Below are 56,990 nucleotides of genomic sequence, written 5' to 3'. Positions count from 1 at the left end.
GCCTTCGCGATCCTCCACGCGTTTCGTGCGGGCGACACCTCGCTCACGCTCAACGAGCTGTCGCTGCGCACCGGCATGTACAAGAGCACCATCTTGCGGCTCATCGCGACGCTGGTGCAGGAGCATTGCCTCGTGCGGCTCGACGACGGCAGCTACCAGCTCGGCTCGATGCTGCTGCACTGGGGCGGGCTCTACCAGACGGCGCTGCGGCTCGACGACCACGTGCCCGCGATCCTGCGCCGGCTCGTTCAGGAAACCGAGGAGGGCGCGTCCTTCTTCACGCGCGAGGGCAACCTGCGCGTGTGCCTGTTCCGCATCGACTCGCCGCGATCCATCCGCGACCACATCCGCACCGGCGACCTGCTGCCGCTCGATCGCGGCGCGGCCGGCCGCGTGCTGGCGAGCTTCGACCAGACGCTCACGCCGCCCGAGAGTTTTCCCGCGCAGCCCTACATCGTGACGGTGGGCGAGCGCGAGGCGGACATCGCCGCCATCGCGGCGCCGGTGTTCGGCACGCAAGGCAGCCTGCGCGGCGCGCTCGCGATCTCGGGTCCGGCCGCGCGCTTTTCCGCTGAGCTGATTCCCTCGATGTCGCAAGCACTGCTGCGCGCCGCGGCCGACCTCACACGACGGCTCGGCGGCGATGCCTCGCCGCTGGAACGGCCCGAGCCGCCGGGCGCCTCGTTCGCGTCCTGATCGCCGGCGCGCTCAGGCGTGGCGCTCCACCCGCATCTGCGGGTGGACGACCTCGCCCTCGCGAAGGATCTGAAGGTCGTCCAGCCACAGGTTGCAGCGTCGCATCGGCAGGTCGAGGTGGCACGCCGTGTCGTTCGTGCCGCCGAGTTCGAGGTTGGGGCCGAGCGAGAAGAGCACGTTGCCGTAGAAGGCGAGCGCATTCATCACGTGCTCGCTGGGCAACTGGCGCGACACGGAGAACTGGTACCAGCGCGCCTTCTCGTTGAGGCCCCAGCCGATGTGCGAGATCGCGTAGGCGCGCGGGTCGTGGAAGCTCTCGATGTAGCTGCGAATGAGCTGCGCGTCCATGCCCGCGCCTTCGATGGCGACGACCATGCCCTTCTCGACGCGCAGGGTCACGGGCGTCTGCACGTACTGCTTGAAGGCGCAGAGGATGTCGCCGGGCTGCAGCACCACGGTGCCGTCGATCTCGCCGTCGTTGCCCTGCGTGAACGAGAAGCCGGAGGGGAAGTGGTCCCAGCGGCCCGGCTCGTTCGTGTAGCCGTATTCCGAGATGACGGGGTACTGCCCGAGCTTGTAGACGATGTCGGTGCCTGCATCGGACGTGAAGCGCAGCTGCTTCGCGTTCTCGAGCAGGCCCTTGGCGAACTCCACGCGCCGCGCGAGGTCCTCGGTCGGGAACATCTGCTTGAGGACGTGGAAGGGCTCCATCACACGCAGGATGCGCACGCCCGCCGCCTGGATCTCGGCCTGCTCGCGCGAGAACAGCAGGCCCACCATGTCGATCACCAGGCCCGCGGCCTTGAGCGTCTGCATCGCGAGCGCATTGCCCACGAGCGGATGGCGACCCTGCACGCCGACGGCATTGCGCTGGCCGCGCCGCACGTTGAGGTTGAAGGTCGTCGCGCCGAGGTTGCCCGCGGCGGCCATGAACGCGTGCGCGTTCTCCGCCCATTCGTCGTCGGCGGTGAGCACCACCACGGTCTCGCCCGGCTTCACGCCGCAGAGCACGAGCTCGCGGGTGAACAGGTCCAGCATCTCGGCATCGACTTTCACGGGGCGTTCCTTGGAGCGTTGGGTTGGCGGCGGAGGCATTCGTCGAGCACGCGGGCGAACGTGTCGAAGTCCTCGGCCTGCATCTGGTGGCCCACGCCCGGCACGCGCACGGCGTGCAGGTCGGTGCGCAGGGTCCGCATCTCGGCGATGTCTTCGTCGGAGATCACGCCGCCCTCGCCTGCCGCGATCAGCGACACGGGCGCGGTCGTGCGTGCAAGATCGGCGAACAGGTCGTCCGCATGGAAGCCGTCGTACGCGACGTGGACGGCGCGCTCGTCGCAGGTCGAGAGCCACTCGGCCCGCAATTGCTGCAGCGGCTCGGGCCAGGGTTTGGCGGGGCTCGCCATGATCGCGGCCATCGCCTCGCCGCGGGTTGCGGCGTACAGCAACGACAGCGTGCGCGCTTTCGGGATCGGATACGGGCGGCGGCCGGGGCCGCTCGTGGGCGGATCGACGAGAACGAGCGAGCCGAATGCGTCGGGCGACCGCGCCGCCGCATGCACCGCGATGCGCGCGCCCATCGAGTGGCCGATGACAGTGGGCCGGACAAGTCCGAGCGCACCGACGAACTCCAGGAGGTCGCGAGCGCATGCCGCCGAACCGTAGTCGAGTTGCGGACCCGCCTCGGACAAGCCGCGGCCCCGCACGTCGAGCACGTAGCACGCGAAATTCGCCGCCAGCCGTCGGGCGACGTGCTGCCACAGGATCGCCGGACTCACGATCCCGGGCACGATGACGAGGCCCGGCCCGCCGTCGCCGAAGCGCAGGTAGTGCTGCCGGATGCCGTTGACCCGCACGTGGGCTCCCTGTTCAAGGGTCAAGTCGCGCTCCTCCAGGACGTTGAACGATCTTGTTCTATTCTGCAGAACACGATTCTATTCTAATGCGCACTGCCGGAATTCTCAACTGAGGCGCGAATCGACGGCGGCCAGCGGCGGTGGCAACTCCTGTGCGCCAAGGCGAGCCAGCACGCTCCGCACCTCCCAGTAGCGGTCGTCGGCGACGTTGTTGCGGAAGCCGAGGAAGACCGCGAGGATCATGGCGAATATTGTGGGGGCAGCCGGCGGTCGAGCCGACCGGGCGCGCCGCCGCTACCGTTGCATGAACAGCGCCTGCAGTTCCGCGCTCACGCCGTTCACCGCGCGCCCTCCCGTGCCGCTGACGCTGCCGGTTCGTGCGCGCGGCGGGCGAAGCGTCGCGAGCATCTCCGCGAAGCCGACGGCGCAGGCCACGCCATCGAGGAGGGGCACGGGCACGTCGGGCTGCAGGCGATGGGCCATGGCCGCCATCGCGGCGCCTGCCAGCACCACGGCCTCGGCGCCGCCCTCCACGAGGCCGAGCACGGCCGCGCGCACTTCGGCCAGCACGAACTCCGGATCGGTGAAGCTCTGCTGCGGTGTCACGTCCACCGCGTTCACCGCGCTCAACCGCGACGACAGCCCGCAGCCCGCGACCAGTTCCTGGTAGACCGGCACCAGCCGCTTTCCGTACGTCAGCACGGCGAAGCGCGGCGCGAGCAGCGCCGCGGTGTGCAGCGCCGCCTCGGTCATGGCGACCACGGGGATCGGCAGCAGCTCGCGGCAGGCCCAGGCGGCGGTGTCCAGGGAGACGGCCAGCACCACGGCGTCGCAGCCGGCCGCATGCCGCGCGACGAGTTCCAGCACGCCATGCGTCGCCAGCGCATTCTCGGCGCGCGAACCGATGATCTCCGGTCCGAAGGTCCCGGTCACGGCCTCGAACGCCGTCCCCTCGCGCGCCGCGGCCTGCGCGGTCCGCAGCACGAGATCGGTGACGGCTTGCGTCGTGTTCGGATTGACAAGCAGGATCTTCATGGCGCGGCGTGTCGAGGCGGCGGACACGCCGCGATGAAGTGCCGCGCGATCTGCTCGCGCGTGGCGATCCACACCCCCTCGGCGCGCCGCATGTGGTCGACCAGCTTCTTCAGCCCGCCGATGCGCCCGGGCCGGCCGATGATGCGCGTGTGCAGGCCGATCGACATCATCTTCGGCGCGTGCCTGGCTTCCGCGCGCAGCGCCTCGAACGCATCGATCGCATAGTCCGCGAAGTCGTCGCCGCGCACGTACGCGAAATTGTCGAAGAAGCGCATGTCGTTGGTGTCGAAGGCGTAGGGCACGACGAGATGCGCGCGTTCGCCGACCTTCCGCCAATACGGCAGGTCGTCGTTGTACGCGTCGCTGTCGTAGAGGAAGCCGCCCTGCTCCACGAGCAGCCGGCGCGTGTTCGCGGACGCCGACGACTTGGTGTGCCAGCCCACGGGCGGCTTGCCCGTCAGGCGCGCGATGGTCTCGACGCAGCGCGCGATCAAGGCCCGCTCGCGCGCCTCGTCCATGCCCGCGTGCGACTCCCAGCGCCAGCCGTGGCAGCACACCTCGAAGGCCTGTTGGACGGCATCGCGCGCGATCCAGGGCGTTGCCTCCAGCGCCCGCGCGCACGCGTTGAGCGTGAGCGGAATGCCGGCCTCCATGAGCAGGCGCGTGATCCGCCAGTAGCCCACGCGCGCGCCGTACTCGAACTGGCTCTCCATGCACAGGTCGGGCGCGCCGACGACTTCGTGGTTCACCTCGTGGCGGGACTCGTTGCGCTCGTCGCCGGACGACAGCGACAGCTCGGCGCCCTCCTCCACGTTGAGCACGAAGGACACGGCGAGCCCCGTGTCGCCGGGCCAGCGGAACGCCGGATAGTTCCAGCGGTAGCCTTCGAGATCGCGCGCCGTCACTGCACGCTCTCCCGCGCGCGGGACCAGAGCGCGCGGCTCGCCGCGTTCGCATCCGCGAGGATGCGGTCGAGGTCCGCGCGCACCGGCCGCCCGCTCTCGACGACCTGCTCGCCATCGACGAACACGTGCTCGACGTCGCGGCCCTGCGCGACGTGGACGAGGTTGCCCAGCGCGTTTTCGCAGGGCACGAGGTGCGGGCGGCGGAAATCGAACACGACGATGTCCGCCTGCTTGCCGACTTCGAGCGAACCGATCCGATCGTCAAGTCCCATCGCGCGCGCGCCGTCGATCGTCGCCATGCGCAGCACGTCGGCCGGCTGCCAGTCGCTGCCCACGCGGCCTTCCTGGATGCGTCCCACCGCCAGCGCCCAGCGCATCGCCTCCACGATGTCGGCATGCATGTTGTCCGTGCCGAGCGCGAGGTTCGCGCCGGCGCGCCGCAGGGCCGCGGTCGGCGCGATGGTCGCGCCGGTGGCGTTGCCCTTGGGCACGTGCGCGACGTGGATGCCGGCGCTGCCGCAGCGCGCGATGTCGACCTTGTCCATATGGATGCAGTGCGCGGCGATGAGGCGGTCGTTCAGCAGCCCCACGTCCTCCAGCAGCTGCGCCGGCGTGCGGCCGCTGCGGCGCTGCACCTGCTCGACTTCCGTGCGGCTTTGCGCCAGGTGCGTGGCGACGCGCAGGTCGAGCGCGCGCGCGGTCTCGCCGATGCGTTGCAGGAGCGCGTCCGAGCAGGTATCGGGCGCGTGCGCGGCGAGCTGCACGCCGCAGCGCCCGTTCATCTTGCCGTGCCAGCGTTCCGCGAGCGCCACCGCTTCGCCGAGCGTCGCATCGCCGAAGTCGTCACGATGCTCCCAGCGCCCGTCGCCCACGAGCGAGAAATCCGCGTCGTGGATGCGCCCGCAACTGTAGACGCGCCCACCGAGCGCCGCCATCTCCGGCATCGTGATGTCGGCGTGGACGTACGTGTCGTTGATGAGCGTCGAGCCGAAGAGCAGCGCCTCCACGGTGCCGAGCCGCCCGAGCGCGACGGCCTCCTCGGGCGTCACATCGTGGCCGTGCGGAATGCCCGGGGTGTACGCGGGCGCGAAGCCGAGGTCTTCGGCGACGCCGCGCACCATGGTCAGGATCGCGTGCGTGTGGACATTCACGAAGCCGGGACAGGCCACGCGGCCGGGCAGGTGCAACGTGCGCAGCGCGGGACGCGGCGGCGGTTCGCCGCCGACGAACGCGATGCGTCCGCCGTCGATGCCGAGGACGGCGTCGTGCAGCACCGACATCGCGTCGTCGACGGTGACGACGGTCAAGCCGGTGAGGAGCAGGTCGAAGGGTTGGGTGGTGTCGGTCATGGATTCGGATGTCGCGTCAGGCATGCAGATGGCCCAGGAACCGGCGGGTGCGCTCCTGCGTCGGCGCGCCGAAGATCTGCTCGGGCGGGCCCTGCTCGACCACCTGGCCCTCGTCGACGAACACGACGCGGTCGGCGGCCTCGCGCGCGAAGCGCATCTCGTGCGTGACGGCGACGAGCGTCATGCCGCCGCGTGCCAGCTCGGCCATCACGTCGACGACCTCCGTCACGAGTTCGGGATCGAGCGCGGACGTGGGCTCGTCGAAGAGGATCAGCTCCGGCTGCATGGCCAGCGCGCGCGCGATCGCGACGCGCTGCTGCTGCCCGCCCGAGAGCTGGCTCGGCCGCTTGTCGACGTGCGAGGCGAGGTGGACGCGATCCAGCTCCTTCAGCGCGCGTTCGCGCGCGGCATCGCGCGTGAGGCCGAGCACCATGCGCGGCCCGAGGGCGACGTTGTCGAGCGCGGACAGGTGCGCGAACAGGTTGAAGCGCTGGAATACGAAGCCGATGCGCGCGCGCTGGCTCGCCACGGCGGACTCGGGCAGCGCGCGGCCGGCGTGGTCGAAGCCGATGCGCTGGCCGCGCAGCAGCACCTGCCCGTCGTCGGGCACTTCGAGCCAGTTCAGGCAGCGCAGCAGCGTCGTCTTGCCCGAGCCCGACGGGCCGATGATGACGACGGTCTCGCCTTCGTCGACGTGCAGCGATGCGTCGTGCAGCACCTGGCGCGTGCCGAAGGTCTTGGCGATGCGCTCGGCGCGCAGGAGGGGAAGTGTCATTCGGATCGTCACCAGACCGGAAGACGGCGCTCGAGCCAGCGCGAGAACCACGCGAGCACCGAGACCGTGACGTAGTAATACAGGGCGATCAGCAGGAAGATCTCGAACGGCGCGAAGTGCACGGCGATGATCGCCTGCCCCGCCCGCGTGAGCTCGTACACCGAGATCACCGACAGCAGCGCCGAGCCCTTCACGAGCGTGATCAGCTCGTTGGTCGCTGGCGGAATCACCGAGCGCAGCGACTGCGGCAGCAGCACGTGGATCAGGATCTGCGAGTGCCGCATGCCGATGGAACGCGCGGCCTCGGTCTGCCCCTTCTCCACCGCACCGACGCCCGCACGGACGATCTCCGCGATGAACCCCGCGGCGTTCAGTCCGAGCGCGAGCACACCGGCCCAGAACTCGGGCAGGTTGATGCCGATCACCGGCAGCGCGAAGTACACCAGGAAGATCTGGATCAGGAGCGGCGTGCCGCGCACGAAGTCGACGTACGCGCGCACGCCCCAGCGCAGCACCGCGATGCGCGACATCGACAGCAGCCCGAGAGCGCCGCCGAGGACGAGCCCCAGCAGCATGGCGAGCGAGCAGATCTTGAGGGTGGTGACGAGGCCCGTTCCCAGCAAAGGGAGCGCCTTCTGCACCAGCGTCCAGTCGAAAACCATCGTCGTCGCTCAGGCGAAGCTGGGGATCTTGTCGGCGAGGTTCATGCGGAAGCCGAACCACTTCTCCTGCAGCCGGTAGATGCTGCCGTCGGCCTTGAGCTTCGCGATCTCGGCATTGAGGAAGGCCACGATCTCGGTGTCTTCCTTGCGCGCGGCGATGCCCGCCCAGTTGTCGGCGCCGAGGCCCTTGACGATGGCGTAGCGGCCCGGCGCATCCTTCAGCACCATGGCGAGCGTGGCCAGCGTGTTGAGCACCCCGTCGACGCGGCCCTGCGCGAGCGCGACGTACGCGGCCGGGTGGTCGTCGAAGGTGCGAAGTTCCTTGAAGCCGGCGCCGCCGCCGCTCTTGAGGCCCGCATTGATCTTCTCCTGCAGGATCTGGCCCGGCGAGCCGAGCTTCACGGCGAGCACGCGGCCGTTGAGGTCGTTCGCCGACTTGATCTTGTCCGCGTCGGCCGCGCGCACGAGCATCGACTGAGAGGCCTCGGCATAGGGAACGCTGAAGGCCACGCGTTCGAGGCGCTCCTTCGTGTAGCTCATGGAGCTCATCACCACGTCGAACTTCTTCGCATAGAGCGACGGGATGACGCCGGCCCAGGCGGTGTCGATGAAGTTCGGCTTCACGCCGAGCGACTTGCAGATCAGCTCGGCCAGCTCGACGTCGTAGCCGACGATCTTGCCGTCCTGCCGGAAGGTGAAGGGCACGTAGGCGGCTTCGCAGCCGATGCGAAGTTCGCCGCTGCTGCGGATCTGCGCGAGGGTGGTAGCGGCCTGGGCGTGCGCGAACGGTGCGAGCAACGCGCTGCCGGCGGCGATGAAGTGGCGGCGGGAAAGGGTCATGGCGTACTCCTGGGGTGTGAATTGGCGAAAGGGATGGGTCAGGCCGGCAAGCGCGCGGGAAAGGTGTCGCCCGGAATCGGGGTGGCGAGCCCGCGCCGCCAGATGCGTTCGACGGCTTCGAGCACGGGTGCGACCGAGGCTTCGGCTTCGATGTAGCGGTCGGCGAGCGTGCGGTACTCGGTCTCGATCTCCGACAGGATCGCGGCTTCGTCGATGCGCGTGAGGCGGCCTTGCCGCAGCACGGGCTCGCCGTCGACCATGACGAAGCCGATGCCCGCGCCGCGTTCGGCGTAGACCAGTTGCCGCACGGGGTCTGTAAGCGGCGTGAAGGTGACGCTGTCGGTGCGATAGGCGACGAGGTCGGCGCGCGCGCCCACCTGCACGCTGCCGAGGCTGTCGCCGTAGCCGAGCGCGCGGCTGCCGCCGACCGTGCCCGCATGCAGCGTCTCGCGTGCCGAGAGCCACCGGCCCGGCTCGTCGCCGCGCAGCTTGGCGACGGCGGCGGCGCTGCCCATCACCTGGAGCATGTTCGTGGTGACCGTGGAGCACGAACCGTCGGAGCCGAGGCTCACGTTCACACCCGCGTCGAGCAGCTCGCGCACGGGCTGCACGCCCGAGCCGAGCATGAGGTTGCTCCACGGGTTGTGCTGCGCGGTCGCGCCGCTCTCGGCGAGCGCCGCGATCTCGCGCGGATTGAGCCAGACGGCGTGGATCAGGCTCGTGGCCGGCTTGAGGAAGCCGACCTCGGCGAGATACTCCACCATCGGCTTGCCGAAGAACAGCTGGCCCGTGACCACCTGCAGGCGCGTCTCGTGCACGTGGCTGATGACGGGCAGCGCCAGGTCGTCCGCGAGCGCGCGCACCTGCAGCAGGAACTCGCGCGTCGCGCGCTGCGGCGCGGAAATCGACGCGAGGATGCCGACGCGGCGCTCCTGCGGATGGCGGGTGGGGGCGAGACGCCGCATCAGCGCGATCTGCTCGGCCCCGGCCGGCCGCGGCGCGTTGCGCAGCTCGTCGGCCAGGCCCTGCGGGAACAGCTCCGCGACGAAGGGAAAGTTGTCGACGATGGGCTTGTCCATCATCGCGAAGCCGAGCAGCGCGCGCACGCCGAGGTCGTCGTAGGCCTGCAGCACGGCGTCGATGCGTTCGTCGTCGACGGCGCCGCCGAGCGCCATGTCGTCGACCAGCGTCGTGCAGCCGGTGCGCAGCGACTCGATGCCGCCGATCAGCGTGCGCAGGTAGACCTGCCGCGGCGTGAGCGGCACGGGGATGCGGGTGCGCACGAGGTGCATCCACAGCTCCAGCGGCAGGTTCTCGGTGCGACCGCGCTGGAAGTGCTCGTGCGAATGCTGGTGGCCGTTGACCAGGCCGGGCGCGAGCAGGTGCTTCGACAGGTCGATCACAATCGGCGCCTGCAGGCTGCCGGCGGGCGCGATGGCGGCGATGCGGCCGGCCTCGACGAGCACGTCGAGCGGCTCGGGCCGGAACCGGTGATCGGGGCCGAGCAGCGCGCTGCAGCCGCGAAGGACGATGGCACTCATCGTGCTAGTTCCTTTGGATGACGAACGACGACGAACACTGGATGGCGCAGGCCTTGCACGAAGCCGAGGCCGCGTATGCGCGCGGCGACTGGCCCACGGGCGCGTTGGTGGTGAAGGACGGACGCCTGCTCGCCACCGGCCAGAACCGGCAGGTGAGCACCGGCGACCCGCTGCTGCATGCGGAGCCCGATGCGATCCGTCGTGCGGTGGCAGCGCACGGCCCCCATGCCACGCAAGGCGCCACCCTCTACTGCACGATGGAGCCGTGCCCGATGTGCGCCGGCGCGCTGCAGCTGGCCGGCATCTCGCGGCTCGTGCTCGCGCTGCGCCACGCCACCCTGCGCCGCACGGACCTCGGCCGCTTCTCCATCGAAGCCCACTGCGCGATGACGGGCCATGCGCTCGCGCTCACCGACGGCGTGCTCGAAGCCCCCTACCTGGCCTTGCGCCTGCGCTGGGGACGCGACCGCGTCGCGCACTGAGTCCATCCGGCGCGTCCTCATCGCAGGTGGCGGGAAATGCCCGCGACGCGCTCCATCAGGAGCATGAGCAGCAGCGTGGCCGTGACCAGCACGCCCGAGAGCGCGGCGGCGCGCACGTCGAGATTGCTCTCGATGATCTGCCACATGCGGATCGGCAGCGCCTGCGACCGCGCGTCGGACAGGAACAGGCTCACCGCGACGTTGTCGAAGGAATACATGAAGCCGATGAACGCGCCCGCGGCGACGCCGCGGAAGATGAGCGGCAGCGTCACGGTGCGGAAGGCATAGACCGGGCCGGCGCCGAGGCTGCGGGCGCTTTCCAGCATCGCCGGGTCCATCTGCGCCAGACTCGCCGTGGTCGTGCGGAACACGTACGGCGCCGTGATCGCGACGTGGCCGATGACGAGCGTGGTGAAGCTCAGGCCGCTGCCCGCGAGGTTGAACAGCATGAGCAGGGCCAGGCCGAGCGCGAGGCTGGGCAGCATCAGCGGCGAGAGGAATAGCGTCTCGATCATGCGCGCCCAGGCTTCGCGGCGCTTCGCGAGCGCCATCGCAGCCGCCACGCCGAAGACGATGGACACGCTGCTTGCCGCGGCGGCGAGCTCGAGCGACAGCACCAGCGCGTCCATCAGTTCGGGCGACTCGTTCCACAGCGCCGAGTACCAGCGCAGCGAATAGCCCGGCGGCGGAAACTTCAGCGAGAAGCCGCTCGTGAACGAGGTAATCACGACGACGACCGTCGGCGCCATCAGCAGCAGCGCGGACAGGCCGGCGAGCACGATGCAGGCGGCCATGAAGCTGCGGCGCTCCCACGCGGAGCGCCACGACTCGCGGAGTGCGGATGCGGGCGCCGGCTCGGCCGCCGCCGCCGCCGCCGCCGCCAACTGTGCCGGTGCTTCGGTCACGGCGGCGTCATGCATGGACAAACCCCTTCGCCCGGCGGCCGAGCAGGTTGACCACGGCGACCACCGCCATCACCGAGACGAGCAGCACCACCGCGACGGCCGCCGCGAACGGATAGTCGTTCGCCTGGATCGCCTGCTGGTACATGTAGAACGGCATCAGGATGTACTGCCCGCCGCCCACCAGCGTCTGCGTCACGAAGGCGCTGACGCTGGACGCGAACACGAGCAGCGAGCCGGCCAGCAGGCCCGGGATCGCGAGCGGCAGCGTCACCTGCCACAGCGTGCGCCAGTGCCCCGCGCCGAGCGCGAGCGAGGCCTGGCGCAGGTTGGGGTCGGTGTTCATCAGGGCGGTGATGACCGGCAGCACCATCAGCGGCAGCTCGATCTGCGCGACGGCCAGCGTGACCGCGCCCGGGGTGTAGAGCAGGCGCAGCGGCTCCGCGATCCAGCCGAGCGACAGCAGGCTGGTGTTGACGATGCCCTGCCGCCCGAGGATCACGACCCACGCGAAGGTGCGCACCACCGCGCTCGTGAGCAGCGGCAGGATGATCAGCAGCATGAGCACGGCCTGCCAGCGCCGCGGCGCGAGCGTGTACGCGTAGGCGAGCGGAAAGCCGAGCAGCAGCGCGAGCAGCGTGACCTTGAGCCCCAGGCCGAGCGTGCGCAGCAGCACGCCCTGGTTGAAGCCGTCGCCGAAGAAGCGGCGGTACTGGTCGACGCCGTGCTTCGTCATCGCGGCGTCGCCGTAGAAGCTCACGTAGAGCAGCAGCAGGAGCGGCACCAGCACGAACAGCAGGAAGAAGCCGCCGAGCGGCGCGGCGAGCAGCATCGACCGGTTCGCCGTCAATGGACGACCCTCCGCGCTACGCGCTGCGGGGCGATTCGCCTTGGGGCGGCCCGGCGGCTCATTGGAATACCCTCCGCGCTACGCGCTGCGGGGCGATGAGCCTTGGGGCGGCCCGGCGGCTCATTGGAATACCCTCCGCGCTACGCGCTGCGGGGCGATGAGCCTTGGGGCGGCCCGGCGGCTCATGCCGCCTCCGGCACGAACACCGCCGCCGGCGCGCCGTCGCGCAGGCGCAGCGCCACCCGCTCGCCGGGCTGCACGCGCGCGTCTTCGCCGTGGCGCGGCACCGTGACCTTCACGCTCGTGCCGCCGTCGAGCATCAGCTCGTAGACGAGCTGTGGCCCGAGCGGCACCACCATCGACACGGTGCCGTGCGGGCCGCCCGTGCCCTGCGCGGCGAAGGCGAAATGCTCCGGCCGCACGGACAGCAGCGCGGCGCCGTCGCGCGAACACGGCGCCGCGTCGTCGAGCGCGAGTTCGCCGCCCGCGTCGCATTGCAGCGCGTAGCCGCTGCCCAGGCGCTGCAGGCGACCCTGCAGCACGTTCGCCGTGCCGATGAATCCCGCGACGAAGCGCGACGCCGGCCAGTCGTAGATCGTCTCCGGCCGGTCGAACTGTTCGACGCGGCCCGCGTTCATCACCGCGATGCGGTCCGCCATGGACATGGCCTCTTCCTGGTCGTGCGTCACGAGCAGCGTGGTGATGCCGAGCTCGCGCTGGATGCGGCGGATCTCCATCTGCATGTCCAGCCGCAGGTTCTTGTCGAGCGCGGCGAAGGGCTCGTCGAGCAGCAGCACGCGAGGCGCCACGGCGAGCGTGCGCGCGAGCGCGACGCGCTGCTGCTGCCCGCCCGAGAGCTCGCGCGGCATGCGGTGCGCCAGCGCCGTCATCTGCACGAGCTCGAGCATGCGGTCCACCGTATCCCGCTCCTGCGCGGCGGCCACGCCGCGCGCCCGAAGCCCGTAGCCGACATTGGCCCGCACGTTCATGTGCGGAAACAAGGCGTAGTTCTGGAACACGATGCCCACCCCGCGCTGCGCGGTCGGCAGTCCGTCCACCTGGCGTCCGCCGATCAGGATGCGGCCCGCCGACTGGCGCAACAAGCCCGCCACGATGCGCAGCAGCGTCGTCTTGCCGCATCCGCTCGGCCCGAGCAGGGCGACGAGCTCGCCGGGCTCCACCAGCAGGTCGACGTCCGCCACCGCGACGGAGTCCCCGTAGCGGTGCCGAACACCCGCGAACTGCAGCGGCACACCCGCATCCTTGATCTGGCTCATGCCGAGGGACTATCAAGAAGCGTGCCCGCGTGGCCGCCTGTTTTGGACACAATCCGATGTCACATTGGACACAATCTGGTGCCTCGCACGCACCAGCATGGCATGCGATGTCCGCGAATCGGGCGGCCGCTTCGCTCCCTGAAGGGGTAGAGGGAGGGGGACGCGCCGTGGCACACAGCTTGCGTCTGCCCGGGCTCGTCCAACCTCCGGAGCCCCGACCATGTCCCTCGTATCGCCGAACCGCCGTTCCTTCCTGCACGCCGGCGCGGCCGCGGCCGCCACGCTGGGCCTGCCCGGCCTCGCCCTTGCCCAGTCGCGCTCGCTCTCCGCCACGACCTACCCCGGCGCATGGGAGTCGGCCCACCGCCAGATCCTGCTGCCCGCCTTCTCGAAAGCGAGCGGCGGCGCCGGCACGAACCTCGTCGCGAGCCTCGCGGTCGACACCGTGTCGAAGATCGTCGCGTCCAAGGCGAACCCGCCCTTCGACGTGATCATCCTCGACGAGGGACCCTACCTGGCCGCGCTGCAGCACGACATCTTCGAGAGGATCCCGACGGACAAGCTCACGCACCTGAAGGACATCCCGTCGAAGTTCGTCGACCCCCGCGGCACCGGCGTGTTCGTCTCGGGGCAGATCATCGGCATCGCCTACAACACCGAGAAGATCAAGACGCCGCCGAAGAGCTGGAACGACCTGCTCAAGCCCGAATTCAAGGGCCGCGTGGGCCTGGCCGGCATGGGCTCGACGCTGATGTCCGCATGGATGGCGGAAATGGCGCGCCTGAACGGCGGCAGCGAAGAGAACATGGAGCCGGCGTTCGCCTTCGTCAAGCGCCTGCTGCCCAACGTGAGCGCGGTCGCGTCCAACCCGGGTTCGCTCGCCACCCTGTTCCAGCAGGGCCAGATCGACATCTCGATCCACTACAACAACAACGTCGGCGACCTGCAGTCCAAGGGCGTGCCCATCGCGCTCGTGAAGCCCGACACCGGCTGGATCCACATCAAGAGTTCGATGCACATCGTCAAGAACTCGAAGAACGTGGACCTCGCCGCGACGTACATCAACGCGGCGATCAGTCCCGAAGTGCAGACGCAGATGGCCGACTCGCCCTACATCGTGGCGCCCACGAGTTCGCGCGCGAAGTTCAGCAAGTCGCTGGCCATCTACGCGCCCGACAGCAAGGCGCTCGAAGCCATGAACGGCGTGGACTGGGCGAAGCTCAACCCGCGGCGCGCCGAATACATCGACCGCTTCAACCGCGAGATCCGGGTCTGATCAGGCCGCGGCGCGCCGCTTGCGCGGCGGCGCGGCCGCGAGTTCCCGCACGAGCGACTCGAGCCCGTCGCCCTTCGCGGCGGCGGGCTCGGCCTCCAGCGAGGCCTCGATGCTCTCCAGGTGCGCCAGCATGAGGCGCGTCGCCGTGCGCGCATCGCCGCGCTCCACGGCCGCGAGGATGTTCTCGTGTTCGCCGGTCCTGCAGGTCGACGCCGTCGGCGCCTGGTTCGCGAGGATGGCCAGGCAAGTGCGCAGGGTGAGTTCGTCCATGCTCTTCGCGATCGCGCGGTTGCCCGCGGCCTGCGCGAGCGCGCGGTGGAATTCGCCCGACAGGCGCACCGCGCTGCGGCGATCGTCGTCGGTGTATGCCTTCTGCTCCTCGCGCAGGATGCGCCGAAGTCCCAGCGCGCCTTTCTTCGTGCAGTTCGCGCACAGGCGCGACACCACCCACGGCTCGATCAGGCGCCGCGCCTCGAAGATCTCGCGCGTCTCGTCGAGATCGGGCGCCACCACGGTCACGCCGCGGTTCGGCTGGTGCTCCACCAGGCCCTCGTGGATGAGACGCTGCAGCACCTTGCGTACCTGCGTGCGGCTCACCTCGAACAGGGCGGCCAGGCGCTCTTCGCGCAAGCGGGTGCCGGGGGCGATGCGGTGCTCGGTCAGGCCCGCGACGATCTGCTCGTACATGCGCTGCGTGCGCCGCGCGACGTCGCCGGTGGCGGCGTCGGCGGCGTCGGCCTGCGCGGAGGATTCGGTCAAGCTCATGTCGGTGTTCGGACGCAACGGGTGTGCCAGCTTACTGCACGCAGGGTACGCCCCGTTTTGGATACAAAACTGGCGCACTCCTGTGCACGCGCCCCTCACGCGCACCAGACGCGACCGGCGATGGCGCGCAGCGAGCTGGCGCAAAGCTTGCACGCAGGGCACCGCAACAGGAGAACCCCTTCCATGCAACGTGCCCTGCTCGGCATGCTGACCCCGTCGTCCAACACCGTGCTCGAGCCGGTGACCTGCGATCTGCTGCGGGACGTGCCGGAGGCGTCCGCGCACTTCTCGCGCTTCGCCGTGACGCGCATCGCGCTCGGCGACAGCGCGCTCGCGCAATTCGACACGCCCGGCGTGCTGGCCGCGGCCGAGCTGCTGGCTCATGCGCGCTGCGGCGTCATCGCTTGGAGCGGCACGTCGTCGTCGTGGCTCGGCTTCGAGGCCGACGAGCGCCTGTGCCGCGCCATCGAGGCGGCGACCGGCGCGCGAGCCTGCACCTCCGTGCTGGCGCTCAACGAAGTGCTGGCGCGCACCGGCGCGCGGCGCGTCGCGCTGATCACGCCCTACACGGCCGACGTGCAGGAGCGCATCGTCGCCAACTACCGGGCCGCGGGCATCGGCGTCGTCGCCGAGCGCCACCTCGGCCTTTCGGAGAACTTCGCGTTCAGCGAAGTGGAACCGGCGGTGCTGTCGAAGCTCGCGCGCGAAGTCGCGCGGAGCCGGCCCGACGCCATCGCCATCCTCTGCACCAACCTGCGCGGCGCGCCGACCGTCGCGCAACTCGAAGCGGAGCTCGATCTGCCCGTGTACGACAGCGTCGCCACGGCCGTGTGGAAGTCGCTGCGGCTCGCCGGCATCGACACCCGCCGTGTGCGGCGCGGCGGCCGCCTGTTCCAGGAACCCCATTGACCCGATGATTTTCGACACCCTGCTCCTCAACGCGGAAGTCGCCACGGCGAGCGACCGCTACCGCGCCGACATCGGCATCCGCGACGGCCGCATCGCCGCCATCGGACGCGACCTCGGGCGCGCCGACCACACGCTCGATGCGGCCGGCCGCCTGGTCACCCCAGGCGGCGTCGATGCGCACTGCCACCTGGACCAGCCCACGTCCGACGGCTCGAAGATGGCCGACGACTTCGTCACCGGCACGCGCTCCGCCGCTTGCGGCGGCACGACGACGATCATCCCGTTCGCCTGCCAGTTCAAGGGGCAGAGCCTGCAGGCGGCCGTGGACGACTACCACCGGCGGTCCGAGGGCAAGGCGGCGATCGACTACGCCTTCCACCTGATCGTCAGCGACCCGACGCCCGGGGTGCTGCGCGACGAACTGCCTCGGCTCGTCGCCGCGGGCTACACCTCGTTCAAGGTCTACATGACCTACGACGACATGAAGCTCGACGACCGGCAGATCCTGAACCTGCTCGCCGTCGCGCGGCGCGAAGGTGCGATGACGATGATCCATGCCGAGAACGCGGACTGCATCGGCTGGCTCACCGAGCAACTGCTCGACGCCGGCCTCGGCGCGCCGCGCTACCACGCGCACGCGCGGCCGATGCTCGTCGAGCGCGAGGCGACGCACCGCGCCATCGCGCTCGCCGAACTCGCCGACGTGCCCATCCTCATCGTGCATGTGTCCGGACGCGAGGCGGTGGACCAGATCCGCACGGCCCAGGGGCTCGGTCTCAAGGTGTTCGGCGAGACCTGCCCGCAGTACCTCTTCCTCACCGGCGACGATCTCGGCGGCGAGGGCTTCGAAGGCGCGAAGTGCATCTGCAGCCCGCCGCCGCGCGACAAGGCAAACCAGGAGGTGATCTGGCGCGGGCTGGAGAACGGCACGTTCCACGTGCTGTCGTCCGATCACGCGCCCTTCGCCTATGCCGGCCCAGACGGCAAGAAGGCGCACGGTCCGGACGCGCCTTTCAGCGAGGTACCGAACGGCATTCCCGGCCTGGAGACGCGCATGCCGCTCCTGATGTCGCACGGCGTGATGGACGGGCGCATCGACATCCACAGCTTCGTGGCGCTCGCTTCCACCAACGCGGCGCGCCTGTACGGCCTGTTCCCGCGCAAGGGCACGATCGCGGTCGGCTCCGACGCCGACCTCGTCGTCTGGGACATGGACCGGCCGCGGACCATCCGCAACGCGCTGCTGCACCATGCCGTCGATTACACGCCCTACGAAGGCATCGAGGTGAAGGCGTGGCCCGCGATGACGCTCTCGCGCGGAGAGGTCGTGTGGCGCGACGGCGAATACCTGGGCCGCGCGGGGCACGGGCAGTTCCTGCCGTGCGAGCGACCCGCGCTGGCCGGCACGCGCGGTCGCGGCCACCGCGGACCGCTGTGGAAGCCGAACTGACATGAGCGGCACCGAGGCGCTCTGGAAGCTGTCGGCCCGGGACACGGCCGCGGGCGTGACGCGGCGCGACTTCAGCGCGGCCGAAGTCGCGCGCAGCGTGCTGGCACGGCTCGACGCGGTCAATCCGCGACTGAACGCCGTCATCGGCCACGACGCGGACTGGACGCTCGCGCAGGCGCATGCCGTCGACCGGCGCATCGCGGCGGGGGAAGCGCTGCCGCTCGCGGGCGTCGCCGTCACGGTCAAGGACAACCTCTGGGTGGGCGGGCGGCGCATCACGCAGGGCTCGCGGCGGTTCGCCGACTTCGTGGCGCCCGCCGACGCGTGGGCGGTCGAGCGCCTGAAGGCGCGCGGCGCGGTGCTGGTGGGCATCACCAACTGCTCCGAGTTCGCGTGCAAGGGCGTGAGCAACAATCCCGCGCACGGCATGACGCGCTCCCCCTGGGACCTGGCGCTGACGCCGGGCGGCTCGTCCGGCGGCGCGGCGAGCGCGACCGCCGCCGGCATCGGCGCGCTCGCGCTCGCGACCGACGCGGGCGGCTCCACGCGCCGGCCCGCGGCGCACGCGGGCCTGGTCGGCATGAAGCCGAGCTTCGGCGTCGTGCCTTGTGGCCCCGGCTTCGACGAGCCCAACTTCGGACTCTCCGTCATCGGCCAGATCGCGCGCGACGTCGAGGACGCGACGCTGATGTGGGAACATCTGCTCGGGTTCTCGCCGGCGGACTGGGGCTCGCAGCCGGTCTGCGTGGCGCGGCCGCGGCTCGCGCAGGCGCCCGCGCGCGACCTGCGCATCGCGTGGAGTCCCGACCTGGGCTGCGACTTCGCCGTCGACGCGGATGTCCACGACGCCCTGGCCTCGCTGGTGGGTCGGCTCGAAGCCGATGGCTACCGCATCGAGACGGCGTCTCCGACCTGGCCCGAGGGTGTCCGCGAGTACCCGCTGCTCAAGCTGCAGCAGGCGGGCCTCGCCGCGCTGCACGGCGGCGCGATGGATGCCGACGCGGGCCTGCTCGACGAGGACATCGCCGCGCAGATCCGCCTCGGCCGCACGCACACCGCCGAAGACATCGCGCGCGTGCTGATCCTGCGCGAGCACATCCACGCCGCGTACGCCGCGTTCTTCACGCGCTTCGACCTGCTGCTGTGCCCGACGACGCCCGCGGTCTCGTGGCCGGTCGAGCAGCTCGGCCCCGCGGTCATCGGCGGCCGTGCCGCCGGCCCGCGCGGCCATGCGGTGTTCACGCCGTTCTTCAACTACGCGCAGGCGCCGGCCTGCAGCGTGCCGGCCGGCCTCGTGCGCGGCTTGCCCATCGGGCTGCAAGTGGCGGGCCCGCGCTACGGCGATGCAACGGTGCTCGAGATGGCGGCGCACCTCGAACGGCTGGCGGGGCCGCCACTGCGTCCGGCGCTCTGGAACGACGTCCCATGAAACTCCTGTTCATCAACCCCAACATCTCCGAAAGCGTCTCGGCGCTGATTCGCGCCGAGGCGGTGCGCAGCGCCTCGCCCGGGACGGAAATCGACGTCGCCACCGCGTCCAGCGGCGTCGCCTACATCGAGACGCGCTTCGAGGCCTTGCTCGGCGCGCACGCCGCCGCGCAGATCGCGGCCGAGCGCCATGAACGGGCCGACGCCATCGTCGTCGCGGCCTTCGGCGACCCCGGGCTCATGGCGCTGCGCGAAGTGTTGCCCTCCCCCGTCACCGGGCTCACCGAAGCGGCGCTCGCCAGCGCCTGCCTGCTGGGTCGGCGCTTCTCCATCGTCGCCATTTCGCAGCGCATCCGCGCCTGGTATGCCGAGACCGTCGATGCCTACGGTCTCGGCTCGCGGCTGGCCAGCATCCGCGGCCTCGACGCTGCGCTGCCCGACATCGGCGCCGTGCAGGGAACGCAGGGCGAACGACTCGTGCAGCTCGCCCTGCATTGCGTGCAGCACGACGGCGCGGACGTGATCGTTCTGGCCGGGGCGCCCCTGGCGGGCCTGGCGCGCGACGTGGCCGACCGGATCCCCGTCCCGGTGGTCGACGGCGTATCGAGCGCGGTGCGCCATGCGGAGACGCTGGTGCGCATGCGTGCCGGGAAAGCCCGCGCGGGCAGCTTCGCGCCGCCGCCGGCCAAGGCCCACCAGGGACTGTCGCCGGAGATCGCGCGGCTGCTGGCGCGCGCGCACGGCGGCGGGCTCATGCAGGACTGACACGCACGACACGCACGACACGCAATGGAGACACCCTTGAGTCCGACCCTCGCCCCCTCGACCGACACCGTCGATTTCGACCTCCTTCTCACCGACGCGATGGTCATCACCGCGGACCCGTCGCGGCCGCTGCTGCGCGGCGGCTTCGTCGGCGTGAAGGACAGTCGCATCGCGTGGCTGGACACCGTGGCGCCGCAGCGCTTCGCGGCGAAACGGACGCTTCGGCTCGCGGACCGCATCGTCACGCCCGGCTTCGTGAATCCGCACCTGCACGCGGTCCTGACGATGGTGCGCGGCGTCGCGGCGGACCTCGGCTTCGCGCCTTCGTACACGCCCGGCATACCGAAGGGCACGCAGGTGGATGCGCAGCAGGCGCGCGCACTCGCGCGGCTCGGCGCCGTGGAGGCGCTGATGTTCGGCTCCACCGTCGTCGGCGACAACTTCGTCCACGCGGATATCTGCGCGGAGGCGATGGTGGAGCTCGGCCTGCGGCTGTGCCCGAGCTGGCGCATCCACGACGTCGACTTCGCGCGCGTCGCGCGCGGCGACTGGCACCACGACCCCGCCATCGGCGAGCGCACGCTGCAGGCCGGGCTCGACCTGCACGCGCGCTGGCGCGGCCATCCGCGCGTGCAGGTCAACCTCGCCGCGCATGCGGTGGACACCTGCTCGAACGGATTCCTGCGCGAGGTCGCAGCCGCGGCGAAGGCCAACGACCTGGTCGTGTCCACGCATCTCGGGCAGAGCCGCGTGGAAGTCGAGCGCGTGCGCGAGCGCACGGGCCGCACGTCCACCGAAGTGCTCGACGAAGTCGGCCTGCTGAACGCGCGCCTCATGGGCGGCCACTGCATCTACGTGACGCCCGCAGACATCGAGCGACTCGCCCGCGCCGGTGCGCACGCCGTCCACATCCCCAAATGCAACGCGGCCTCGGGGCGGCTCGCACCCACGCCGGCACTGATGGAGGCGGGCGTGAACATCGCGCTGGCCACCGACACCCAGCATGGCGACATGGTGGAGCTGATGCGATGGGCGCTGGCGACCGCGCGCGTGCAGCAAGGCGGCGTGAACGACGCCTGGCAGCCGCACCACGTCTTCCACATGGCCACGCTCGGCGGCGCGAAGGCGCTCGGCCAGCACGGCGAGATCGGCAGCCTCGAAGTCGGCAAGAAGGCGGACCTCGTGGTCTTCGACGCGTCGCGTCCGCACCTGCGCCCCCACGTCAATCCGGTCGGCACGCTCGTGCACAACGGCCAGGGACGCGACGTCGAGCTGGTGCTGGTCGACGGCGAGATCCTGGTCGAGCAGGGCCGGCCGACGCGCGTGGACCTCGACGAGATCTGCCGCGACGCCGAGACGGCGGCGCGCGCGCTGTGGAGCGCGGAAGGCAAGCCGTACTGAACCCCCACCCCATCCCTCCAACCCACCGAGACCTTCCATGCCCCACCCCACCCGCTCCCGCTTCCTGCGCGCCGCGCTTGCGCTCGGCCTCTGCGCATTCGCCATCACGCCCGTTCATGCCCAGGAAGGCGCGAGCGCGTTCCCGAGCAAGCAGATGCGCATCCTGGTGCCGTTCCCGCCCGGCGGCGCGGCGGACACCTTCGCGCGCTTCATCGGCGAGCGCCTCGCGCGGACCTGGTCGCAGCCGGTCGTCATCGAGAACCGTCCCGGCGGCGGCGGCATCGTCGCGACACAGGCGGCGGCCAACGCGCCCGCCGACGGCTACACGCTGCTGGTGGTGACCGTGGGTCATGCCGTGAATCCGCATCTGCATGCCAAGCTGCCCTACGACACCGAGAAGGATCTGCAGCCCGTCGCGAAACTCGCTTCGCTGCCGAGCGTGCTCGTGGTGAACAACAACGTCCCCGCGCGCAGCGTGGCGGAACTGCTGGCCCTCGCGAAAGCGAAACCCGGCAAGGTCAGCTATGCCTCGTCCGGCAACGCAACCACCAGCCACGTCGCGGGCGCGATGCTCGCCAGCCGTTCGCGCTCGGACCTGCTGCACGTCCCGTACAAAGGTTCGGCGCCCGCGATCACGGACCTGATCGGCGGCCAGGTCGACATGATCATCGACCCGCTGGTGTCGTCCGCGCAGCACATCAAGGCCGGCAAGCTGCGCGCGCTGGCGATCAGCACCGCGAAGCGCTCGCCGCTCGCGCCGGAGCTGCCGACGCTGGCCGAGGCCGGCGTGCCGGGCTACGATTTCTCGGCGTGGTTCGTGCTGCTCGCGCCGAACGGCGTGCCCGCACCCATCGTGAAGAAGCTGAACGACGAGGTCGGCCGCATCCTCGCGTCGAGCGAGACGCGCGAGAAGTACCTGGCGATGGGCGCGGAGCCCGGCGCGGGAACGCCGCAGGAACTCGCCGCCTTCATGAAGGGCGAGATCGAGCGCTACGGGCAGCTGGTGAAGGCGACGGGGATGCGGGCGGAGTGATGCGGAATCGCGGTGGATCGATCCCGCCCGCCCCGCGTCAGGGCGCGATCGCGCGCGGCTCCGCCAACAGCTGCGCTCGCTTCCGCAGATCCGTGAGCCGGGCGTTGACCGCCGCCTCCAGGGTGCCGAGCGGCACGGGCTTGATCTTGAACGGCGACTTCGTGTAGATCGACACGGCCTGCTCCTTCAGCGCCCGGAGGTGCTCGTTGGCAACCGTCTCGTGCGCGGAGCTGCGCGGCGTGGCCGCATGCATCACGTCCCGCACGTCCGCCACCACGCCGCTGTTGAGGAGGATCGCGGACATCACCGGGCTGGACTTCACCACCGAATCGAGCAGGTTCATGTAAGCGCCGTTGGCGTTGTTCACGACCTCCGTCCAGGTGTAGTTGAGCGCCTTGAACGGGGGCATGCCGCTGTACGACACCGTGCTCGCATCCGGGACCTCCGGCACGTAGCGGATCTCGGTGGCCTTGTTCAGCATGGAGGTCGTCACGATCTTGACCTCCTTGAGCACCTTGTCGATGGCGCTGCTCTCCAGTACGGTCCAGACGATCTTGAAAAGAAATTCGAGGCCCGCGAGGATCGCATCCACGATCTTGCTCGCGCCGGCGGTGGTGGCCGTGAGCACGATGCTCGTGACGCCCTTGGCGAGGGTCCATGCAGCCACCGCCTGCCGCAGCTCGATGCCGCGCCGGATGCCGGAGCGCAGCAGCGCGAACTCGCCCTGGGTCGTGACAAGCGTCTCGGCCTGCAGGGTGAGCGTGCGGCGCAGCCATGCATCCTCGATCAGGCCCGCCGTGCCCTCGAGCGCGTCGCCCACCCCGCCCACGAACTCCTTGCAGGCTTTCATGATGAAGTGGAAGACCGCCTTGGCCGCCAGCTTGAGCACGCCGATGATCTCGCCCGCATCGTGCTGCACGAAGATCGCCTTGAGCTTGGCCCCCGCCCAGTCGACGAACTTCTTCATGATGCGCGCCAGGAAGTCGTAGAACTGGTGCGCGGCGCTCTTGATGCGGTCCCAGGCGCCCGTGCCGTACTGCGCCTTCTCCGCCGCATTGCCGATGTCGTAGGCGGCATAGCCGATCGCCGCGGCGCCGCCCACGCTGCCGCCGCAGGCGCCCTGGATGTCGGTCGACAGCTTCATGAAGGCGTCGACGCCGCCCGCGGCGTCGGTGATCGAGAAGGCGGTCATGAGTCCGCCCGCGATGAAGCCCGTGGGCTCGGCGTTGACCTCGATGTTGCCGAGCAGGAGAAGCACGTCGCGGCGGATCTCCTTGGCGCGTGCCTCGCCCATGTCGTCCGCCACGCCGCCGAGCGAGGCGATGAAGTCGACATACTTGGCGATGTCGACCATGATGTTGTCGCGGTTGCGCGCATCCCGGTAGTTGGTGCCGAACGTGCCGACGCTGCTGCCGGTGATCCGGAACGCGAATCCGCGGTACTCGTCGAGCGCGTGGCGCAGGTTCTCGGCCTCGCGCCGGTTGGTGATGTCGCGAATCCAGGACGCATAGGCCGTGTCCACCCGCTGGAGCCTGTCCCCGCGCGACTTGGTCGTCTTGAACAGCCGGCTGGACATGTGGCCTTCGACGTCGGTCGCGGCCCGCCACGCGTCGACGCTCTGCGGCGGGACGAACTGCTTGAAGAAGTTGACCTCGGTCGCGCTGAACGCGCGCGGCGCCACCGTGACCTGCTGGATGGGACCGATGGCCGGCGCGAAGCCCCCGCCGCTTCCTCCACCGCCTCCGGCCGCGGCACGCGCGATCGCGCTTTGAACGAAAGCTTCTGTCAGTTGCTGAGGCACGGCAGATCCCCTCCCATGTAATAGATAAGGGGATTTTGCAACGGTGAGTGCGCGAGTCAAGCTCGCTTTTACGGGCGGCGAGGCGCAGTCGTCGCGCCGATGCAGCGCCGGCGTCAGATTTCCGGCATGCCTTCGAGGGATTCGATATCCGCCACCGCCTGCGTCAGGTTCGCCGTTTCCCGCTGCTCCGACCACCGGGGCACCTTCGCGGCCGGCGCCGCCGTACCGAGCTTCAGGAAGCGCTCGCGCAGGAAAATTTTGTAACCATTGCCGTCGTACTCGATCCGGTAGCTCAGCTGCTTGCCGGTGCTGCGAGTGTGGAAGGCGGTTTTCATCCCGGCGTCAGAGCGATCCCTGCAGGCCAGGCTTCGGGGCGCTGGCCGCGCGCGGCTGGGCCGCCACTTCCTCGAGCAGCGACTGCAGCGCATCCACCGCGATCGGCTTGACCAGGTGCCGGTCGAAGCCCGCTTCGCGCGAACGCGCCAGGTCCTGCTCCTGGCCCCAGCCGGTCAGCGCGACCAGCACGCGCCCGGCGCCGCCGTCCTGCGCGCGGATGCGCCGGCAGGCTTCGTAGCCGTTGAGCTTGGGCATGCCGATGTCGAGGATCACGATCTCGGGGTCGAACTCGGGCACCGCGAGCGCCGCCGCCTCGCCGTCGTGGACGACGTGCGCGGTGTGCCCGAGCAGATCCAGGAGCGCTGCCAGGGTGTCCGCGGCATCGACGTTGTCGTCGGCCACGAGGATGCGGAATCCCGCCTGAACGCCAGCCATGGCTTCCTCCTTTGCCGCCGGCGCCGCCGGCACTTCTTCCGCCGCGATGGGCAGGGACACCATGAATCGACTGCCGCGTCCCGGTCCGTCGCTGTACGCCTTGATGGTACCCCCATGCATCTGGACCAGGCGCTGCGTCAGCGCCAGGCCGATGCCCAGGCCGCCGCGCGAGCGCGACAGCGCCGACTCGACCTGCGAGAACATGTCGAACACCTTCTCGAGCGAGTCGTGCGGAATGCCGATGCCCGTGTCCCGGATCGTCACCACGGCGTGGCGGTTTTCCACCAGCACGGCGACTTCGATGCGGCCGCCCGCGTCGGTGTACTTCGTGGCGTTGTGCAGCAGGTTCACGAAGGCCTGCGCCAGGCGCGTGCGGTCGCCATCGACCGCGATCTGCCGGTCGGGCAGGAGCACCGTGAAATCGTGCCTCGCCGCATCGACGTGCGGGCGCACGGTCTCGATCGCATCGGACAGCACGTCGTTGAGCGTGACGACTTCGCGCTTCAGCTCGACCCGGCCCTGGTTGATGCGGCTCACGTCCATCAGGTCGTCGATGAGGCGCGTGAACGCGTTCACCTGCCGGTCGACGAGCGCCGTCGCCCATTGCACTCGGTCGAGCTCGTGGCCGCGGCGCTTGAGGATCTCGACCGCGTTGCGCACCGGCGCGAGCGGGTTGCGCAACTCGTGCGCGAGCGTGGCGAGGAATTCGTCCTTGCGGGCGCTCGCCGCCATCAGCCGCGCCTCGCTCGCCTCCAGCTCCGCGGTGCGCTCGGTCACGCGGCGGTCCAGGGTCTGGTTCAGTTCGTTGAGCTTCTGCTCGGCATGGCGGCGCTCGCCCACTTCCGCGAGCAGCATGCGGTTGGCCGCCTCGAGCATTCGGCCCTTTCGGTGCAGCTCGGCGAACACGCCCACCTTGGAGCGCAGCACCGACGGATTGACCGGCTTGTGCAGGTAGTCGACCGCGCCCGTGCCGTAGCCTTCCAGGATGTGCTGGTCCTCGTTGTAGTAGGCGGTGAGGAAGATGATGGGAATGCGCGAGGTCTTCTTGCGCTCCTTCACCATCGCGGCGAGCTCGAAGCCCGACATGCCGGGCATGCGCACGTCGAGCACCAGCACCGCGAACTCGTCGGCCATCAGCGCGAGCAGGGCTTCCTCCCCCGAGGTCGCGCGCACGAGGCGGTAGCCGGGGTCGTCCAGCACCGTCTCGAGCACGGCGAGGTTCTTCGGCTCGTCGTCGACGATGAGGATGTTCACCGCCAGCGGCGGCGTCGCGCCTTCGTGGTTGTCCATGGTCGCCCTCTCCTTCTTGTGTACTGCGTCCCGCATCAGCGGTAGAGCCACACCCGCATGAGCGAAAGCAGCTGGTCCGTGTTGACGGGCTTGGAAATGTAGTCGCTGGCGCCGGCATCGAGGCACTTCTCTCGGTCGCCCTTCATCGCCTTGGCCGTCAGCGCGAGGATGGGCAGCGTGCGGAACGCGGGGTCCTTGCGAATCTCGCGCATCGTCTCGTAGCCGTCCATCTCCGGCATCATGATGTCCATCAGGACCATCGCGAGGTCGGGCGTGCTCTTGATGATCTCGATCGCCTGCCGCCCGTTGGTGGCGCTGATGACCTCGACCTCGTGGTTCTCGAGCACCGAAGTCAGCGCGAAGATGTTGCGCGCGTCGTCGTCCACCACGAGCACCTTGCGGCCATGCAGGACCTCGGACGAGTTGTGCAGCTTCTCCAGCATCGCCTGCTTGGCCTGCGGCAGCTGCGTCACGACGCGGTGCAGGAACAGCGCGGTCTCGTCGAGCAGGCGCTCGGGCGAACGCACGTCCTTCAGCACGATGCTCTTGGCCATCGCGTTCAGGCGCGACTGCTCGTCGGAGTTCAGGTCCTTGCCGGTGAACACGACCACGGGCACGCCGGAGAGCCGATCGTCGCCGCGCATCTGCTCCAGCAGGTCGAAGCCGCTCATGTCGGGCAGGCGCAGGTCGAGCACCACGCAGTCGAACGGCTCCTTGCGCATCGCGGCCAGCGCGGCCTCGCCGCTGCCCGCCGAGGCGATGTCGATGTCGTCGTAGCCGAGCAGCTCGACCACGGCGTCGCGCTCGATGGCATTGTCCTCCACCACCAGCAGGCGGCGCGTGCGCGGCTCGGTGAAGTCCTTCAGGCGGTCGAAGGCGGCTTCGAGGTTGGCCGTCGTCGGCTCCTTCAGCAGGTAGGCGAAGGCGCCGTGCGACAGGCCGTGCTGGCGCTCCTCTTCCAGCGTGCAGATCTGCACCGGGATGTGCCGCAGCGCCGGGTCGAGCTTCAGCTGGTTGAGCACCGTCCAGCCCAGCATGTCGGGCAGGAAGATGTCGAGCGAGATCGCGCTCGGGTGGTACTGGCGCGCGAGCGACAGGCCGACCGAGCCCTTCATCGCCACCAGCCCCTTGAAGCCCTTGTCGCGCGCGAGGCCGAGCAGGATGCGCGCGTAGTGCGGATCGTCCTCGATGATGAGCACGACGGCGTCGCCGGGCTCGATCCGCTCGCGGTCGTCGGCCACGTGCTCCTCGCGCGCCACCGGCAGCGCGAGCACGGGCATCGACGGCGAATGCTCGCTGCCCTTCGTCTGGCGCATGACCGTCGAGGAGTCGGGGCCCGAGTAGTGCAGCGGCAGGAACAGCGTGAAGGTGGAGCCCTGTCCGGGAATGCTCTTCAGTCGAATCTCGCCGCCCAGCAGCACCGCGAGTTCGCGCGAAATGGCCAGGCCGAGGCCGGTGCCGCCGTACTTCCGGGACGTGCCCGCGTCGGCCTGCTGGAAGGCCTCGAAGATCAGGCGCTGCTTGTCCGGCGGCACGCCGATGCCGGTGTCCTCCACCGCGAAGGCGACCACGTGCTGCGACTGCGAGAGCACGGGATGGTCGGCCGTCCAGCCGCCGTTGACGAGGCCCACGCGCACTTCCACATGGCCGTGCGAGGTGAACTTCACGGCATTCGACAGCAGGTTCTTCAGGATCTGCTGCAGGCGCTTGGGGTCGCTCGCCATCGAGCGCGGCAGGTCGTCCGCGAACTTCACCACCAGCGGCAGGTTCTTCGCCTCGGCGACGTGGCGGAAGTTGCGGTCGATCGACTCGCGCAGGCCGCCGAAGCCGATCTCCTCGACGTCCAGCGTCACGGTGCCCGACTCGATCTTGGAGAGGTCCAGGATGTCGTTGATCAGGTTCAGGAGGTCGGAGCCCGACGAGTTGATGTTGCGCGAGAACTCGACCTGCTTGCCCGACAGGTTGCCCGGCGCGTTCTCGGCCAGCTGCTGCGACAGGATCAGGATCGAGTTGAGCGGCGTGCGCAGCTCGTGCGACATGTTCGCGAGGAATTCCGACTTGTACTTCGACGTGAGCGCGAGTTCGGACGCCTTTTCCTCCAGCGCGCGGCGGGCCTGCTCCACCTCGGTGTTCTTGCGCTCCACTTCGGCGTTCTGCTCGGCGAGCAGGCGCGCCTTCGTGCCCAGCTCCTCGTTGGTCTGCTGCAGCTCGATCTGGCGGGCCTGCAGTTCCACCGTCAGCTCCTGCGACTGCTTCAGCAGGCCCTCGGTCCGCATGGTCGCCTCGATGGTGTTGAACACCGCGCCGATGCCCAGGGCGAGCTGGTCGAGGAAGTTGAGGTTGACCGCGGTGAACGGGTGGAGCGACGCGAGCTCGATCACCGCCTTGGTCTGGTTCTCGAACAGCACCGGCAGCACGACCACGCTCACCTGCTTCGCCGAACCGAGGCTCGAGCTGATGCTGACGAAGTCGGCGGGCACGTCGGTCAGCAGCGTGCGGCGGTTCTCGACCGCCGACTGCCCCACCAGACCTTCGCCGAGCGCGAGCCGCGGCGGCAGCGCGACGCTGCCGGTCTGCGCGTAGGCGGACAGCAGCACGAGCTCGTTCTTGCCGTCCTCGAACTGCGTGTTGTGATAGACCGAGCCCTGGTGCGCGCTCACCAGCGGCGCGAGCTCCGACAGCAGCGTCTTGCCGACGGTGGAGAGATCGCGCTGGCCCTGCATCATCGACGTGAAGCGCGCGAGGTTGGTCTTGAGCCAGTCCTGCTCGCGGTTCGACTCCGTGGTCTCGCGCAGGTTGGAGATCATCGTGTTGATGTTGTCCTTGAGGTCGGACACTTCGCCGCGCGCTTCCACCTGGATCGAGCGCGTCAGGTCGCCCTTGGTCACCGCCGTCGCCACTTCCGCGATGGCGCGCACCTGCGTCGTGAGGTTGGCCGCCAGCAGGTTCACGTTGCCCGTCAGGTCCTTCCACGTGCCCGCGGCGCCCGGCACGTGCGCCTGGCCGCCCAGCCGGCCTTCCACGCCCACCTCGCGCGCGACGTTCGTCACCTGGTCGGCGAAGGTCGCGAGCGTGTCGGTCATGTTGTTGATGGTGTCGGCGAGCGCCGCGACCTCGCCCTTGGCCTGCACCGTGAGACGCTGCGTGAGGTTGCCGTTGGCCACCGCCGTCACGACCTTCACGATGCCGCGCACCTGCTCGGTGAGGTTCGATGCCATGAAGTTCACGTTGTCGGTCAGGTCCTTCCACGTGCCGGCCACGCCGGGCACCTGGGCCTGGCCGCCGAGCTTGCCTTCGGTACCCACTTCGCGCGCGACGCGGGTCACCTCGCCGGCGAAGGAGTTGAGCTGGTCGACCATGGTGTTGATGGTGTTCTTCAGCTCCAGGATCTCGCCCTTCACCTCCACGGTGATCTTCTGGTTCAGGTCGCCGCGCGCGACAGCCGTCGTCACTTCCGCGATGTTGCGCACCTGGGACGTGAGGTTCACGCCCATCGTGTTGACCGAGTCGGTCAGGTCCTTCCACGTGCCCGCCACGCCGGGCACGACGGCCTGCACGCCGAGGCGGCCTTCCGTCCCCACCTCGCGCGCCACGCGCGTGACTTCGGAGGCGAAGGAGCGCAGCTGTTCCACCATCGTGTTGATGGTCTCCTTCAGCTGCAGAATCTCGCCGCGCACGTCCACCGTGATCTTCTTGGACAGGTCGCCGGCGGCCACGGCGATCGTCACTTCCGCGATGTTGCGGACCTGCGCCGTGAGGTTCGACGCCATCGAGTTCACGTTGTCGGTCAGGTCCTTCCACGTGCCCGCGACGCCGGGCACCATGGCCTGGCCGCCGAGCTTGCCTTCGGAGCCCACCTCGCGCGCGACGCGCGTCACTTCGGAGGCGAAGGCCGAGAGCTGGTCCACCATCGTGTTGATGGTTTCCTTCAGCTGGAGGATCTCGCCCTTCACGTCCACCGTGATCTTGCGTCCGAGGTCGCCCCGCGCGATGGCGGTCGCCACGTCGGCGATGTTGCGCACCTGGCCCGTGAGGTTGTTGGCCATGGAGTTGACGTTGTCCGTCAGGTCCTTCCACGTGCCCGCGACACCCGGCACCACGGCCTGCCCGCCCAGCTTGCCTTCCGTGCCCACCTCGCGCGCGACGCGCGAGACTTCGGCCGCGAAGGAGCGCAGCTGGTCCACCATCGTGTTGATGGTCTCCTTGAGTTCAAGAATTTCCCCGCGCACGTCCACGGTGATCTTCTTGGACAGGTCGCCGTTCGCCACGGCGATGGTCACGTCGGCGATGTTGCGGACCTGGTTGGTGAGGTTCGACGCCATCGAGTTGACGTTGTCGGTCAGGTCCTTCCACGTGCCGGCCACCCCGGGCACCTGCGCCTGTCCGCCGAGCCGGCCTTCGGTGCCGACTTCGCGCGCGACGCGCGTCACTTCGGAGGCGAAGCCGTTGAGCTGGTCCACCATCGTGTTGATGGTTTCCTTCAGCGCCAGGATTTCGCCCTTCACCTCCACCGTGATCTTGCGCGACAGGTCGCCGCGCGCGATGGCGGTCGCCACGTCCGCGATGTTGCGCACCTGGCCCGTGAGGTTGGACGCCATGAAGTTCACGTTGTCCGTCAGGTCCTTCCAGGTGCCGGCGACGCCGGGCACCTGGGCCTGTCCACCGAGCTTGCCTTCGGTGCCCACCTCGCGCGCGACGCGCGTCACTTCGGAGGCGAAGCCGTTCAGCTGGTCCACCATCGTGTTGATGGTGTTCTTCAGCTCGAGAATCTCGCCCTTCACCTCCACCGTGATCTTGCGCGAGAGGTCGCCGCGCGCCACGGCCGTCGTCACTTCCGCGATGTTGCGCACCTGACCCGTCAGGTTGTTCGCCATCGAGTTGACGTTGTCGGTCAGGTCCTTCCAGGTGCCGGCCACGCCGCGCACCACGGCCTGGCCGCCGAGCTTGCCTTCCGAGCCCACCTCGCGCGCCACGCGCGTCACTTCCGAGGCGAAGCCATTCAGCTGGTCGACCATGGTGTTGAGCGTGTTCTTCAGCTCGAGAATCTCGCCCTTCACGTCCACCGTGATCTTCTTGGACAGGTCGCCGTTGGCCACCGCCGTCGCCACGTCCGCGATGTTGCGGACCTGCGCGGTGAGGTTGTTCGCCATCGAGTTGACGTTGTCGGTCAGGTCCTTCCAGGTGCCCGCGACGCCCGGCACCTGCGCTTGGCCGCCCAGCTTGCCCTCGGTGCCCACCTCGCGGGCCACGCGCGACACTTCGCCCGCGAAGCCGTTCAGCTGGTCCACCATCGTGTTGATCGTGTTCTTCAGCTCCAGGATTTCGCCGCGCACGTCCACGGTGATCTTCTTGGAGAGGTCGCCCCGCGCCACGGCCGTCGTCACTTCCGCGATGTTGCGAACCTGCGCCGTGAGGTTGTTCGCCATGGAGTTGACGTTGTCGGTCAGGTCCTTCCAGGTGCCCGCGACACCCGGCACCTGCGCCTGGCCGCCCAGCTTGCCCTCGGTGCCCACCTCGCGCGCCACGCGCGACACCTCGCCCGCGAAGCCGTTCAACTGGTCCACCATCGTGTTGATGGTGTTCTTGAGTTCGAGCACCTCGCCGCGAACGTCCACCGTGATCTTCTTGGAGAGGTCGCCGTTCGCCACGGCCGTCGTCACTTCCGCGATGTTGCGCACCTGGCCGGTGAGGTTGTTCGCCATGAAGTTCACGTTGTCGGTCAGGTCCTTCCAGGTGCCCGCCACGCCTTCCACCACGGCCTGTCCACCGAGCTTGCCTTCCGTGCCCACCTCGCGGGCCACGCGCGACACTTCGCCGGCGAAGGCGTTCAGCTGGTCCACCATGGTGTTGATGGTCTGCTTCAGCTGGAGGATCTCGCCCTTCACTTCCACCGTGATCTTGCGCGAGAGGTCGCCGCGCGCGATGGCGGTCGCCACGTCCGCGATGTTCCGCACCTGGCCCGTGAGGTTGGAAGCCATCGAGTTGACCGAGTCGGTGAGGTCCTTCCACGTGCCCGCGATGCCCGGCACCACGGCCTGGCCGCCCAGCTTGCCTTCGGTGCCGACCTCGCGCGCGACGCGCGTCACCTCCGACGAGAAGCCGTTCAGCTGGTCCACCATCGTGTTGATGGTTTCCTTCAGCTCCAGGATCTCGCCCTTCACGTCCACCGTGATCTTGCGCGAGAGGTCCCCGCGCGCCACGGCCGTCGTGACCGTCGCGATGTTGCGCACCTGCGAGGTGAGGTTGTTCGCCATGGAGTTGACCGAGTCGGTCAGGTCCTTCCACGTGCCGGCGACACCCGGCACCACGGCCTGGCCGCCCAGGCGCCCGTCGGTGCCGACCTCGCGCGCCACGCGCGTCACTTCGGAGGCGAACGAGCGCAGCTGGTCCACCATGGTGTTCGTCGCTTCCTTCAGCTGAAGGATCTCGCCGCGCACGTCCACCGTGATCTTCTTCGACAGGTCGCCGTTCGCCACCGCGATCGTCACGTCGGCGATGTTGCGGACCTGCGCCGTCAGGTTGCCGGCCATCTGGTTCACGGAGTCCGTGAGGTCCTTCCACACGCCCGACACGCCCTTCACCTGCGCCTGGCCGCCGAGCTTGCCTTCGGTGCCCACCTCGCGCGCGACGCGCGTCACTTCGGAGGTGAAGACCGAGAGCTGCTCGATCATGGTGTTCACGAGTTTCGCGGAGCGCAGGAACTCGCCCTTCAGCGGCCGGCCGTCGACCTGGAGTTCCATCGACTGGCCGAGGTCGCCCTTGGCCACCGCGCCGATGGTGCGCGCGATGTCCGTCGTCGGCCGGACGAGGTCGTCGATCAGGGTGTTGAACGAATCGACCTGCTGCGCCCAGCTGCCCATGGCGCCGGGCGAGGAGATGCGCTGCGAGAGCCGGCCTTCCTTGCCGACCGTGTCGCTCAGGCGCTCGGCTTCGGTGGTGATGCGCTGCGCGTTGCCGATGCACTGGTTGAACGCTTCGGCGATGTTGCCGTCGGTGCCGCTCCAGTTGGCGGGCAGGCGGGCGGTGAAATCGCCGGTTGCGAACGATCGGAGCGCAGCCAGGATTTCCCGGGCCTGCGCCTCGGCGAGAACGGAATCACGAATCTGGATCGGTTCGACGGCGGGCGGCGTTCGAAGCGTCGTGCTGCCGTTGCCCTTCGGGGCCCTCTTCTTGCTGCCGGCCGGAATTGCTGTGTCCATTGCTCGCCTTCTCAACGACGGGAGGTCGACGCACGTGCGGTGCGCCAGCGCAACGGTAGTGTGTGGCGGCGCTTCCCTTTGCGGCGTAGGACGACACCGACATCGCGTCAACTCATCCGCGCGAAGTGACGGATTCACGCGCATTCGCATGCGATGTGCGTCGCCGATGCGCCCGGACGCGCCCGGACGCCTGTCAGCCCGCGCGCTGCCTCAGCAGTTCCTTCTCGCGCGCGTTCGTGGCCAGTGCGGCGGCGCGCAGGAACTCCGCGCGCGCCTCCTCGGTGCGTCCCATGCGCGACAGGAAATCGGCGCGCACGCTCGGCAACAGGTGGTAGCCGGCGAGCGACTTCTCGTGCAGCAGACCGTCGACGATCGCCAACCCGGCCTCGGGACCCTCGGCCATGGACACCGCGACGGCGCGGTTGAGCTGGACGACCGGCGAGCCCGACATCGCGGCAAGCTGCGCATACAGGTCCGCGATGCGCCCCCAGTCGGTCGCCTCCACGGAGCCCGCCCGGGCATGGCACGCCGCGATGGCGGCCTGCAGGTGATACGGTCCCGGTGCGTTCGTCGCGGCGTCCGCGCGCTCCAGCGCCGCCAGGCCGCGCCGGATGAGCAGGTGGTCCCAGCGTCCGCGGTCCTGGTCCGCCAGCAGCACCGGGCGGCCCTGCGCATCCGTGCGGGCGCCCATGCGCGACGACTGCAATTCCATGAGCGCGACCAGGCCCTGCGCCTCCGGCTCGTTCGGTGCGAGCTGCGCCAGCACGCGGCCAAGCCGTACGGCCTCCTGGGCGAGCGCGGGTCGCATCCAGTCCTCGCCCGAGGTCGCGGTATAGCCCTCGTTGAACACGAGGTAGATCACTTCCAGCACCGAGGCGAGCCGCTGCGACAGCGCCTCGCCGCGCGGCACTTCGTAGGGCACCTTCGCCTCGGCCAGCGTCTTCTTCGCCCGCACGATGCGCTGCGCGACGGTGGGCTCGGGCACGAGAAAGGCGCGCGCGATCTCGTGCGTGGTCAGGCCGCCGAGCAGTTTCAGGGTCAGCGCCGCGCGCGCGTCCGTGGAGAGGACGGGATGGCAGGCGGTGAAGATCAGGCGCAGCAGATCGTCGCCGATCTCGTCCTGCCGCGCGGCGTCGAGCGCATCCACGAAATCCGGCACGATGTGCGCCTCCCGTGCTTCCAGGTCGTGGCCGATTTCCTCGAGCTTTTCCGCCTGCATGCGCAGGTGCCGCAGATGGTCGAGCGCGCGGTTCTTCGCCGTGGCCGTGAGCCAGGCGCCGGGATTGAGGGGCACGCCTTCGCGCGGCCAGTGCTCCAGCGCCGCCACCAGCGCGTCCTGCGCCAGTTCTTCCGCCAGCCCCACGTCGCGCACCATCCGCGCGACGGTGGCGATCACCTTCGCGGACTCGATGCGCCAGACGGCGGCGATCGCCTCGTGGACGGCCGAATGCACGGCGGCGGCCCCGGGATCAGCCCGGCTGCACCGCCTTCGGGTCCATCCACATCACTTCCCAGACATGGCCGTCCGGGTCCTCGAAGCCGTGCGAATACATGAAGCCGTGGTCCTGCTTCGGGTTCGGCGCCGTGCCGCCGGCGGCGAGCGCCTTCGCCACGAGCTCATCCACCTCCTCGCGGCTCTCGCACGACAGGCAGATGAGCACCTCGGTGGCCTTGCTCGCGTCGGCGATCGGCTTCTTGATGAAACCCTGGAAGAACGGTTCGCTCAGCAGCATGGCGTAGTTGTGGTCCTCGGTGATGACCATGCACGCGGCCTTGTCGTTCGTGAACTGCGGATTGAACTCGAAGCCGAGCGCGGAAAAGAAGGACATGCTGCGCGGCAGGTCCTTGACCGGAAGATTGACGAAAATCATGCGTCCCATGGTGTGCTCCTCTGTTTCGATGACGGTTTACTTCATGCCCATGTCGCGGAACTTCTCGATCTCCTCGTGCGAGGCGATCCCTTCGAAGTCGCTCATCTCGTAGAGCTGCCGCACCTCGATCTCGGCCGGTTTGTCGAAACCGACGGGGTTCGGGAAGCGCCGCGTCCACTCCAGCGCTTCTTCGCGGCTGCGGGTCTGGATGAGCGTGTAGCCCGCGATCAATTCCTTGCTCTCGGTGAACGGCCCGTCGACGACCGTGCGCCTGTCGCCGTCGTAGCGGATGCGCCAGCCCTTGCTGCTCGGGTGCAGGCCCGAGCCGTCGAGCAGGACGCCCGCCTTCGCGAGGTCCTCGTGGTAGATGCGCATGGCCTCGAACATCCTGTCGCTGTCGGGTGGCCAGCGGCCGGCCTCGGAGTCGGGCGTGGCCTTGACGATGATCATGAATCTCATGGGGTTTCTCCTGGCGGGCGTCGCGGGATGACGGCGCCTCTGTTTCCACGACGAACGAGCCGGCGCGGAATCGACATGCCCCAGCGCGAACCTCGCGTTCAGGTGTAGCAGGGCCCGGTTTGGCGCACTTCGACGGTCGCCCATTCGGCCGCGGGGCAGGCCTTGGCGATCGCCACGGCTTCGTCGCGCGACTTGCAGTCGACGAGGAAGAAGCCGCCGATCATCTCCTTCGCCTCGGCGAAGGGACCGTCGTGGATCGTGGCGCGCTTCTCCCGCACCTGCACGCGCGCCGCATCGCGCTGGGACGCGAGCGACTCCACGCCCAGCAGCAGGCCCTTGTCCTTGAGTTCGCCCGCGAAGCGGACCATGCGCGCGTACACCTCGTGCCCCTCGGCTTCCGTGCGCGTGGCGCGCTGGCTGGGATCCTCGACGATGAGCAGCATGTAGGCCATGCGGTCCATGATAGCGATACGCGACCGTTGAGGATGGTTCGCGGATTCATTTTTCGTCCGCTGTCGAGCCACACCGGCCGCGCGGATTGGCCTATCCTGAATCCATCGAATCACATTGAAACAGGAAGGTGCCATGCAGGAAAAAACTTCGGACCCGCATCCGCTCAGCGACCTCGCCTACGACTGGATCACGCTGATGCAGAACAAGGCCCAGGCCTTGATCGCGTACGACCAATACATCAAGGACGCCGAAGCGGCGCAGTCGCCGGAATGCGCCGCTTTCTTCCGCAAGGTGCATGACGCGGACAAGGCGCAACTGGCCGAAGCGAAGCAGCACCTCGCGGCGGTGCTGGAGGGCAAGATGGGCAAGGCTTCGAAGTAGCTGCGCCAGGCTCGGGCAAGGCGAGCGCATTGCCCGGCGGCCGCGTCATGCCCGCTCGAAATCGATGAAGCCCTGCGCCGCATCCACGCCCACGAGACGCACGCGCAAGGCATCGCCCACGTCCGCGCCTTCGAAACCGCGCACCAACCGCCCCTCGACCAGGGGGCGCGCGATGCGCACATAGGTCGCCGCCGCTTTCGCGCCTGTCACGAGCGCATCGAAAGCCTCGCCGATTCGCGGGGCGAGAAGCAAGGCGGCCGCGGCCTTCAACACCTGCCGCTCCACCTTCGCGGCATTGTCTTCCTGCAGCGTGCAATGGCGCGCGATCGCCGCGAGCGCATCCACGTCGTAGGGCGGCGCGGCGCCCGCGATGGCCGCCTTGATGAGCCGCTGCGTGACCAGATCGGTGTAGCGCCGGTTCGGCGCCGTCGAGTGCGTGTAGTCGCTCACCGCCAGGCCGAAGTGGCCGATCGAGGGCTCGCCGGGCGCGGCGGCGGCGTATTCGCCCGGCCCGAGCATCTTGACGATCGCCAGCGAGAGATCGCCGAACGCGGACGGATCCGCCACCCGCCGCTCCCGGAGAAAGTCGTCGAGCGCCACGGGGTCGGCTTGCGCCGGCAAGGCGTAGCCGTGCGTCGCGGCGAGCGTCACCATCCGATCCCAACGCCGGGGCGCTTCGAGCACGCGCCGCAGCGACGGGGATCGCCGTTGCACCAGGTACCGGGCCGTGGCCGAGTTCGCGGCAATCATCAGATCGGCGATCAATTCCTTCGCGCGGTTCTTCTCGTCGGGCGCGATGTCGACGAGCACGCCGTTCGCGTCGAACACGGGCCGGCCCGACACGGTCTTGACCTCGAGCGCGCCGCGGCTTTGCCGCTTCTCGCGCAGCCGCGCGGCGACGTCGTCGTGCAGGCGCACCTGCGCTTCGAGCGCGGCGCTGCGCTCGACGGCCGCCGGCGCGGCGCCATCGCCATCGAGCCATGCCGACACGGGCCCGTAAGCGAGCTTCGCGCGATTGACGACGAGCCCGCGATAGAGCTGCGCCTCGCGCACTTCGCCCTCGGGACTCACGACCATGTCCACGACCACCGCGAGCCGCTCGCACCCTTCGTTCAGGGACGTGAGATCGTTGGAAAGACGCTCCGGCAGCATGGGGAAGACGCCCGAAGCCGCGTAGACCGACGTCGTGTTCGCGGCCGCGTGCTCGTCGATGGCGCTGCCCGCCGGCACCCGCGCATCGACATCCGCCACCGCGACCCGCAGCCGCGTCTGCCCATCGGGCATCGCTTCGGCCACGCTCAGCTGATCGAGATCCAACGACTCGTCGTTGTCGATCGAGAACCAGTGCAGTTCGCGCAGATCGCGCACGTCGGCCGGCGCTTCGTTCGTCGGCGTCGCGGCGTCGGCCTGCGCCAGTGCCTCGCGCAAGAATTGGGGGCGCAGTCCGCGCGCGCGCATGGCCGCAATGGCGAAGGCTTGCAGATCGTTCGCTGGCATCGAACGATTCTCGCCGACCCGCGCACGCAGCGGGGCGATGCGGCGCCGATCCTCGCGCTCCCGCGTCTGTATGCAACGCCCGTCGACTGACGCGGCGCTGACCGAATCGCATTCCATCCACGCGGGAATGCCCTGAGAGGAATCGCGCCGGGCGGCATTCGCGCGTCAGGCCAGCGTCAGTGCCGACGCCAAGACTTCGCCTGCTGCAATTCAGAAAGAGGAGACAGCATGGCCAACGCATCGACTGCCGGCGCAATGCCCGGCGCCGCCGCCGCGCCGATGACCAAGGAGGAGAAGAAAGTCATCTTCGCCTCCTCGCTCGGCACGGTCTTCGAGTGGTACGACTTCTACCTGTACGGCTCGCTCGCCGCGATCATCGCGCGGCAGTTCTTCTCGGGGCTCGATCCGACGTCGGCCTACATCTTCGCCCTGCTCGCGTTCGCCGCCGGCTTCCTCGTGCGGCCCTTCGGCGCCATCGTGTTCGGCCGGCTCGGCGACATGATCGGGCGCAAGTACACGTTCCTGGTCACCATCCTGATCATGGGCGCGTCCACCTTCATCGTGGGCCTGCTGCCCTCCTACGCCTCGATCGGCATCGCCGCGCCGGTGATCCTGATCGCGCTGCGCATGCTGCAGGGCCTCGCGCTCGGTGGCGAGTACGGCGGCGCGGCGACCTACGTCGCGGAGCATGCCCCGCACGGCAAACGCGGCGCCTACACGGCGTGGATCCAGACCACCGCCACGCTCGGCCTGTTCCTGTCGCTGCTCGTCATCCTCGGCGTGCGCAATGCGATGGGCGAGAAGGACTTCGGCGACTGGGGCTGGCGCATTCCGTTCCTGCTGTCGATCCTGCTGCTCGGCATCTCGGTGTGGATCCGCCTGTCGCTCAACGAATCGCCCGCCTTCCAGAAGATGAAGGCCGAAGGCAAGACGTCGAAGGCGCCGCTGGCCGAATCGTTCGGCGAGTGGAAGAACCTGAAGGTCGTGATCCTCGCCCTGCTCGGCCTCACCGCCGGCCAGGCCGTGGTCTGGTACACGGGCCAGTTCTACGCGCTCTTCTTCATGACGAGCATCGCCAAGGTCGACGTGACGACGGCCAACCTGCTGATCGCCGCATCGCTGCTCATCGGCACGCCGTTCTTCATCGTCTTCGGATCGCTCTCCGACAAGATCGGCCGCAAGCCGATCATCATGGCCGGCTGCCTGCTCGCCGCGATCACCTACTTCACGGTGTTCCCGATGCTGCTGAAGTACGCGAACCCCGCGCTCGCGGAAGCGCAGCAAAAGACCAAGGTGACCGTGACGGCCGACCCCAACGAGTGCTCGTTCCAGGGCAGCCCGATCGCGCGCGAGATCGATTTCCGCACCTCGTGCGACATCGCCAAGCGCTCGCTCGCCACGCAGTACATCCCGTACGAGAAGAAGGCAGGCACCGGCCCCGCCACCATCACCATCGGCGACAAGGTGATGCCCGCCCCGGTCGCGAACCTGAACGACGCGCGCAACGGCTTCGCGCCCGACAGCGCCAAGGCCGTCGCCGACTATCGCAAGATGGTCACCGACGCCGCCAAGGCCGCCGGACTCACGCAGGCCGCCGACCCGGCGAAGATGAACAAGGTCATGGTCCTCGCGATCCTCGTGTACCTCGTGATCCTGGTCACGATGGTGTACGGCCCGATCGCGGCGATGCTGGTCGAGCTGTTCCCCACGCGCATCCGCTACACGTCGATGAGCCTGCCGTATCACATCGGCAACGGCTGGTTCGGCGGGCTGCTGCCGACCACGGCGTTCGCGATGGTGGCCGCCACGGGCGACATCTTCTACGGGCTCTGGTATCCGGTGATCGTCGCCGCGGGCACCTTCGTGATCGGCATGCTCTTCGTGCGCGAGACGAAGGACGTCGACATCTACGCGCACGACTGACGAACCATCGATCGCCGTGTATCGCGACATGGACCGGGCCGCGCTCGACGCGGCCTACAACAACCAGGCGGCCGTGCCGGCGTTCGGCGCGATCATGAAGGACTGGCTGCGGCGGTCGACCGCGGTCCATGACGCGCTTCGAACCCGGTTCGACCTGCGCTATGGCGAGCGTCCGCGGCGGACGCTCGACTTCATTGCGGCGCGCGAGCCGAATGCGCCGCTGCTCGTCTTCATCCACGGCGGCTACTGGCAAGGCGGCGACAAGCGCTCGGTCGGCTTCGTGGCGAAGGGGCCGCACGCGCAAGGCTTCGCGGTCGCGCTCGTCGAGTACACCGTCGCGCCCGAAGGGCGTCTCGCGGACATGGTGGGCGAGGTGCGATCCGCGCTCGAATGGCTGCGGGCGAACGCCGCGAACCTCGGATTCGACGCCGACCGGATCGTGCTCGCGGGCCACTCGGCGGGCGGGCAGCTGCTGTGCATGGCGCAGGACGCGCCGGGCGTGATCGGCGGCATCGCGATCAGCGGCCTGTTCGAGCTGGAGCCGATCCGGCTGTGCTACCTGAACGAAAAACTCGCGCTCACGCCGGACGACGTGGCGCGCTTCAGCCCGATGAACGATGTGCGCGCACGCCCGCATTCCCTGACGGTGGCGGTGGGCGCGCGGGAGCTTCCCGAGCTGATCCGGCAATCGCGCGACTATGCGGCGGCCATCGGCGCGCCGTGCATGCTGCTCGGGGGCCACGACCACTTCACGGTCCTCGACGAACTGGCGGCGGAAGACGGCCGCCTGTGCCTCGAACTTGGGCGCATGGTCTCGACCCGCTAGCGTTCGACGAACCACTCGTACGGCATGAAGCCGCGCCCGCCGGACAGGTCCACCACGATCACGTCCGAATCGATGTCGTAGGCCCAGCAAGCCGCCCACTTGCGCCCGCCCTGCTCCATCACGGCGGCCTTGTGGTCGCCTTCCTTGCCTTCCTCGGCGAGCGCATCGACGAGGATGTCGTTGCGGCATTCGCCGTCCTGCAGGCGCCACGTGACGCTGTCGCGCTGGTAGATGCGTTCGCCCGGCTGGCCGGGGACTTGCGCCACGGGTGCGTCGAGGCCGATCACGGCCGCGGCGACCGCGGTGGCGAGGACCGCCGCCGACAAGGCGACGGCCACGTGGAGGATGCGGGGCAGCGCGAAGGCGCGAAGCGTCGGGTAGGCCATGTTCACACTCCTTGGCGACATGCGGGTCGCGTCCGTCGTGTGCAAAGACTAGTCCCCGATCGCCGCGAAGGCGAGCCGGGGAGACCGAAGTCGCAGCCCGAAGGTCAGACCCCGGAGAAGTCCGGCCGCCGCTTCTCGAGGAACGCGCCGAAGGCTTCCTTCGCGGCCGGCTCGCGCAGCATGCGGTGGAACGAGGCGCCTTCCTCGTCCATCTGCCGCAGCACGAGTTCGTGCTGGCCCTTCTTCATCAGCCGCTTGGTTTCGGCCAGGCTCGATGCCGGCTTGGCCGCGAGCTTGCGCGCGACCTGCTGCGCGTAGGCGTTCGCCTCCATCGGCGGCAGCACGCGATTGACGAGGCCGACCTCGAGCGCGGCTTCGGCCAGGAAGGGCTCGCCGAGCAGCAGCGCCTCGGCCGCGCGGTGGTAGCCGAACATCTGCGGCAGCAGCAGGCTCGACGCCGCCTCGGGGCACAGGCCGAGGTTCACGAAGGGCAGCGAGAACGCCGCGTTGTCGCCGGCATAGACGAGGTCGCAGTGCAGCAGCATCGTCGTGCCCACGCCCACCGCGGGGCCGCACACGGCCGCGACGATGGGCTTGGGAAAGGACGCGATGCCGCGCAGGAAGCGGAACACCGGCGGATCGTCGCCGCCGATGTCGCCCTTCAGGAAATCGTTGAGGTCGTTGCCGGCGGAGAACACGGTCTCGTGGCCCTGCAGCAGCAGCACGCGTACCGAGGCGTCGGCCTTCGCCCGCGCGAGCGCCTCCGCAAGCTGCGCGTACATCGCGACGGTGAGCGAGTTCTTGCGCTCGAGCCGGTTGAGCGTGACCGTGGTCACGCCCGCTTCGGTGTGGGTGAGGATGTCGCTCATGCCTGCAATGCTCTCCGGAGGAAGTCGAGGCGGTCCTGGCCCCAGTACATGTCGTCGCCGACGAAGAAGGTGGGTGCGCCGAAAACGCCGCGCGCGACGGCGGCCTGCGTGTCGGATTTCAGCCGCTCCTTCACCTCGGCATCGGCGGTGAGTTGCAGGATCTCGCCCGCATCGAAGCCGACGGCCTGCAGCACCTCGCCCACAACCGTGGGGTCGCTCATGTTGCGGCCCTCGGCCCAGAACGCGCGGTAGACGGCGTCGACGTACGGAATCATCTTGTCCGCGTCGCGCATCTGCAGCCCGGTCGCGCCGCGCATCAGCATCAGCGTGCTGATCGGGAAGTTCGGGTTGGCTTTGAAGGGTACGCCGTAGTGGCGCGCATGGCGCTCGAAGTCGGCGAGCACATAGCGGCCCTTGGCGGGGACTTCCATCGGCGACTTGTTGCCGATGGCCTGAAAGACGCCGCCGAGGAGGAAGGGCTTGTAGTTCACCGTCGCGCCGGTCTCGCGCGCGATCGCCGGGACCTGCGTCCAGGCGAGGTAGGCGGCAGGGCTGCCGACGTCGAACCAGAAATCGAATGCCTTGGTCATCAGAACTTCTCCGTCCAGGGTCGCAGGTCGAGCTCGTGCGTCCACGCGTCGCGCGGCTGCTTGTGGAGCATCCAGTAATTGTCGGCGAGATGCTCGGGGTCGACGATGCCGTCGTTGTCCTTCAGCGCGTAGCGCTCGGGGAAGGTGGTGCGGATGAACTCGGTATCGATGGCGGCGTCGACCACGATGTGCGCGACATGGATGCCGCGCGGGCCGAGCTCCCGCGCGGCGGATTGCGCCAGCGCGCGCAGCGCATGCTTGGCGCCGGCGAAGGCGGCGAAGTTCGCCGAGCCGCGCATCGACGCCGTCGCGCCGGTGAAGAGCATCGTGCCCTTCCCGCGCGCCACCATGCGCTTGCCGACTTCGCGCGCATTCAGGAAGGCGCCGAAACACGCCATTTCCCAGATCTTGAAGTAGCGCTGCGCCGTTTCCTCGAGAAGGCTCGTGCGCACGTTCGCGCCGATGTTGAAGACGAAGACCTCGATGGGGCCGATCTCGCTCTCGATCTTCTCGACGAGGGCGACGACTTCGTCCTCCTTGCGTGCATCGCTGGCGAAACCGTGGGCCTGGCCGCCTTCGGCCGCGAGGCGGTCGATGAGCGGCTGCAGCTTGTCGAGGTGGCGACGCGTGGCGCAGACGGTGTAGCCCTCGCGCGCGAAGCGGCGTGCGATCGCGCCGCCGGTGGCGTCACCGGCGCCGACGACGAGGGCTACGGGATTCTTCATCGCTAGTCCTTGTAGTACATGACCTGATGCGTGGTGCAAAGCAGGTTGCCGCCTTCGTCCCACAACTGCCCGGTGTGATCGTAATACCCGTTGCGAAATCCCTGGCCGCGCACCTGCCCGAGCAGCCAGCCCGCGCCGCTGGCGGCGAGCATCGCGCCGTCGGCGTGGAAATACACCGTCATCGTCACGGTGCCGAGGGAGGTCTGCTTCGCGCGGCGCATCCAGATGCGGGGGAAGAAGATGTCCGCGAGCGACGCGAGGGAGGCGAAATCGAGCGGCCGCGGCGGATCGTCGCGAACCCACAGGCGCGACAGGCTCTCGGGATGTTCCTCGCCCGTCCATCCGCGCGGAATGTGACCGCCGACGAAGCGCATCTCGTAGCGGTTCAGCCATTCGACGCCCGAGCGATGCGTGCGTGCCACGTCCTGCGGACGCGGTACCTCGGGCAACTGCGCTTCGGTGGCGGTCCAGGTCTCGCGGCGCACGGCGGTGAGCACCGTCGCCGTCGCCACCGTCTCGCCGCCTTGCTGCAGTTCGACGATCCAGTGCTGCGTGGAGCGGTTGGTGCGCGCGGGGCGCGCCTTCGCGGTGAACTCGCCATCGGCCAGCGCCGCCGCGTAGTTGATCGTGAAGGACACCGGCTCGCCCAGCCGCTTCGGGTGCAGGAGCACGGACTGCAGCGCCTGCGCGGCGGTGATGCCGCCGTAGGGGCCGATGAAGTTGGCGTACGCGGGGCTCGTGCGGCCGGTGAAGGTGTCGTCGCCCGAGGGCGCGAGCGCGATGGCGTCGTCGAATGGATGCGGCATGTGCTTTTCTAAACCCTTTCGAAAATCCCCGCGGCGCCCTGGCCCATGCCGACGCACATCGTGACCATGCCGTACTTGAGATTCTTGCGGCGCAGCGCATGCACGACCGTCGCGGAGCGGATCGCCCCCGTCGCGCCCAGCGGATGGCCGAGCGCGATCGCGCCTCCCATCGGGTTGACCCTGGCGGGGTCGAGGCCAAGCGTCCCCATCACCGCGAGCGACTGCGCGGCGAACGCTTCGTTGAGCTCGATCCAGTCGATATCGTCCTGCTTGAGGCCGGCGTTCTTCAGCGCCACCGGGATCGCCTCGATGGGTCCGATGCCCATGATGTGGGGCGGCACGCCGCGGCTTGCGTAGCCGACGAAGCGCGCGAGCGGCGTGAGGCCGAAGCGCTTCAGCGCCGCCTCGCTCACGACGATGAGCGCACCCGCGCCGTCGGAGGTCTGCGAGCTGTTGCCCGCGGTCACGCTGCCGCGCGCGGCGAAGACCGGGCGCAGCTTCGCGAGCGCTTCCACGGTGGTGTCGGGCCGCGCGCCCTCGTCGATGTTCACGGTGCGGCTCGTCACGGCGACCTCGCCCGCGTCGAGATCGACGGCGCGCTCGGCCACGTCCACCGGGGAGATCTCGTCGGCGAACTCGCCCGCCTTCATCGCGGCGACGGCCTTCATGTGCGAGCGATACGCGAATTCATCCTGCGCGTCGCGGCTTACCTTCCACTGCTGCGCGACCTTCTCCGCGGTGAGGCCCATGCCGTAGGCGATGCCGTAGCTTTCGAGGTCGTTCGGGTCGCTGAAGATCGCGGGGGACAGCGAAGGCGAATTGCCCATCATGGGCACCAGGCTCATGCTCTCGACGCCCGCGGCGATCATCACGTCGGCCTCGCCGACGCGGATGCGGTCGGCCGCCATCTGCACGGCGGAGAGTCCCGAGGCGCAGAAGCGGTTGACGGTGATGCCGCCCACGGTCTTCGGCAGGCCCGCGAGCACCGCGCCGATGCGCGCGACGTTGAGGCCCTGGGATGCTTCGGGGATGGCGCAGCCGCACACGATGTCTTCGATGGCGGCAGGGTCGAGCCCCGGCACCTGCGCGAGCGCGGCGCGCAGCGTGGTGGCCAGCAGGTCGTCGGGCCGGGTGTTGCGGAAGTAGCCCTTGTGCGAACGTCCGATGGGCGTGCGCGTGGCGGCGACGATGTAGGCGTCTTGAATGGGTTTCGACATCTCAGTTCCTCACCGGCTTGCCGGTGTTCAGCATCCCCAGGATCCGCTCCTGCGTCTTCTCGTTCTGCACCAGCTCGCAGAACGCCCTTCGCTCCAGCGTCATCAGGTACTCCTCGCTGACCAGCGTGTTCGCATCCACGTCGCCGCCCGTCACGACATGCGCGATGAGCGAGGCGATGCGGAAGTCGTGCGCGCTGATGAAGCCGCCGTCGCGCATGTTCACCAGCTGCCCCTGGATCGTCGCCTTCGAACTGCGACCGGCCACGGGGAACATGCGCTTCAAGGGCGGGCGATAGCCCTCGTCGAACATGCTCTTTGCGGTTTGCAGCGCGACGTACAGCAGCTCGTCCTTGTTCGGAACGACCGTGTCGCTCTCCAGCAGCCAGCCGAGCTTGCGCGACTCCAGCGCGCTCGTGCCGACCTTCGCCATCGCCGCGGCCGTGAAGCCCTCGATCAGGAACTTCAGGATGTCCTTGTCGGTGCTCGTCGCCGCGTTCTCGGCCGCGCGGCGTGCGATGTAGGTCAGGCCGCCCGCACCGGGCACCAGACCGACGCCGACTTCGACGAGGCCGATGTAGCTCTCCATCGCGGCCACGCGCTTCGACGAATACACCGCAAGCTCGCAACCGCCGCCGAGCGCCATGCCCCGGATCGCCGAAACCACCGGCACGCTCGCATAGCGCAGGCGCAGCATCGTCTGCTGCATGAAGCCCTCGGCATCGTCGATGGCGCTCACGCCGACCGCCACGAACGCGGGCAGCATCGCCTGGAGGTCCGCGCCGACCGAGAACGGCTCGTCGCCCGGCCAGATCACCAGGCCGCGATATTCCTTCTCGGCAAGCTCCACCGCCTGCATCAGGCCTTCGCAGGCCTCGGGGCTGATGGCGTGCATCTTCGTCTTCAGGCTTGCAATGAGCACGTCGCCATCGAGCGTCCACAGGCGGATGCTGTCGCTCTCCTCGATCGTGCGGCCGGCCTCGTCATGCCGCGCGCCCGGCTCGCCACGCAGCAATTCGGGGAACAGCTGGCGCTCGTACACCGGCAGCACACGACGGGGCTCGAAACGCTTCGCGGTCGGGTTCCACGAACCTTCCGCGGTGTGAACACCGCCCGCCTCCGCCACGGGGCCGCTCGTCACCCACGCGGGCAAGGGCGCCTTCGACAGCGTCTTGCCCGCCTCGATGTCCTCGGCAATCCATTGCGCGACCTGCAGCCAGCCCGCTTCCTGCCAGAGCTCGAACGGACCCTGCTTCATGCCGAAGCCCCAGCGCATCGCGAGGTCGACGTCGCGCGCCGTCTCCGCGATCGTTGCGAGATGCACGGCCGCGTAGTGGAAGCCGTTGCGCAGGATCGCCCACAGGAACTGCCCCTGCGGCCCCTGGCTCTCGCGCAGCAGGCGCAGGCGCTCGGCCGCGGGCTTCTTCAGCATGCGCGCATACACCTCGTCGGACTTCTGTCCGGCCGGCACATAGTCGCCGCTCTCCGGTTCGAAGCGCAGGATGTCGCGGCCCGCCTTCTTGTAGAAGCCCGCCTTCGACTTCTGCCCGAGGTTGCCCTTTTCCAGCAGCGCCTTCAGCACGTCCGGGGTGCCGAAACTCGCGTAGAACGGATCGCTCTTCTCGTCGAGCGTGTCCTGCAGCGTCTTGATGACGTGCGCCATGGTGTCGAGTCCGACGACGTCGGCCGTGCGGAAGGTGCCGCTCGATGCGCGGCCCAGCTTCTTGCCGGTGAGGTCGTCGACCACGTCGTAGGTCAGCCCGAACTTCTCCACCTCGCGCATCGTGCCGAGCATCCCGGCGATGCCGACGCGGTTGGCGATGAAGTTGGGCGTGTCCTTTGCGCGCACGACGCCCTTGCCGAGGCCGCTCGTCACGAAGGTCTCGAGCTGATCGAGGATCTCGGGCTTCGTCGTCGGCGTGGCGATCAGCTCGACGAGATACATGTACCGCGGCGGATTGAAGAAATGGATGCCGCAAAAACGCGGCTTGATGGCCTCCGGCAGCGCTTCGGACAGTTTCGTGATCGACAGGCCCGAGGTGTTCGACGCGACGATCGCATGCGGCGCGACGAAGGGCGCGATCTTCCCGTACAGATCGAGCTTCCAGTCCATGCGCTCGGCGATCGCCTCGATCACGAGGTCGCACTCCTTGAGCAGGTCCAGGTGCTCCTCGTAGTTGGCGGGCTGGATGAGCGCCGCGTCGTCCGCCACGCCGAGCGGCGAGGGCTTCAGCTTCTTCAGGCCCTCCACGGCCTTCGTCACGATGCCGTTCTTCGGACCCTCCTTCGCGGGCAGGTCGAACAGGATCACCGGCACCTTCACGTTCACGAGATGCGCGGCGATCTGCGCGCCCATCACGCCCGCGCCGAGCACGGCGACCTTCTTCACGGGGAATCGGGAGACGGCCATCACTGCACCCTCACCCAGGTCTGCGTGCGCCCGAACGGGCCGAACGAGCCGCGCATCTCGAGCTTTTTGCCGCCCTCGATGGGCGTGAGCTTCGCCGTGTACTCGCGGCCGTTCTCGGGGTCGAGCACCTTGCCGCCTTCCCACAGGTCCTTGCCCTCGGCCTTGCGCACGCCGCGGATGATCTCGAGGCCGTTCATGGGCTTGTCCTTTCGGTCGTCCTTGCATTCGACGCAGACCGCGTCGGGCTTGGCCGTCTTGTCGAGACGCTTCTCGATGCGGCCCGTCAGCACGCCCGCGTTCTCGACGATGCGGATTTCCGCGCGCGGCTCGCCGGTCTTGTCGTCGATGCTGCGCCAGAGTCCGACGGGGGTCATGGGAGCGGGCTGCGCGATGGCGGCCGGGAGTGCGGCGAACGCCGCGAAGACGGCGAAGGCGCCGATGAAAGCCCTGGATGCCCGCCTCCGCGGGAGTGACGCGGAAGTGCGGTTCATGCGAGCGCCTCGTCGGTATCCAGCAGGTTCTTCACGCCCGCGCGCGCGGTGCGCATGAGCATCGCGGTTTCGGGGAACAGGCGCGCGAAATAGAAGCGCGCGGTCTGGAGCTTGGCGACGTAGAAGGGGTCGGTGTTGCCCGCTTCGATCTGCTTCAGCGCAACCTGCGCCATGCGCGCCCAGAAGTAGCCGAAGACCAGGTGGCCCAGCACGCGCAGGTAGTCGACGGCCGCCGCGCCCACTTCGTCGGCGTTCTGCATGCCCTTGAAGCCGAGCTCGGTGGTGAACTTCGTCATCTGGTCGCCGAGATACGCGATGGGGTTGATGAACTCCGCCATCTTCTCGTTCACGCCTTCCTCCTCCACGAGCCGCGCGACGAGCTTGCCGAACTTCTTCAGCGTCGCGCCGTTGTTGCCGAGGATCTTGCGGCCCAGCAGGTCGAGCGATTGCACGGTGTTCGTGCCTTCGTAGATCATGTTGATGCGCGAATCGCGCACGTACTGCTCCATGCCCCATTCCTTGATGTAGCCATGGCCGCCGAAGACCTGCAGGCACGCCGAGGTCGAAGTCCAGCCGTTGTCGGTCAGGAAGGCCTTGACGATGGGCGTGAGCAGCGCGACGAGCTCGGCGCTGTCCTTGCGGACCTTTTCGTCGGGGTGGTGGATCTCCTTGTCGAGCAGCAGCGCGCAATAGGTGGCGAGCGCGCGGCCGCCTTCGGCGTACGCCTTGGCCGTGAGCAGCATCTTGCGCACGTCGGGATGGACGATGATCGGGTCCGCCGGCTTGTCCTTGGCCTTCACGCCGGAGAGCGAGCGCATCTGGATGCGGTCCTTCGCATAGGCGAGCGCGTTCTGGTAGGCGACTTCGGTGAGGCCCAGCGACTGGTTGCCGACGCCGAGGCGTGCCGCGTTCATCATCACGAACATGGCCGACAGGCCCTTGTTCGGTTCGCCGACCAGCGTGCCGATGGCGCCGTCGAGCACGAGCTGCGCCGTCGCGTTGCCGTGGATGCCCATCTTGTGCTCCAGGCCGCCGCAGTGGATGCCGTTGCGCTCGCCCAGCGACCCGTCCGCGTTTACCTTGAACTTGGGAACGACGAAGAGGCTGATGCCCTTGCTGCCCTGCGGCGCGTCCGGCAGGCGCGCGAGCACGAGGTGGATGATGTTGGGCGTGAAGTCGTGTTCGCCGGCCGAGATGAAAATCTTGTTGCCGGTGATCCTGTACGTGCCATCCGCTTGCGGTTCCGCCTTCGTGCGCAGCATGCCCAGGTCGGTGCCGCAATGCGGCTCGGTCAGGCACATCGTGCCGGTCCACTCGCCGCTCACGAGCTTGGTCATGTACGTCTTCTTCTGTTCGTCCGTGCCGTGCGCATGCAGGCACTCGTACGCGCCGTGCGACAGGCCGGGGTACATCGTCCACGCCTGGTTGGCGCTGTTCATCATCTCGTAGATGTTCTGGTTCAGCGTGAAGGGCAGGCCCTGTCCGCCGTACTCCGGATCGCACGAGAGCGCGGGCCAGCCGCCCTCGATGTACTTCGCGTACGCTTCCTTGAAGCCCGTGGGCGTGGTGACTTCGTGCGTGTCCCTGTTCAGGGTGCACCCCTCGGTGTCACCCGCGATGTTGAGCGGGAACGCGACCTCGGCGGCGAACTTGCCGCCTTCCTCGAGGATGGCGTTGATCGTGTCCGCGTCGACGTCGGCGTGCTTCGGGATCGCCTTGTATTCCTCGGCGACGTTCAGCAGTTCGTGCAAGACGAACTGCATGTCTCGCAGGGGCGGTGTATAGGTGGGCACGGGACTACTCCTTTTTCGATGACTTCGTTGTGCTCGACCGCGCGCCGTACTGGCGGAGGATGCGGTCGAAGCCGGCATTCGCGCGGGCGATGGAGCCGGGGTTCTGCAGGAATCGCGCTTCGTAATGCAGCGCGAGAATGAGGCCGTGGATCTCGAAGAGCATCTGCTCCTCGTCCACGTCGGGATTCAGGTGGCCCTCGTCCTTCGCGGACGCGATTGCACGCTTCATTGCGGCGTGCCAGACCTGCACCGAGCTCGCGAGCGCGTCGCGCACGGGTCCGGCGCGGTCGTCGAACTCGACGGCGCCGCTGATGTAGATGCAGCCGGAATCGATTTCGATGGAGGTGCGCTTCATCCAGTTGGCGAACAGCGCGCGCAGGCGCGGCAGGCCGCGCGGCTCCTTCAGCGCCGGGTAGAACACCTCGCTCTCGAAGCGCGCGTGATATTCGCGGATGACGGAGATCTGCAGCTCCTCGCGCGAGCCGAAGTGCGCGAAGACGCCCGACTTGCTCATCTGCGTCGCCTCCGCGAGCGCGCCGATGGACAGGCCCTCGAGCCCGATCTGCGTGGCGAGTCCGAGCGCCGCCTCGACGATGGACGCCTTGGTCTGCCGGCCTTTCTGCAAGGGCCGGCCGTCGCGCACGCGAGCCGCACTGCGAGGCACCTGGGTCAAGGACATGGATTCCTGAAGGATAAAACGAACGGTCGTTCTATTCTGCAGGAAATCCGGCCGCGCGTGGGGCGCGGCGGCGCTTTAGAGGCGCCGTTCTATGCGCTTGCCTTGTACGCGATGACTTCCTGCCGCTGCTCGCCGAGCCCGGTGATGCCCAGCGTCATCACGTCGCCCTTGCGCAGCCAGCGCGGCGTCTTCATGCCCAGCGCCACGCCGGGCGGCGTGCCGGTGGTGATGATGTCGCCGGGGTGAAGCGTCATGAAGTGGCTGACGTAGCTCACGATCTTCGCCGCGCTGAAGATCATGGTGCGCGTGTTGCCGGTCTGCATGCGCTGGCCGTTGAGGTCCAGCCACATGTCGAGGCGCTGCACGTTCCCGATCTCGTCCGGCGTGACGAGCCACGGCCCGACCGGTCCGAAGGTGTCGCAGCCCTTGCCCTTGTCCCACTGCGGTCCGCGCTCGAGCTGGTACTCGCGCTCGCTCACGTCGTTGACGATCGTGTAGCCCGCCACGTGCGCCAGCGCTTTCGTGCTCGGCACGTAGCTCGCCTTCGTGCCGATGACGATGCCGAGCTCGATCTCCCAGTCGCCCTTGACCGAACCGCGCGGCAGCATCACCGGGTCGTTCGGACCCTGGATGCAGCTCGTCGCCTTCATGAAGATGATGGGCTCCTTGGGGATGGGGGCGCCCGATTCGGCCGCATGGTCGGCGTAGTTCAGGCCGATCGCGACGAACTTGCCCACGCCCGCGACCGGACAGCCGAAGCGCGGCGTGCCCCGCACGAGCGGCAGCTTCGCGGGGTTCGCCTTGCGGATGCGCGCCATGCCGGCCGCGCCCAGCTGCGCGGGCCCGAGATCGGGCACGACCGACGAGAGGTCGCGCAGCTTGCCGTCGAGGTCGATGAGGCCGGGCTTTTCGCTGCCTGGTTTGCCGTAGCGGACGAGTTTCATGCCTTGGATTTCCTGTTCTCGGTCGGGTCGGAATGCGGGTCGTGACGAACGACCGCGCGCCGCCTTCATGATAAGGGGCTGTGCATGAATCCCCGTCGCCTGCGCTGGAAGTTCGCGACCCTGCCTTCGCGTCACGGAACAGGCAGGGCCGGGATCGCGCGGACTGTCCCGTCGGCAATGGGATAGATGCGGTCGCCCGCGCGCGGATCGATCCGATGCATGCCGGTGAAACTGCCGAAGGCCGGCAGGATGCCCACCGCCTGCCCCGGCATGGCGCCGCTGTCGTCGCCGAGCCAGAAGCACGGCAGCCGCAGGCGCTCGAACCTCCGGCCGCCGACGCTGATGCACGGATGCCAGTGGCCCGCGAGCACGTACATGCCACCCACCGGCTTCGGGTGATGGCACAGCGCGAACGGGCCGAGCGCGAGCGGCTCGTCCACCACGCGAACGCCCAGCGTCGCGGGCGGGTCGCCGGCGCGGTCGTCGTGATTGCCGCGGACCAGCGTGAGGTCGACGTCGACGTGCGCGTCGCGCCATGCATGCACGGCCGCCAGCGTGGGCGCCGCGTGCGAACGTGCCGAGTGCAGAAAGTCGCCGAGGAACACGACGCGCCGCGCGCCGGTGTCCGCGATCGCTCCGCTCAGCTTGCGCAGGGTCTCGCTGGTCGTTCCCTGCGGCACGGGCACCCCGAGCTTGCGAAAACTCACGGCCTTGCCGAAATGCGCATCGGCGATCAACAGGGTGCTGTCTTCGGAAAGAAAGGCGGCGCCGCTCGCATGCAGGACGACGTCGCGCCCTGCCAGGGCGATGCGAAGCACTAGATCATCCGCGCGAGGCTGGCGTCGAGGTGCTCGGAAGGGGGACGCTTGAACCCGGAACGCGCGAAGCGCTGCAGGCGGCCGACGATGAACGAAGTGAGCATCGAGGCGCGGACCTGCGCCTCGACCGTCGGCGTCGCGGAATCGGCCTCGCCCGCCGCGCGCAGGCACTGGCGCAGCGACGCCTCGATCTTGTCGAAGAACTGGTTCATGCGGTGCTGCAGGCGATCGTTCTCGAACACGAGCGCGTCGCCGACCATCACGCGGGTCATGCCCGGGTTCTTCTCGGCGAACTGGATCAGCATCCCCACGATGCGCGCGGCCTGCGCGTGGCCCTGCGCCTCGCGCTCGGAGATCTGGTTGACGAGCGTGAAGACGCTTTGCTCGATGAACTCGATCAGTCCCTCGAACATCTGCGCCTTGCTCGCGAAGTGCCGATACAGGGCTGCCTCGCTCACGTCCAGTTTCGCGGCGAGCGCGGCCGTGGTGATTCGCTCCGCGCCCGGCTGCTCCAGCATGGTCGCGAGCGCCTGGAGGATCTGCACCCGGCGCTCGCCCGGCTTCGGCCGCTTGCGTGCGGGTGCGGGTGCGGAGACGGTCGCGGCCGCGGCCGCGGGTTCGGAGCTCTGGACGGGATCGGGGTTGCGGATGTCGGCGTGCGTCATGGTGGGCAGGACCTGAAATTCATTCTCGCATACTGCCGAGCCGGGTTTCCCCGGGGGTGAGCCAGACACCTTTCATGCGCTGTCAAGGCTCTGCCGACGAGTGCGCGCTCACCCCGGGAACTTGGCACGGACCCGCAGACCCCGGCCTCCGTGTCCTTCGGACAGGAGCAGCTGGCCATGATGCACACGCGCGATCTCGTCCGCGATGGCGAGGCCGAGGCCCGTGCCCTCGCCGCCCGTGCCCTGCAGGCGGTAGAAGCGCTCGAGGATGCGGGACCTTTCGCCAGCGGGCACGCCCGGCCCGTCGTCCTCGACTTCGATGAAGGCGTCGCCATCGTGGCGTCCGCAGCGGATGGTGACCGTGCCGCCGGCCGGCGTATAGCGCACCGCATTGTCCGCGAGGTTCGCGAGCAGTTCGCGAAGGAGCCATTCGTGCCCCATCACGCGCGCGGGCTCGGCGTCGAGGCCGAGGTCGATCTGCTTCGCGCTGGCGGCGTCGAGGAAGGTCTCGAGCGTCGCCTCGCACAGCGTCTTCAGCTCGATGGGTTGCATCGGCTGGCCTTCCATGCTGCCGACGTCGGCGCGCGAGAGTGCGAGGAGCTGGTTGGCGAGCTGCGAGGTGCGCCGCGTCGCCGCGCGCAGCTTCTGCACCTGATCGACGGGCAGGGGCAGGAAGTCGTCCGCGCTGCGGGCTTGCGCCGCCTGGCCCCACGCCTCGACCTGCGCCTGCAGGCCCGCGAGCGGCGTGCGCAACTGGTGGGCCGCGTCCGCGACGAAGCGGCGATGCCCTTCCGCCTGCGCCTCGACGAGGGCGAACAGGCGGTTGAGCGACTGCACGAGCGGGCGCACCTCCACCGGCGTGCCCTGCACGTCGATCGGGCTCAGGTCGCGCGGCGAGCGCCGCTCCACCGCGCCGCGCAGCGTCATCAGGGGACGGAGCGCGAGCTGCACCGCCCAGCGCACGGCGAAGGCCGCCGCGGCGATGAGGATCAGGTTGGGCAGCAGCACCTTGATGAGAATCGCGCGCACCCACTGCTGGCGCGGATCCGAGCCGTCCGCGACCACGAAGATCAGCTCGCCCAGCACGGTCTGCTGGCGCTGGCTCACGATCCGCCATCGCGTGCCCCCGCGCTCCTCGCTGTGCAGTTCGGCCTCCCGCGTCGGCGGCACCTGCCCGGCGAGCCAGGATTCGCCGTGCATCACCTTGCCATCGGCATCCAGGATCGCGTAGGCCGAATAGCCGGGACGGTCCTTCATGAATTCCTCGACCGGCGGCGCGACGAGCAGCAGGACCGCATCGCCGCGCAGGCCCTCGCCGATCACGGAGTCGGCGAGCAGCGGCACGAGGCCGAGCAGGCGCAGATCCTGCTGGGCGGCGACGTTCTCGGTGGAGCGGTAGTTGCTCCACGCGCTCGCGAAAGCCAGCAGGATCAGCGGGGCGATCAGCATGACGAGCAGGCGCCGGCGCAGGCCGGTTGCGATGCCGAGATCGTCGCGCTTGCCGGGCGCCGCCGGGACGCCGGTGCCGCCGCGGGCGTCGGCCACGCTCGCCTTCACGCGGGGTCGCGCAGCTCGAGGCGGTAGCCGAAGCCGCGAATGGAGCGCAGCGCGACGCCGAAGGGCTCGAGCTTCCCGCGCAGCCGCGAGATGTAGACCTCGACCGCGTTGGGCGTGATCTCCTTGTCCCAGCCGGTGAGCGCCTGCAGCAGCTTTTCCTTGCTCGCGGGCTTCGGCGCGTTGATCAGCAGGTATTCCATCACCGTCCACTCGCGCGGCCCGAGCTCGATCGGCACCCGCTCGCCGTCGCGCCGGGCGCTCGCGCGGCGATTCGCCGTGTCGAGCTCGATCGGGCCGAAGGCGAGGACCGCGGAGGTCGCGGCCTGCGAGCGGCGCAGCAAAGCGCGCAGGCGCGCGAGGAGTTCGGGCAGCTCGTAGGGCTTGACCATGTAGTCGTCGGCGCCGAGGTCGAGGCCCTGCACGCGGTCCTGCAGCGCATCGCGCGCGGTCAGGATCAGGACCGGCATCGCATGGCTCGCCATGTCGGGGCGTCGCAGGCGGCGCGTGAGTTCGAGCCCGTCCATGAGCGGCAGGCCGATGTCGATGATGGCGGCGTCGAAGACTTCGGTGCGCAGCACTTCCTCGGCGCGTTCGCCGCTGCCCACCCAGTCCACCGCGTAACCGGCGTTGGCCAGCCCCAGCTTGATGCCGCTGGCCACCATCACGTCGTCTTCCACGAGGAGCAGGCGCATGGGGGAGATTGTGCCTCGCCGTGCCCCCGCCTCGACCCTCTCCCGGGGGAAGAGGGAGAAAAACCGCTCAGTGCGAGCGGATCATCGTCCCGTAGGCCTGGTCCGTGAGGATCTCGAGCAGCATCGCGTGCGGAACGCGGCCGTCGATGATGTGGACCGCGTTCACGCCGGCCTTGGCGGCGTCGAGCGCGCCGCTGATCTTGGGCAGCATGCCGCCGGAGATCGTGCCGTCGGCGAAGAGCTCGTCGATCTCGCGCGCGGTGAGGTCGGTGAGCAGCTTGCCGCTCTTGTCGAGCACGCCGGGCGTGTTGGTGAGCAGCACGAGCTTCTCGGCCGACAGCACGGTGGCGAGCTTGCTCGCCACGACGTCCGCGTTGATGTTGTAGCTCTCGTTCTGCTCGCCGAAGCCGATGGGGCTGATGACGGGAATGAAGCGGTCGTCCTGCAGGGCGATCACGACCGACGGATCGATCTGCACGATGTCGCCCACCTGGCCGACGTCGTATTCCTTCGTCGGGTCCTTGGCGTCGAGCATCTTGAGCTTGCGCGCGCGGATCAGGCCGCCGTCGCGGCCAGTCAGGCCCACGGCCTTGCCGCCGGCCTGATGGATCAGGCCCACGATGTCCTGCTGGACTTCGCCGGCCAGGACCCATTCGACGACTTCCATGGTTTCGGCGTCGGTGACGCGCATGCCCTGGATGAACTCGCCCTTCTTGCCCAGTCGATTGAGCGCCTGCTCGATCTGCGGGCCGCCGCCGTGGACCACCACGGGATTGATGCCCACGAGCTTCAGCAGCACCACATCTTCGGCGAAGTCGGCCTGCAGCTCGGGGTCGGTCATGGCGTTGCCGCCGTACTTGATGACCATGGTCTTGCCATGGAAGCGGCGGATGTACGGCAATGCCTGGGCGAGGATCTCGGCCTTCTCGCGCGGCGCGATGCGCGAGACGTCGGTCGCGATGTCAGCCACGTTGGGTCTCCGGGGTGGCGCCGAGCAGGCGCAGGTAGTCGGAAAGAACAGGCTGGCGCCACAGGCGCAGCAGGCTGTTGACGTGCCACACGAAGCGCTGCGGCAGCCGCCGGCTGCTGCGGGCCGCGTCATGCACGACCGGCGGACCCGCCTTCGCGAGGTGGCCGCCGGCCAGTTGCAGGCGCAGGCAGAAGTCGGCGTCCTCGCAGTACATGTAATACCCCTCGTCGAAGCCGCCCATGCGGCGGAAGAGATCCGACGGCAGCAGCCAGAAGGCGGCGCTGACCCAGTCGACCCGCGTCTCCTGGCGGCGCAGCGCATGGCGCCGCCAGAGCGACGACGGCGTCGGCACCTCGCGCTCGCTGTCCTGGCGGGAGCCGTCGGTGTTCATGAGCGGCGGGTACACGCACGAATCGGGGTTCTGCGCCGACGCTTCGAGCAGCGCGTCCCACACGCCGGGGCCCATCAGCTCGATGTCGGGGTTGAGCACGCAGAAGTGGCTGCTGCGGCAGTGCCGGAACGCCTGGTTGTGGTTGGCGCCGAAGCCCATGCGGCGGGGGTTGTGGATCTCGGTCACCGCGAAGGCGCACTTCTGCCGCGCCATCGACATGCCGTCTTCCGGCACGTTGTGGGTGATGATGACCTCGCTGATGACGCCATCGTCCCAGCGGGCGAGCTGCGAAAGCAGTTGCTCGATCATGTCACGCTGGGCGTGA

52 protein-coding genes (2 of these 52 running past the window's edge) are annotated in these 56,990 nt (G+C 69.0%); 12 read left to right on the top strand and 40 right to left on the bottom strand.

Features of this window, described 5'->3' with window-relative positions; all coding sequences use genetic code 11:
* Positions 1–696 carry the 3' portion of an IclR family transcriptional regulator gene (locus tag AB7E83_RS05865; protein WP_428566424.1) on the top strand. It extends 57 nt beyond the left edge of the window, so 696 of the gene's 753 nt are visible here — the last part of the coding sequence; its start codon lies off the left edge, out of view; it ends in the stop codon at positions 694–696.
* A gap of 12 nt (positions 697–708) precedes the next feature.
* Here the strand turns inward: AB7E83_RS05865 and AB7E83_RS05860 are convergent, their stop codons facing one another.
* From AB7E83_RS05860 to AB7E83_RS05815, 10 genes are all read right to left on the bottom strand, one after another.
* Complete coding sequence (locus AB7E83_RS05860; protein WP_428566421.1) at positions 709–1,752, bottom strand: 2,5-dihydroxypyridine 5,6-dioxygenase; 1,044 nt, start codon at positions 1,750–1,752, stop codon at positions 709–711.
* Positions 1,749–2,573, bottom strand: coding sequence for an alpha/beta fold hydrolase (locus AB7E83_RS05855; RefSeq protein WP_428566419.1), 825 nt, complete (start codon positions 2,571–2,573; stop codon positions 1,749–1,751). The genes AB7E83_RS05860 and AB7E83_RS05855 overlap by 4 nt, the downstream gene beginning before the upstream one ends.
* Positions 2,574–2,654: 81 nt before the next feature.
* The gene (locus AB7E83_RS05850) at positions 2,655–2,792 is read right to left on the bottom strand and encodes a hypothetical protein (protein WP_428566417.1); all 138 of its coding nucleotides are present in this window, start codon (positions 2,790–2,792) and stop codon (positions 2,655–2,657) included.
* Positions 2,793–2,843: 51 nt separating this feature from the next.
* A complete protein-coding gene (locus AB7E83_RS05845) occupies positions 2,844–3,584 on the bottom strand; it encodes an aspartate/glutamate racemase family protein (RefSeq protein WP_428566414.1) in 741 nt (246 codons plus the stop codon).
* Positions 3,581–4,489 (bottom strand): polysaccharide deacetylase family protein, encoded by a 909-nt coding sequence (locus tag AB7E83_RS05840; RefSeq protein ID WP_428566412.1) that lies wholly within the window; start codon positions 4,487–4,489, stop codon positions 3,581–3,583. Before AB7E83_RS05840 ends, AB7E83_RS05845 begins: the two co-directional genes overlap by 4 nt.
* Positions 4,486–5,838: an amidohydrolase family protein gene (locus AB7E83_RS05835; protein ID WP_428566409.1), complete on the bottom strand. Its 1,353-nt coding sequence runs from the start codon at positions 5,836–5,838 to the stop codon at positions 4,486–4,488. Before AB7E83_RS05835 ends, AB7E83_RS05840 begins: the two co-directional genes overlap by 4 nt.
* Positions 5,839–5,854: 16 nt before the next feature.
* The gene (locus AB7E83_RS05830; RefSeq protein WP_428566406.1) at positions 5,855–6,613 is read right to left on the bottom strand and encodes an amino acid ABC transporter ATP-binding protein; all 759 of its coding nucleotides are present in this window, start codon (positions 6,611–6,613) and stop codon (positions 5,855–5,857) included.
* Between the two features lie 8 nt (positions 6,614–6,621).
* Positions 6,622–7,275, bottom strand: a complete 654-nt coding sequence (locus AB7E83_RS05825; RefSeq protein ID WP_428566403.1) for an amino acid ABC transporter permease — start codon at positions 7,273–7,275, stop codon at positions 6,622–6,624.
* 9 nt (positions 7,276–7,284) lie between these two features.
* Complete coding sequence (locus AB7E83_RS05820; RefSeq protein ID WP_428566401.1) at positions 7,285–8,115, bottom strand: transporter substrate-binding domain-containing protein; 831 nt, start codon at positions 8,113–8,115, stop codon at positions 7,285–7,287.
* A gap of 38 nt (positions 8,116–8,153) precedes the next feature.
* The gene (locus AB7E83_RS05815; RefSeq protein ID WP_428566399.1) at positions 8,154–9,656 is read right to left on the bottom strand and encodes an amidohydrolase family protein; all 1,503 of its coding nucleotides are present in this window, start codon (positions 9,654–9,656) and stop codon (positions 8,154–8,156) included.
* A gap of 17 nt (positions 9,657–9,673) precedes the next feature.
* Between AB7E83_RS05815 and AB7E83_RS05810 the strand changes: the two genes are divergently transcribed.
* Entirely contained in the window at positions 9,674–10,138 is a 465-nt protein-coding gene (locus tag AB7E83_RS05810; RefSeq protein WP_428566397.1) for a nucleoside deaminase, read from the top strand.
* A 17-nt stretch (positions 10,139–10,155) separates the two neighbouring features.
* Here the strand turns inward: AB7E83_RS05810 and AB7E83_RS05805 are convergent, their stop codons facing one another.
* The 3 genes from AB7E83_RS05805 to AB7E83_RS05795 all read right to left on the bottom strand — a co-directional run bounded on the left by AB7E83_RS05805 (position 10,156) and on the right by AB7E83_RS05795 (position 13,167).
* Complete coding sequence (locus AB7E83_RS05805) at positions 10,156–11,058, bottom strand: ABC transporter permease (protein WP_428566395.1); 903 nt, start codon at positions 11,056–11,058, stop codon at positions 10,156–10,158.
* Positions 11,051–11,890, bottom strand: coding sequence for an ABC transporter permease (locus AB7E83_RS05800; protein ID WP_428566392.1), 840 nt, complete (start codon positions 11,888–11,890; stop codon positions 11,051–11,053). The genes AB7E83_RS05805 and AB7E83_RS05800 overlap by 8 nt, the downstream gene beginning before the upstream one ends.
* Before the next feature lie 182 nt (positions 11,891–12,072).
* The gene (locus tag AB7E83_RS05795; protein ID WP_428566390.1) at positions 12,073–13,167 is read right to left on the bottom strand and encodes an ABC transporter ATP-binding protein; all 1,095 of its coding nucleotides are present in this window, start codon (positions 13,165–13,167) and stop codon (positions 12,073–12,075) included.
* Positions 13,168–13,387: 220 nt separating this feature from the next.
* Between AB7E83_RS05795 and AB7E83_RS05790 the strand changes: the two genes are divergently transcribed.
* The gene (locus AB7E83_RS05790; protein ID WP_428566387.1) at positions 13,388–14,443 is read left to right on the top strand and encodes an extracellular solute-binding protein; all 1,056 of its coding nucleotides are present in this window, start codon (positions 13,388–13,390) and stop codon (positions 14,441–14,443) included.
* On the opposite strand, the gene AB7E83_RS05785 is transcribed toward AB7E83_RS05790, so the two are convergent.
* Entirely contained in the window at positions 14,444–15,202 is a 759-nt protein-coding gene (locus AB7E83_RS05785) for a GntR family transcriptional regulator (RefSeq protein ID WP_428566384.1), read from the bottom strand.
* A 189-nt stretch (positions 15,203–15,391) separates the two neighbouring features.
* On the opposite strand from AB7E83_RS05785, the gene AB7E83_RS05780 reads away from it, so the two are divergent.
* The 6 genes from AB7E83_RS05780 to AB7E83_RS05755 are packed head-to-tail and all read left to right on the top strand — an operon-like array spanning position 15,392 to position 22,194.
* Positions 15,392–16,117, top strand: coding sequence for a maleate cis-trans isomerase family protein (locus tag AB7E83_RS05780; RefSeq protein WP_428566381.1), 726 nt, complete (start codon positions 15,392–15,394; stop codon positions 16,115–16,117).
* Between the two features lie 4 nt (positions 16,118–16,121).
* A complete protein-coding gene (hydA, locus tag AB7E83_RS05775) occupies positions 16,122–17,567 on the top strand; it encodes a dihydropyrimidinase (protein WP_428566379.1) in 1,446 nt (481 codons plus the stop codon).
* Position 17,568: 1 nt separating this feature from the next.
* A complete protein-coding gene (locus AB7E83_RS05770; RefSeq protein WP_428566376.1) occupies positions 17,569–18,996 on the top strand; it encodes an amidase in 1,428 nt (475 codons plus the stop codon).
* Positions 18,993–19,760, top strand: a complete 768-nt coding sequence (locus AB7E83_RS05765; RefSeq protein ID WP_428566374.1) for an aspartate/glutamate racemase family protein — start codon at positions 18,993–18,995, stop codon at positions 19,758–19,760. Before AB7E83_RS05770 ends, AB7E83_RS05765 begins: the two co-directional genes overlap by 4 nt.
* A gap of 36 nt (positions 19,761–19,796) precedes the next feature.
* Entirely contained in the window at positions 19,797–21,161 is a 1,365-nt protein-coding gene (locus AB7E83_RS05760) for an amidohydrolase family protein (RefSeq protein ID WP_428566371.1), read from the top strand.
* A gap of 37 nt (positions 21,162–21,198) precedes the next feature.
* Positions 21,199–22,194 carry a Bug family tripartite tricarboxylate transporter substrate binding protein gene (locus AB7E83_RS05755; protein ID WP_428566369.1) on the top strand — a complete coding sequence of 332 codons (996 nt, stop codon included), beginning with the start codon at positions 21,199–21,201 and terminating at the stop codon, positions 22,192–22,194.
* A 37-nt stretch (positions 22,195–22,231) separates the two neighbouring features.
* On the opposite strand, the gene AB7E83_RS05750 is transcribed toward AB7E83_RS05755, so the two are convergent.
* The 8 genes from AB7E83_RS05750 to AB7E83_RS05715 all read right to left on the bottom strand — a co-directional run bounded on the left by AB7E83_RS05750 (position 22,232) and on the right by AB7E83_RS05715 (position 36,037).
* Positions 22,232–23,995: a hypothetical protein gene (locus AB7E83_RS05750; RefSeq protein WP_428566366.1), complete on the bottom strand. Its 1,764-nt coding sequence runs from the start codon at positions 23,993–23,995 to the stop codon at positions 22,232–22,234.
* A gap of 113 nt (positions 23,996–24,108) precedes the next feature.
* Positions 24,109–24,330, bottom strand: a complete 222-nt coding sequence (locus tag AB7E83_RS05745; RefSeq protein WP_428566363.1) for a hypothetical protein — start codon at positions 24,328–24,330, stop codon at positions 24,109–24,111.
* Positions 24,331–24,337: 7 nt separating this feature from the next.
* Positions 24,338–26,056 (bottom strand): ATP-binding response regulator, encoded by a 1,719-nt coding sequence (locus AB7E83_RS05740; protein ID WP_428566360.1) that lies wholly within the window; start codon positions 26,054–26,056, stop codon positions 24,338–24,340.
* Between the two features lie 35 nt (positions 26,057–26,091).
* The gene (locus AB7E83_RS05735) at positions 26,092–33,255 is read right to left on the bottom strand and encodes a HAMP domain-containing protein (protein WP_428566358.1); all 7,164 of its coding nucleotides are present in this window, start codon (positions 33,253–33,255) and stop codon (positions 26,092–26,094) included.
* Between the two features lie 193 nt (positions 33,256–33,448).
* Positions 33,449–34,708 (bottom strand): RNA polymerase sigma factor, encoded by a 1,260-nt coding sequence (locus AB7E83_RS05730; protein ID WP_428566355.1) that lies wholly within the window; start codon positions 34,706–34,708, stop codon positions 33,449–33,451.
* A gap of 16 nt (positions 34,709–34,724) precedes the next feature.
* The gene (locus tag AB7E83_RS05725) at positions 34,725–35,135 is read right to left on the bottom strand and encodes a VOC family protein (protein ID WP_428566352.1); all 411 of its coding nucleotides are present in this window, start codon (positions 35,133–35,135) and stop codon (positions 34,725–34,727) included.
* A 27-nt stretch (positions 35,136–35,162) separates the two neighbouring features.
* Complete coding sequence (locus AB7E83_RS05720) at positions 35,163–35,585, bottom strand: YciI family protein (RefSeq protein ID WP_428566350.1); 423 nt, start codon at positions 35,583–35,585, stop codon at positions 35,163–35,165.
* A gap of 98 nt (positions 35,586–35,683) precedes the next feature.
* Entirely contained in the window at positions 35,684–36,037 is a 354-nt protein-coding gene (locus AB7E83_RS05715) for a YciI family protein (protein WP_428566347.1), read from the bottom strand.
* 133 nt (positions 36,038–36,170) lie between these two features.
* Between AB7E83_RS05715 and AB7E83_RS05710 the strand changes: the two genes are divergently transcribed.
* Entirely contained in the window at positions 36,171–36,419 is a 249-nt protein-coding gene (locus AB7E83_RS05710) for a hypothetical protein (RefSeq protein WP_428566345.1), read from the top strand.
* A 45-nt stretch (positions 36,420–36,464) separates the two neighbouring features.
* Here AB7E83_RS05710 and AB7E83_RS05705 read toward each other — a convergent pair whose 3' ends face one another.
* Positions 36,465–37,916 carry an RNB domain-containing ribonuclease gene (locus tag AB7E83_RS05705; protein ID WP_428566342.1) on the bottom strand — a complete coding sequence of 484 codons (1,452 nt, stop codon included), beginning with the start codon at positions 37,914–37,916 and terminating at the stop codon, positions 36,465–36,467.
* A 228-nt stretch (positions 37,917–38,144) separates the two neighbouring features.
* Between AB7E83_RS05705 and AB7E83_RS05700 the strand changes: the two genes are divergently transcribed.
* Positions 38,145–39,839 (top strand): MFS transporter, encoded by a 1,695-nt coding sequence (locus tag AB7E83_RS05700; RefSeq protein ID WP_428566339.1) that lies wholly within the window; start codon positions 38,145–38,147, stop codon positions 39,837–39,839.
* 16 nt (positions 39,840–39,855) lie between these two features.
* A complete protein-coding gene (locus AB7E83_RS05695) occupies positions 39,856–40,665 on the top strand; it encodes an alpha/beta hydrolase (protein ID WP_428566336.1) in 810 nt (269 codons plus the stop codon).
* Here the strand turns inward: AB7E83_RS05695 and AB7E83_RS05690 are convergent.
* The 17 genes from AB7E83_RS05690 to AB7E83_RS05610 all read right to left on the bottom strand — a co-directional run.
* Positions 40,662–41,051: a hypothetical protein gene (locus tag AB7E83_RS05690; RefSeq protein WP_428566333.1), complete on the bottom strand. Its 390-nt coding sequence runs from the start codon at positions 41,049–41,051 to the stop codon at positions 40,662–40,664. The two genes, AB7E83_RS05695 and AB7E83_RS05690, sit on opposite strands and share 4 nt — an antisense overlap.
* 104 nt (positions 41,052–41,155) lie before the next feature.
* Positions 41,156–41,920, bottom strand: a complete 765-nt coding sequence (locus AB7E83_RS05685) for an enoyl-CoA hydratase (protein ID WP_428566330.1) — start codon at positions 41,918–41,920, stop codon at positions 41,156–41,158.
* Positions 41,917–42,510 (bottom strand): 2-hydroxychromene-2-carboxylate isomerase, encoded by a 594-nt coding sequence (locus tag AB7E83_RS05680; protein WP_428566327.1) that lies wholly within the window; start codon positions 42,508–42,510, stop codon positions 41,917–41,919. Before AB7E83_RS05680 ends, AB7E83_RS05685 begins: the two co-directional genes overlap by 4 nt.
* Positions 42,510–43,235 (bottom strand): SDR family oxidoreductase, encoded by a 726-nt coding sequence (locus AB7E83_RS05675; protein WP_428566324.1) that lies wholly within the window; start codon positions 43,233–43,235, stop codon positions 42,510–42,512. The genes AB7E83_RS05680 and AB7E83_RS05675 overlap by 1 nt, the downstream gene beginning before the upstream one ends.
* Positions 43,236–43,237: 2 nt before the next feature.
* Entirely contained in the window at positions 43,238–44,041 is an 804-nt protein-coding gene (locus AB7E83_RS05670; protein WP_428566322.1) for an acyl-CoA thioesterase, read from the bottom strand.
* Between the two features lie 8 nt (positions 44,042–44,049).
* Positions 44,050–45,258, bottom strand: a complete 1,209-nt coding sequence (locus tag AB7E83_RS05665) for an acetyl-CoA C-acyltransferase (protein ID WP_428566319.1) — start codon at positions 45,256–45,258, stop codon at positions 44,050–44,052.
* A 1-nt stretch (position 45,259) separates the two neighbouring features.
* Positions 45,260–47,665 (bottom strand): 3-hydroxyacyl-CoA dehydrogenase/enoyl-CoA hydratase family protein, encoded by a 2,406-nt coding sequence (locus AB7E83_RS05660; RefSeq protein ID WP_428566318.1) that lies wholly within the window; start codon positions 47,663–47,665, stop codon positions 45,260–45,262.
* Positions 47,665–48,039 (bottom strand): DUF2147 domain-containing protein, encoded by a 375-nt coding sequence (locus AB7E83_RS05655; protein ID WP_428566316.1) that lies wholly within the window; start codon positions 48,037–48,039, stop codon positions 47,665–47,667. The genes AB7E83_RS05660 and AB7E83_RS05655 overlap by 1 nt, the downstream gene beginning before the upstream one ends.
* Before the next feature lie 113 nt (positions 48,040–48,152).
* The gene (locus tag AB7E83_RS05650; RefSeq protein WP_428566313.1) at positions 48,153–49,949 is read right to left on the bottom strand and encodes an acyl-CoA dehydrogenase C-terminal domain-containing protein; all 1,797 of its coding nucleotides are present in this window, start codon (positions 49,947–49,949) and stop codon (positions 48,153–48,155) included.
* 4 nt (positions 49,950–49,953) lie between these two features.
* Positions 49,954–50,628: a TetR/AcrR family transcriptional regulator gene (locus AB7E83_RS05645; protein WP_428566312.1), complete on the bottom strand. Its 675-nt coding sequence runs from the start codon at positions 50,626–50,628 to the stop codon at positions 49,954–49,956.
* 89 nt (positions 50,629–50,717) lie between these two features.
* Entirely contained in the window at positions 50,718–51,572 is an 855-nt protein-coding gene (locus AB7E83_RS05640) for a fumarylacetoacetate hydrolase family protein (RefSeq protein ID WP_428566309.1), read from the bottom strand.
* A 131-nt stretch (positions 51,573–51,703) separates the two neighbouring features.
* Positions 51,704–52,390 carry a ligase-associated DNA damage response endonuclease PdeM gene (pdeM, locus tag AB7E83_RS05635; protein ID WP_428566306.1) on the bottom strand — a complete coding sequence of 229 codons (687 nt, stop codon included), beginning with the start codon at positions 52,388–52,390 and terminating at the stop codon, positions 51,704–51,706.
* Complete coding sequence (gene slmA, locus AB7E83_RS05630) at positions 52,390–53,055, bottom strand: nucleoid occlusion factor SlmA (protein WP_428566304.1); 666 nt, start codon at positions 53,053–53,055, stop codon at positions 52,390–52,392. The genes pdeM and slmA overlap by 1 nt, the downstream gene beginning before the upstream one ends.
* A 108-nt stretch (positions 53,056–53,163) precedes the next feature.
* Complete coding sequence (locus AB7E83_RS05625) at positions 53,164–54,537, bottom strand: ATP-binding protein (protein WP_428566693.1); 1,374 nt, start codon at positions 54,535–54,537, stop codon at positions 53,164–53,166.
* Between the two features lie 71 nt (positions 54,538–54,608).
* Positions 54,609–55,304, bottom strand: coding sequence for a response regulator (locus AB7E83_RS05620; RefSeq protein WP_428566301.1), 696 nt, complete (start codon positions 55,302–55,304; stop codon positions 54,609–54,611).
* Between the two features lie 67 nt (positions 55,305–55,371).
* Complete coding sequence (gene argB / locus AB7E83_RS05615) at positions 55,372–56,265, bottom strand: acetylglutamate kinase (RefSeq protein ID WP_428566691.1); 894 nt, start codon at positions 56,263–56,265, stop codon at positions 55,372–55,374.
* Between the two features lies 1 nt (position 56,266).
* Positions 56,267–56,990, bottom strand: partial view of a glycosyltransferase gene (locus AB7E83_RS05610; RefSeq protein ID WP_428566299.1) — the 3' portion only. It continues 5 nt past the right edge of the window; the window shows 724 of its 729 coding nt (coding positions 6–729); its start codon lies beyond the right edge, outside the window; its stop codon occupies positions 56,267–56,269.

The organism is Ramlibacter sp., assembly GCF_050250995.1.
Classification (GTDB): Bacteria; Pseudomonadota; Gammaproteobacteria; order Burkholderiales; family Burkholderiaceae_C; genus Ramlibacter.
This window is presented reverse-complemented; position numbering and strand designations above follow the sequence as displayed.

What these genes read in the sequence shown, in the direction of transcription:
- AB7E83_RS05850 (WP_428566417.1), bottom strand. Translation starts at nt 2,792, where the DNA reads ATGATCCTCGCGGTCTTCCTCGGCTTCCGCAACAACGTCGCCGACGAC.
- AB7E83_RS05845 (WP_428566414.1), bottom strand. Translation starts at nt 3,584, where the DNA reads ATGAAGATCCTGCTTGTCAATCCGAACACGACGCAAGCCGTCACCGAT.
- AB7E83_RS05835 (WP_428566409.1), bottom strand. Translation starts at nt 5,838, where the DNA reads ATGACCGACACCACCCAACCCTTCGACCTGCTCCTCACCGGCTTGACC.
- AB7E83_RS05830 (WP_428566406.1), bottom strand. Translation starts at nt 6,613, where the DNA reads ATGACACTTCCCCTCCTGCGCGCCGAGCGCATCGCCAAGACCTTCGGC.
- AB7E83_RS05825 (WP_428566403.1), bottom strand. Translation starts at nt 7,275, where the DNA reads ATGGTTTTCGACTGGACGCTGGTGCAGAAGGCGCTCCCTTTGCTGGGA.
- AB7E83_RS05820 (WP_428566401.1), bottom strand. Translation starts at nt 8,115, where the DNA reads ATGACCCTTTCCCGCCGCCACTTCATCGCCGCCGGCAGCGCGTTGCTC.
- AB7E83_RS05815 (WP_428566399.1), bottom strand. Translation starts at nt 9,656, where the DNA reads ATGAGTGCCATCGTCCTTCGCGGCTGCAGCGCGCTGCTCGGCCCCGAT.
- AB7E83_RS05810 (WP_428566397.1), top strand. Translation starts at nt 9,674, where the DNA reads ATGACGAACGACGACGAACACTGGATGGCGCAGGCCTTGCACGAAGCC.
- AB7E83_RS05805 (WP_428566395.1), bottom strand. Translation starts at nt 11,058, where the DNA reads ATGCATGACGCCGCCGTGACCGAAGCACCGGCACAGTTGGCGGCGGCG.
- AB7E83_RS05795 (WP_428566390.1), bottom strand. Translation starts at nt 13,167, where the DNA reads ATGAGCCAGATCAAGGATGCGGGTGTGCCGCTGCAGTTCGCGGGTGTT.
- AB7E83_RS05790 (WP_428566387.1), top strand. Translation starts at nt 13,388, where the DNA reads ATGTCCCTCGTATCGCCGAACCGCCGTTCCTTCCTGCACGCCGGCGCG.
- AB7E83_RS05780 (WP_428566381.1), top strand. Translation starts at nt 15,392, where the DNA reads ATGCAACGTGCCCTGCTCGGCATGCTGACCCCGTCGTCCAACACCGTG.
- hydA (WP_428566379.1), top strand. Translation starts at nt 16,122, where the DNA reads ATGATTTTCGACACCCTGCTCCTCAACGCGGAAGTCGCCACGGCGAGC.
- AB7E83_RS05770 (WP_428566376.1), top strand. Translation starts at nt 17,569, where the DNA reads ATGAGCGGCACCGAGGCGCTCTGGAAGCTGTCGGCCCGGGACACGGCC.
- AB7E83_RS05765 (WP_428566374.1), top strand. Translation starts at nt 18,993, where the DNA reads ATGAAACTCCTGTTCATCAACCCCAACATCTCCGAAAGCGTCTCGGCG.
- AB7E83_RS05755 (WP_428566369.1), top strand. Translation starts at nt 21,199, where the DNA reads ATGCCCCACCCCACCCGCTCCCGCTTCCTGCGCGCCGCGCTTGCGCTC.
- AB7E83_RS05745 (WP_428566363.1), bottom strand. Translation starts at nt 24,330, where the DNA reads ATGAAAACCGCCTTCCACACTCGCAGCACCGGCAAGCAGCTGAGCTAC.
- AB7E83_RS05740 (WP_428566360.1), bottom strand. Translation starts at nt 26,056, where the DNA reads ATGGACAACCACGAAGGCGCGACGCCGCCGCTGGCGGTGAACATCCTC.
- AB7E83_RS05735 (WP_428566358.1), bottom strand. Translation starts at nt 33,255, where the DNA reads ATGGACACAGCAATTCCGGCCGGCAGCAAGAAGAGGGCCCCGAAGGGC.
- AB7E83_RS05725 (WP_428566352.1), bottom strand. Translation starts at nt 35,135, where the DNA reads ATGGGACGCATGATTTTCGTCAATCTTCCGGTCAAGGACCTGCCGCGC.
- AB7E83_RS05720 (WP_428566350.1), bottom strand. Translation starts at nt 35,585, where the DNA reads ATGAGATTCATGATCATCGTCAAGGCCACGCCCGACTCCGAGGCCGGC.
- AB7E83_RS05715 (WP_428566347.1), bottom strand. Translation starts at nt 36,037, where the DNA reads ATGGCCTACATGCTGCTCATCGTCGAGGATCCCAGCCAGCGCGCCACG.
- AB7E83_RS05710 (WP_428566345.1), top strand. Translation starts at nt 36,171, where the DNA reads ATGCAGGAAAAAACTTCGGACCCGCATCCGCTCAGCGACCTCGCCTAC.
- AB7E83_RS05705 (WP_428566342.1), bottom strand. Translation starts at nt 37,916, where the DNA reads ATGCCAGCGAACGATCTGCAAGCCTTCGCCATTGCGGCCATGCGCGCG.
- AB7E83_RS05700 (WP_428566339.1), top strand. Translation starts at nt 38,145, where the DNA reads ATGGCCAACGCATCGACTGCCGGCGCAATGCCCGGCGCCGCCGCCGCG.
- AB7E83_RS05690 (WP_428566333.1), bottom strand. Translation starts at nt 41,051, where the DNA reads ATGGCCTACCCGACGCTTCGCGCCTTCGCGCTGCCCCGCATCCTCCAC.
- AB7E83_RS05685 (WP_428566330.1), bottom strand. Translation starts at nt 41,920, where the DNA reads ATGAGCGACATCCTCACCCACACCGAAGCGGGCGTGACCACGGTCACG.
- AB7E83_RS05680 (WP_428566327.1), bottom strand. Translation starts at nt 42,510, where the DNA reads ATGACCAAGGCATTCGATTTCTGGTTCGACGTCGGCAGCCCTGCCGCC.
- AB7E83_RS05675 (WP_428566324.1), bottom strand. Translation starts at nt 43,235, where the DNA reads ATGAAGAATCCCGTAGCCCTCGTCGTCGGCGCCGGTGACGCCACCGGC.
- AB7E83_RS05670 (WP_428566322.1), bottom strand. Translation starts at nt 44,041, where the DNA reads ATGCCGCATCCATTCGACGACGCCATCGCGCTCGCGCCCTCGGGCGAC.
- AB7E83_RS05665 (WP_428566319.1), bottom strand. Translation starts at nt 45,258, where the DNA reads ATGTCGAAACCCATTCAAGACGCCTACATCGTCGCCGCCACGCGCACG.
- AB7E83_RS05660 (WP_428566318.1), bottom strand. Translation starts at nt 47,665, where the DNA reads ATGGCCGTCTCCCGATTCCCCGTGAAGAAGGTCGCCGTGCTCGGCGCG.
- AB7E83_RS05655 (WP_428566316.1), bottom strand. Translation starts at nt 48,039, where the DNA reads ATGACCCCCGTCGGACTCTGGCGCAGCATCGACGACAAGACCGGCGAG.
- AB7E83_RS05645 (WP_428566312.1), bottom strand. Translation starts at nt 50,628, where the DNA reads ATGTCCTTGACCCAGGTGCCTCGCAGTGCGGCTCGCGTGCGCGACGGC.
- AB7E83_RS05640 (WP_428566309.1), bottom strand. Translation starts at nt 51,572, where the DNA reads ATGAAACTCGTCCGCTACGGCAAACCAGGCAGCGAAAAGCCCGGCCTC.
- slmA (WP_428566304.1), bottom strand. Translation starts at nt 53,055, where the DNA reads ATGACGCACGCCGACATCCGCAACCCCGATCCCGTCCAGAGCTCCGAA.
- AB7E83_RS05620 (WP_428566301.1), bottom strand. Translation starts at nt 55,304, where the DNA reads ATGCGCCTGCTCCTCGTGGAAGACGACGTGATGGTGGCCAGCGGCATC.